This is a genomic window from Arthrobacter crystallopoietes (genome assembly GCF_017603825.1).
Taxonomy (GTDB): Bacteria; Actinomycetota; Actinomycetes; order Actinomycetales; family Micrococcaceae; genus Crystallibacter; species Crystallibacter crystallopoietes_B.
The window spans coordinates 562,861-620,531 of sequence record NZ_CP072014.1 but is presented as its reverse complement, the minus strand read 5'-3'; the positions used below and the strand labels follow the sequence as shown (position 1 = coordinate 620,531).

The 57,671-nt window shown below is 64.5% G+C and carries 50 protein-coding genes and 1 pseudogene (1 of these 51 running past the window's edge); 27 read left to right on the top strand and 24 right to left on the bottom strand.

What is annotated here, in order from left to right; translation table 11 throughout:
• The 4 genes from J5251_RS02975 to J5251_RS02960 all read right to left on the bottom strand — a co-directional run.
• Positions 1-1,272, bottom strand: the 5' portion of a protein-coding gene (locus tag J5251_RS02975) for an XdhC family protein (RefSeq protein ID WP_208575122.1). Its footprint begins 6 nt before the window's first position; the window shows 1,272 of its 1,278 coding nt (coding positions 1-1,272); it begins with the start codon at positions 1,270-1,272; the stop codon falls past the left edge of the window.
• A gap of 59 nt (positions 1,273-1,331) precedes the next feature.
• The gene (locus J5251_RS02970; protein ID WP_244250775.1) at positions 1,332-2,855 is read right to left on the bottom strand and encodes an NCS2 family permease; all 1,524 of its coding nucleotides are present in this window, start codon (positions 2,853-2,855) and stop codon (positions 1,332-1,334) included.
• Between the two features lie 12 nt (positions 2,856-2,867).
• A complete protein-coding gene (locus J5251_RS02965) occupies positions 2,868-3,362 on the bottom strand; it encodes a nucleoside deaminase (RefSeq protein WP_208575121.1) in 495 nt (164 codons plus the stop codon).
• A 222-nt stretch (positions 3,363-3,584) separates the two neighbouring features.
• The gene (locus J5251_RS02960; protein WP_139005542.1) at positions 3,585-4,349 is read right to left on the bottom strand and encodes an IclR family transcriptional regulator; all 765 of its coding nucleotides are present in this window, start codon (positions 4,347-4,349) and stop codon (positions 3,585-3,587) included.
• Between the two features lie 210 nt (positions 4,350-4,559).
• Between J5251_RS02960 and J5251_RS02955 the strand changes: the two genes are divergently transcribed.
• From J5251_RS02955 to J5251_RS02940, 4 genes are read left to right on the top strand one after another with little or no spacing between them, the layout of a single operon-like run.
• Entirely contained in the window at positions 4,560-5,945 is a 1,386-nt protein-coding gene (locus J5251_RS02955) for an NAD-dependent malic enzyme (RefSeq protein ID WP_208575120.1), read from the top strand.
• 14 nt (positions 5,946-5,959) lie between these two features.
• Positions 5,960-7,564 (top strand): malate synthase A, encoded by a 1,605-nt coding sequence (gene aceB, locus J5251_RS02950; RefSeq protein ID WP_208575119.1) that lies wholly within the window; start codon positions 5,960-5,962, stop codon positions 7,562-7,564.
• Positions 7,564-8,853, top strand: coding sequence for a DUF6986 family protein (locus J5251_RS02945; RefSeq protein WP_208575118.1), 1,290 nt, complete (start codon positions 7,564-7,566; stop codon positions 8,851-8,853). The genes aceB and J5251_RS02945 overlap by 1 nt, the downstream gene beginning before the upstream one ends.
• Positions 8,846-9,664, top strand: coding sequence for a bifunctional allantoicase/(S)-ureidoglycine aminohydrolase (locus J5251_RS02940; protein ID WP_208575117.1), 819 nt, complete (start codon positions 8,846-8,848; stop codon positions 9,662-9,664). The genes J5251_RS02945 and J5251_RS02940 overlap by 8 nt, the downstream gene beginning before the upstream one ends.
• A 79-nt stretch (positions 9,665-9,743) precedes the next feature.
• Here J5251_RS02940 and J5251_RS02935 read toward each other — a convergent pair whose 3' ends face one another.
• Together J5251_RS02935 and J5251_RS02930 are read right to left on the bottom strand one after the other, a co-directional pair.
• The gene (locus tag J5251_RS02935) at positions 9,744-9,971 is read right to left on the bottom strand and encodes a helix-turn-helix domain-containing protein (protein ID WP_139005537.1); all 228 of its coding nucleotides are present in this window, start codon (positions 9,969-9,971) and stop codon (positions 9,744-9,746) included.
• On the bottom strand, positions 9,971-10,462 hold the full coding sequence (locus tag J5251_RS02930) for a DUF2975 domain-containing protein (RefSeq protein WP_208575116.1): 492 nt from the start codon (positions 10,460-10,462) through the stop codon (positions 9,971-9,973). Before J5251_RS02930 ends, J5251_RS02935 begins: the two co-directional genes overlap by 1 nt.
• 197 nt (positions 10,463-10,659) lie before the next feature.
• Here J5251_RS02930 and J5251_RS02925 point away from each other — a divergent pair, with 197 nt between their 5' ends.
• From J5251_RS02925 to allB, 5 genes are all read left to right on the top strand, one after another.
• Positions 10,660-11,442 (top strand): hydroxypyruvate isomerase family protein, encoded by a 783-nt coding sequence (locus J5251_RS02925; protein WP_208575115.1) that lies wholly within the window; start codon positions 10,660-10,662, stop codon positions 11,440-11,442.
• Positions 11,443-11,505: 63 nt separating this feature from the next.
• Complete coding sequence (locus tag J5251_RS02920) at positions 11,506-12,384, top strand: 2-hydroxy-3-oxopropionate reductase (protein WP_208575114.1); 879 nt, start codon at positions 11,506-11,508, stop codon at positions 12,382-12,384.
• Positions 12,385-12,488: 104 nt separating this feature from the next.
• On the top strand, positions 12,489-14,267 hold the full coding sequence (gene gcl, locus J5251_RS02915) for a glyoxylate carboligase (protein ID WP_208575113.1): 1,779 nt from the start codon (positions 12,489-12,491) through the stop codon (positions 14,265-14,267).
• 7 nt (positions 14,268-14,274) lie between these two features.
• Positions 14,275-15,447, top strand: coding sequence for a glycerate kinase (locus J5251_RS02910; RefSeq protein ID WP_208575112.1), 1,173 nt, complete (start codon positions 14,275-14,277; stop codon positions 15,445-15,447).
• The gene (allB, locus tag J5251_RS02905; RefSeq protein ID WP_208575111.1) at positions 15,448-16,803 is read left to right on the top strand and encodes an allantoinase AllB; all 1,356 of its coding nucleotides are present in this window, start codon (positions 15,448-15,450) and stop codon (positions 16,801-16,803) included.
• Positions 16,804-16,983: 180 nt separating this feature from the next.
• On the opposite strand, the gene bcp is transcribed toward allB, so the two are convergent.
• From bcp to J5251_RS02890, 3 genes are all read right to left on the bottom strand, one after another.
• Positions 16,984-17,451, bottom strand: a complete 468-nt coding sequence (bcp, locus tag J5251_RS02900; protein WP_208575110.1) for a thioredoxin-dependent thiol peroxidase — start codon at positions 17,449-17,451, stop codon at positions 16,984-16,986.
• 78 nt (positions 17,452-17,529) lie between these two features.
• Positions 17,530-19,236: a flavin monoamine oxidase family protein gene (locus tag J5251_RS02895; RefSeq protein WP_208575109.1), complete on the bottom strand. Its 1,707-nt coding sequence runs from the start codon at positions 19,234-19,236 to the stop codon at positions 17,530-17,532.
• A 47-nt stretch (positions 19,237-19,283) separates the two neighbouring features.
• Positions 19,284-20,813: an amino acid permease gene (locus tag J5251_RS02890; RefSeq protein WP_244250774.1), complete on the bottom strand. Its 1,530-nt coding sequence runs from the start codon at positions 20,811-20,813 to the stop codon at positions 19,284-19,286.
• A 93-nt stretch (positions 20,814-20,906) separates the two neighbouring features.
• Between J5251_RS02890 and J5251_RS02885 the strand changes: the two genes are divergently transcribed.
• Positions 20,907-22,622, top strand: coding sequence for a PucR family transcriptional regulator (locus tag J5251_RS02885; RefSeq protein WP_208575108.1), 1,716 nt, complete (start codon positions 20,907-20,909; stop codon positions 22,620-22,622).
• Positions 22,623-22,863: 241 nt separating this feature from the next.
• On the opposite strand, the gene J5251_RS02880 is transcribed toward J5251_RS02885, so the two are convergent.
• From J5251_RS02880 to J5251_RS02865, 4 genes are all read right to left on the bottom strand, one after another.
• Complete coding sequence (locus J5251_RS02880) at positions 22,864-23,631, bottom strand: SCO1664 family protein (RefSeq protein ID WP_208575107.1); 768 nt, start codon at positions 23,629-23,631, stop codon at positions 22,864-22,866.
• Positions 23,631-24,191 (bottom strand): DUF3090 domain-containing protein, encoded by a 561-nt coding sequence (locus J5251_RS02875; protein WP_208575106.1) that lies wholly within the window; start codon positions 24,189-24,191, stop codon positions 23,631-23,633. Before J5251_RS02875 ends, J5251_RS02880 begins: the two co-directional genes overlap by 1 nt.
• Positions 24,192-24,215: 24 nt before the next feature.
• Positions 24,216-24,908, bottom strand: coding sequence for an MSMEG_4193 family putative phosphomutase (locus J5251_RS02870; RefSeq protein WP_208575105.1), 693 nt, complete (start codon positions 24,906-24,908; stop codon positions 24,216-24,218).
• 109 nt (positions 24,909-25,017) lie between these two features.
• Positions 25,018-25,848 (bottom strand): nitrilase-related carbon-nitrogen hydrolase, encoded by an 831-nt coding sequence (locus J5251_RS02865; protein WP_208575104.1) that lies wholly within the window; start codon positions 25,846-25,848, stop codon positions 25,018-25,020.
• Positions 25,849-26,197: 349 nt separating this feature from the next.
• Here J5251_RS02865 and J5251_RS02860 point away from each other — a divergent pair, with 349 nt between their 5' ends.
• The 5 genes from J5251_RS02860 (at position 26,198) to J5251_RS02840 (ending at position 34,855) form a co-directional block, all read left to right on the top strand.
• A complete protein-coding gene (locus tag J5251_RS02860) occupies positions 26,198-27,349 on the top strand; it encodes an MFS transporter (protein WP_208576031.1) in 1,152 nt (383 codons plus the stop codon).
• A 91-nt stretch (positions 27,350-27,440) separates the two neighbouring features.
• Entirely contained in the window at positions 27,441-29,837 is a 2,397-nt protein-coding gene (locus J5251_RS02855; RefSeq protein WP_244250772.1) for a multicopper oxidase domain-containing protein, read from the top strand.
• A gap of 97 nt (positions 29,838-29,934) precedes the next feature.
• The gene (locus tag J5251_RS02850) at positions 29,935-30,915 is read left to right on the top strand and encodes a S1C family serine protease (protein WP_244250770.1); all 981 of its coding nucleotides are present in this window, start codon (positions 29,935-29,937) and stop codon (positions 30,913-30,915) included.
• Between the two features lie 173 nt (positions 30,916-31,088).
• A complete protein-coding gene (locus J5251_RS02845) occupies positions 31,089-32,822 on the top strand; it encodes an ABC transporter ATP-binding protein (RefSeq protein WP_208575103.1) in 1,734 nt (577 codons plus the stop codon).
• A gap of 134 nt (positions 32,823-32,956) precedes the next feature.
• A complete protein-coding gene (locus J5251_RS02840) occupies positions 32,957-34,855 on the top strand; it encodes an ABC transporter ATP-binding protein (protein ID WP_208576028.1) in 1,899 nt (632 codons plus the stop codon).
• A gap of 111 nt (positions 34,856-34,966) precedes the next feature.
• Here the strand turns inward: J5251_RS02840 and J5251_RS02835 are convergent, their stop codons facing one another.
• Positions 34,967-35,227, bottom strand: a complete 261-nt coding sequence (locus J5251_RS02835) for a GlsB/YeaQ/YmgE family stress response membrane protein (RefSeq protein ID WP_139005522.1) — start codon at positions 35,225-35,227, stop codon at positions 34,967-34,969.
• Between the two features lie 115 nt (positions 35,228-35,342).
• On the opposite strand from J5251_RS02835, the gene J5251_RS02830 reads away from it, so the two are divergent.
• Positions 35,343-36,161, top strand: coding sequence for a CPBP family intramembrane glutamic endopeptidase (locus tag J5251_RS02830; protein ID WP_208575102.1), 819 nt, complete (start codon positions 35,343-35,345; stop codon positions 36,159-36,161).
• A 44-nt stretch (positions 36,162-36,205) separates the two neighbouring features.
• On the top strand, positions 36,206-36,580 hold the full coding sequence (locus J5251_RS02825) for a LysR substrate-binding domain-containing protein (RefSeq protein ID WP_348272978.1): 375 nt from the start codon (positions 36,206-36,208) through the stop codon (positions 36,578-36,580).
• A 122-nt stretch (positions 36,581-36,702) separates the two neighbouring features.
• On the opposite strand, the gene J5251_RS02820 is transcribed toward J5251_RS02825, so the two are convergent.
• Complete coding sequence (locus J5251_RS02820; protein WP_208575101.1) at positions 36,703-38,055, bottom strand: multicopper oxidase domain-containing protein; 1,353 nt, start codon at positions 38,053-38,055, stop codon at positions 36,703-36,705.
• Between the two features lie 1,042 nt (positions 38,056-39,097).
• On the opposite strand from J5251_RS02820, the gene J5251_RS02815 reads away from it, so the two are divergent.
• Positions 39,098-39,517: a hypothetical protein gene (locus J5251_RS02815; protein WP_208575100.1), complete on the top strand. Its 420-nt coding sequence runs from the start codon at positions 39,098-39,100 to the stop codon at positions 39,515-39,517.
• Between the two features lie 110 nt (positions 39,518-39,627).
• On the opposite strand, the gene J5251_RS02810 is transcribed toward J5251_RS02815, so the two are convergent.
• Positions 39,628-40,560: a LysR family transcriptional regulator gene (locus J5251_RS02810; RefSeq protein WP_139005514.1), complete on the bottom strand. Its 933-nt coding sequence runs from the start codon at positions 40,558-40,560 to the stop codon at positions 39,628-39,630.
• Between the two features lie 170 nt (positions 40,561-40,730).
• Positions 40,731-42,476, bottom strand: a complete 1,746-nt coding sequence (locus tag J5251_RS02805) for an L-aspartate oxidase (RefSeq protein WP_205676820.1) — start codon at positions 42,474-42,476, stop codon at positions 40,731-40,733.
• Between the two features lie 74 nt (positions 42,477-42,550).
• Between J5251_RS02805 and J5251_RS02800 the strand changes: the two genes are divergently transcribed.
• On the top strand, positions 42,551-43,528 hold the full coding sequence (locus J5251_RS02800) for a LysR family transcriptional regulator (protein WP_208576027.1): 978 nt from the start codon (positions 42,551-42,553) through the stop codon (positions 43,526-43,528).
• A 529-nt stretch (positions 43,529-44,057) separates the two neighbouring features.
• On the opposite strand, the gene J5251_RS02795 is transcribed toward J5251_RS02800, so the two are convergent.
• Positions 44,058-44,654 (bottom strand): TetR/AcrR family transcriptional regulator, encoded by a 597-nt coding sequence (locus J5251_RS02795; protein ID WP_208575099.1) that lies wholly within the window; start codon positions 44,652-44,654, stop codon positions 44,058-44,060.
• A gap of 72 nt (positions 44,655-44,726) precedes the next feature.
• Here J5251_RS02795 and J5251_RS02790 point away from each other — a divergent pair, with 72 nt between their 5' ends.
• The gene (locus J5251_RS02790) at positions 44,727-45,914 is read left to right on the top strand and encodes an MFS transporter (protein ID WP_208575098.1); all 1,188 of its coding nucleotides are present in this window, start codon (positions 44,727-44,729) and stop codon (positions 45,912-45,914) included.
• Positions 45,915-45,958: 44 nt separating this feature from the next.
• On the opposite strand, the gene J5251_RS02785 is transcribed toward J5251_RS02790, so the two are convergent.
• Entirely contained in the window at positions 45,959-46,402 is a 444-nt protein-coding gene (locus tag J5251_RS02785) for a CGNR zinc finger domain-containing protein (RefSeq protein WP_244250769.1), read from the bottom strand.
• Between the two features lie 317 nt (positions 46,403-46,719).
• On the opposite strand from J5251_RS02785, the gene J5251_RS02780 reads away from it, so the two are divergent.
• Together J5251_RS02780 and J5251_RS02775 are read left to right on the top strand one after the other, a co-directional pair.
• A complete protein-coding gene (locus tag J5251_RS02780; protein ID WP_208575097.1) occupies positions 46,720-47,292 on the top strand; it encodes a GNAT family N-acetyltransferase in 573 nt (190 codons plus the stop codon).
• Between the two features lie 102 nt (positions 47,293-47,394).
• Positions 47,395-48,840, top strand: coding sequence for an MFS transporter (locus tag J5251_RS02775; protein ID WP_208575096.1), 1,446 nt, complete (start codon positions 47,395-47,397; stop codon positions 48,838-48,840).
• Positions 48,841-48,872: 32 nt separating this feature from the next.
• Here the strand turns inward: J5251_RS02775 and J5251_RS02770 are convergent, their stop codons facing one another.
• On the bottom strand, positions 48,873-49,808 hold the full coding sequence (locus tag J5251_RS02770) for a 5'-3' exonuclease (RefSeq protein ID WP_208575095.1): 936 nt from the start codon (positions 49,806-49,808) through the stop codon (positions 48,873-48,875).
• Positions 49,809-49,842: 34 nt separating this feature from the next.
• Between J5251_RS02770 and J5251_RS20250 the strand changes: the two are divergent.
• A pseudogene (locus J5251_RS20250) lies at positions 49,843-49,986 on the top strand (sugar O-acetyltransferase); the annotation flags it as partial.
• Positions 49,987-50,069: 83 nt separating this feature from the next.
• Complete coding sequence (locus tag J5251_RS02765) at positions 50,070-50,546, top strand: hypothetical protein (RefSeq protein WP_432264411.1); 477 nt, start codon at positions 50,070-50,072, stop codon at positions 50,544-50,546.
• A gap of 311 nt (positions 50,547-50,857) precedes the next feature.
• Here J5251_RS02765 and J5251_RS02760 read toward each other — a convergent pair whose 3' ends face one another.
• On the bottom strand, positions 50,858-51,106 hold the full coding sequence (locus J5251_RS02760; RefSeq protein ID WP_139005821.1) for a hypothetical protein: 249 nt from the start codon (positions 51,104-51,106) through the stop codon (positions 50,858-50,860).
• Between the two features lie 268 nt (positions 51,107-51,374).
• The gene (locus tag J5251_RS02755) at positions 51,375-51,518 is read right to left on the bottom strand and encodes a hypothetical protein (RefSeq protein WP_171059398.1); all 144 of its coding nucleotides are present in this window, start codon (positions 51,516-51,518) and stop codon (positions 51,375-51,377) included.
• Between the two features lie 595 nt (positions 51,519-52,113).
• Between J5251_RS02755 and J5251_RS02750 the strand changes: the two genes are divergently transcribed.
• The gene (locus J5251_RS02750) at positions 52,114-52,353 is read left to right on the top strand and encodes a cytochrome d ubiquinol oxidase subunit II (protein ID WP_139005822.1); all 240 of its coding nucleotides are present in this window, start codon (positions 52,114-52,116) and stop codon (positions 52,351-52,353) included.
• Between the two features lie 222 nt (positions 52,354-52,575).
• Positions 52,576-53,337, top strand: a complete 762-nt coding sequence (locus J5251_RS02745; protein ID WP_139005823.1) for a hypothetical protein — start codon at positions 52,576-52,578, stop codon at positions 53,335-53,337.
• 1,004 nt (positions 53,338-54,341) lie between these two features.
• On the opposite strand, the gene J5251_RS02740 is transcribed toward J5251_RS02745, so the two are convergent.
• Positions 54,342-54,890: a hypothetical protein gene (locus J5251_RS02740; RefSeq protein WP_139005827.1), complete on the bottom strand. Its 549-nt coding sequence runs from the start codon at positions 54,888-54,890 to the stop codon at positions 54,342-54,344.
• A gap of 181 nt (positions 54,891-55,071) precedes the next feature.
• A complete protein-coding gene (locus J5251_RS02735) occupies positions 55,072-55,419 on the bottom strand; it encodes a hypothetical protein (RefSeq protein ID WP_139005826.1) in 348 nt (115 codons plus the stop codon).
• 871 nt (positions 55,420-56,290) lie between these two features.
• Here J5251_RS02735 and J5251_RS02730 point away from each other — a divergent pair.
• Entirely contained in the window at positions 56,291-57,178 is an 888-nt protein-coding gene (locus tag J5251_RS02730; protein WP_139005825.1) for a hypothetical protein, read from the top strand.
• Positions 57,179-57,671: the final 493 nt, after the last annotated feature.

The window sequence follows — 57,671 nt, the reverse complement described above, 5'->3', positions numbered from 1 at the left end:
TCTGCCGCTGAGGACCAGGGAGGCGCTGCGTGCGGCATGACCGGTGGTTTCCGGAACGCGTGTATGCGCCGTTCCGAGGGTGTGGATGAGGGCAGCGCTATGGACGGGTACGTCGCTGTGGATCGGCCCGTTGCGCCGGGACAGGGGGAGTCCCGTGGCTGCCGGGTTGCGTGAGGCGATGATATGGGCGGTAATGGACACTGCCACCTCGGCGGGGGTGACGGCCTGCAGATCCAGGCCGATCGGCGAATGCAGCCGGGCCAGTGCCTGCGGCGCCACTCCTTCGGCCAGCAGATCCCGTACCCGCTGGGTATGGCTGCGCTGCGAACCCATCGCGCCGAGATAGGCCAAGTCCAGCTCCAGCGCGTTGCGCAGCAGCGGGATATCGAACTTGGGCTCGTGGGTGAGTACACAGACCACGGTCCTGCCGTCGATACGGCCGGCCGCGGCTTCGCCGGCAAGATACCGGTGCGGCCAGTCGCAGACCACCTCGTCTGCCGTCCGGAAGCGCCGCTGCTGGGTGAAGGCGGGCCGGGCGTCGCACAGCGTCACCCGGTAGCCGAGCAGCTTGGCGGCCGGCAGCAGGGCCTCACTGAAATTGTTGGCGCCGAAGACCAGCAGCCGCGGCGGCGGCAGCCGGGTCTCCACCAGCAACGCCGGCGGTTCATCTCCGCAATCCGCTTCCGACGGCGACAACCGCAGCAGCCCGCTGACCCCCTGCCGGAGCAAACCCGCGAGCTGCACCCCCGCGGACCGGGCCGCGGCGGCGGATCCGGTCAGGAACTCCAGCTCGCCGGCGAAGTTCCCGGGCAGGAAATGCTGCGGGCTGGTCACGAGCACCGCACCGCTGCCGCCCGCATCGATCCGCCGCACCACGGCCAGCGGTTCCTGGGGCCCGTACGCCGCCAACCGGGGGAGCAAGTCACCCAGCCGCGCCCCGCCGTCGTCGCTAGTTGGTGCTTTTGCCGGCTGGAGGTGGACGTCCAGCTCGCCGCCGCAGGTCAAGCCGACGGCGAAAGCGTCCTCGGGGCTGTAGCCGAAATGCTCCGTCCGCGGCCGCTGGTCCGCGATGACGTCCAGCGCGGCGGCGACAACGGCGCCCTCCACGCATCCGCCGGAGAGCGAGCCGAGCACGCTGCCGCTGCCGGAGACCAGCATGGAGGTGCCGACCGGGCAGGGAACGGAACCGCTGGCGGCAATGACGGTGGCCACGGCGTAGTTGTCCCCGGCTGCCTCCAGCCAGGCGCCGAGTTCCGCACCGAGATTCAGCATTGGTTTTGTCCTTTCGATCCGCGGCCGGTGCCGGAACTTGCCGGCACCGGCCGCAGGGGTTATCCGCCGAGCAGCTCGCTGATCGGGCCGCGGGCGAAGTACACCAGGAACCCCGCCGCCACCAGCCACATCAGCGGATGGATCTTCTTCGCGCGCCCGCTGGCCGAGTTCACCAGGACCCAGACGATGAAGCCCACGCCAATGCCGTTCGCAATTGAGTAGGTCAGCGGCATGGTGATCATGGTCAGGAAGGCAGGCATGCCCACGGAGAATTTCTTGAAGTTGATCTCGCGGATCTGCGCGCTCATCAACGTACCGACGACGACGAGGGCAGAGGCTGCCACTTCGATCGGCACCACGCTGGTGAGCGGCGTCAGGAACATCGCGCCGAGGAAGAGCACGCCGGTGACCACCGAGGCCAGCCCTGTGCGGGCGCCCTCGCCGATGCCTGCGGCGGAATCCACATAGACGGTGTTGGAGGAACCGGAGGTAGCACCGCCGGCCACCGCGCCGATGCCCTCAACGATGAACGCCGACTTCAGCCGTGGGAAGGTGCCGTCCCTGTGCGCCAGCCCGGCACTTTTGGCCAGTCCGGTCATGGTGCCCATCGCATCGAAGAAGTTGGTGAAAACCAGCGTGAAGACCAGCATGGTGGCCGCCAGACCGCCGATCCGGGCGAAAGAGCCGAAGATATCGAACTCGCCCACCAGGGCCAGGTCCGGTACCGCGAAGATCTGGCCGGCGAGCACCGGGGTGTTCAGATGCCAGCCGCCCGGATTGGTGTCGGAAGCCGGCCCCAGTTGCAGGGTGGCTTCGAGGACGGCGGCCAGCACCGTGGTGGCGACGATGCCGATCAGGATGCCGCCCTGGATTTTGCGCGCCACCAGGATGCCGATGATCAGCAGCCCGGCCACGAAGACCAGCGTCGGCACCGAGGTGATGGAGCCGTTGTTGCCCAGCTGGACGGGCGGGCCGCCCTCGGTGGCGCGGACAAAGCCGGAATCCACAAAGCCGATGAAGGTGATGAACAGGCCGATGCCCACGGTGATGGCGGCCTTCAGATCCTTCGGGATGGCACGGAAGATCGCGGTCCGGGCTCCGGTCATGCCGAAGATGACAATGAGGACGCCGTTGATCACCACCAGGCCCATCGCTTCGGGCCAGGTCACGTCCTGGATGACGGCAACGGCGAGGAAGGAGTTGATGCCGAGCCCGGCTGCGAGGCCGAAGGGCAGATTGGCGATCAAACCGAAGAGGATGGTCATCACTCCGGCGGTCAGCCCGGTGACGGCGCCGACCTGGGCAGCCGACAGCCAGTTCCCTGCTACGTCCACCGGAGCGGAATCGGCGCCGAAACCTCCCAGGATCAGGGGGTTGAGGATCACGATGTAGGCCATCGTGAAGAAGGTGACCAGTCCGCCGCGGAGTTCGCGTCCCAGGCTGGAGCCGCGGGCAGTGATCTGGAAGTAGCGGTCGACGAGTCCGCGGGGTTGCAAGCCGGCCGGGGGAGTGCCCGGTGTCCGCGGAGCGCCCTGCTGGACGTGGTCGGTACGGGTTCGCGTACGGGGCTGGATTATGGCCATGACGGCACCGCCTCAGTAATCGATCCGGGTCGCCAGGCTGTTCCATATATTGAAGGGTTCGAGATGCCCCGTGTCCTCTGGTTCGCCGGTCTCGCGGACCACGGGCATCAGACGCCGCTCCACGGGGGTGTCGAAGTAGTCGTAGAAGACGGCGTCATCAAACCCCGCGCGGGCGGCATCGTGACGGTCCGCCGCAAACACTACGCGGTCGATCCGTGCCCAGAGCGAGGAGGCCAGGCACATCGGGCAGGGTTCGCAGCTGGAGTAGAGCACGGCTCCGCTCAGGTCGAACGTGCCCAGGCCCTGGCAGGCGGTGCGGATGGCGGTGACTTCGGCGTGCGCGGTGGGATCGTTGTTCGCGGTGACGCGGTTGACGCCCTCGAAAATCTGCCCGTCCGCGGCAACCACGATGGCGCCAAAGGGCCCGCCGGCATTGCGGACATTGTTGGAGGCGATTTCGACGGCCTTGGCCAGATATTGGCTGGTGGCGATGGTGGTGGTATTCATGGTGGCGACTCCCTGTGATCGGGAAGCAGGCCACGGCATGGCACCAGACGGCGCGGGCGGCGACCTCAGCTTCGACGATTGCTGTTTAGGTTAGTAGCGCCCGGTAGATAGCTCCCGTAGATGGGAACCCGCCTTTGGCAAGAAAAACTCTAACAGTTCAGAGTGACTGAGGCCACACTTTTTGTGGAATTTCTTTTTTGGGATGTGAAAAAGTGCTGGAAGCTAGCTCGCTGCGGCCGCGTTCAGCTGCGCCGAGATCTGCTCCGCGGCGCTCTGCAGGAGCGGCACTGCCCGCTTGGCAAACGCGTCATCCACGCGCGAAACGGGTCCCGAGACGGAGATGGCCATGGGAGTGGGAGCGTCCGGTACGGCCATCGCGAAGCAGCGCACGCCGATTTCCTGCTCCTGCTCATCGATGGAGTAGCCGCGCTCGCGGATGTTCTTCAACTCCAGCATGAGGTCGGAGATGTTGCCAATGCTCATCTCCGTCGGTGTCGGCATGCCGGCGCGCGTCACGATGTCGCGGACGGCGTCGTCTTCCAGCTGGGCGAGGATCGCCTTGCCGACGCCGGTGTCGTGGGTGTGGGCGCGGCGGCCGACTTCGGTGAACATGCGCATGGAATGCGGTGACGGAACCTGGGCGATGTAGACCACCATCTCGGAGTCCAGTACAGCCATGTTCGCAGATTCACCCAGAGTCTCAACCAGGTTCTTCAGGTGCGGCCGGGCCAGGGAGCCGAGCTGCTTGTTGGCGACTTCGCCCAGGCGGATCAGGCGCGGGCCCAGCGAGTACCGCCGGTTGGCGAGCTGCCGGACGTAGCCCAGCGAAACCAGGGTCCGCAGCAGCCGGTGGATGGTGGGCAGGGGCAGCGATGTGAACGACGACAGCTCACTGAGGGTGACCTCTCCGCCCGCATTGGTGATGAGCTCGAGCAGCTCGAAAGCCCTCTCTACTGACTGGACGCCTCCGCTGGCTTTCTCTGCCATGGGAACTCACTCTCACATTGCTTGAACGCGTTTCTTGAAAATATCCACTTCGTGGAACTGCTCTCTCAAACATACCGCAATTGCGGCGCAATTTTCCGCCTGTCGAAAGAAAATCTGGCCGAGGTGGTTGTATTTCCACCTCTTAGATAATAATATCCATAATACGGAAACTACTTAGGCCGGTCCGGCCCCAGAAACAGAGGAGAATCAATGGCGACTCCCAGCCCCGGGTACTCGATAACCCTGCGTGTGGAAACCCCTGCAAGCTTTACCGCTACCAGCGAGCTCGCAGCCGCTGTTGCTGCCGCCGGTGCAGCCATCACGGCACTTGACGTGACCGAGAGCCACCACGACAGCATGGTTGTGGACATCAGCTGCAACACTGTTGACGCCGCCCACGGCGAGCGGGTCAGCGCTGCGCTGGACGAGCTCGACGGCGTGCAGGTCCGTAAGGTCAGCGACCGCACCTTCCTCATGCACCTCGGCGGCAAGCTGGAAGTCGTCCCCAAGGTTCCCCTGCGCAACCGTGACGATCTGTCCCGCGCCTATACGCCCGGCGTCGCACGTGTCTGCATGGCCATCGCCGAGAACCCGGACGATGCGCGCCGCCTCACGGTGAAGCGCAACACGATCGCCGTGGTGACGGACGGCTCCGCCGTACTGGGCCTGGGCAACATCGGGCCTGCCGCCGCGCTGCCGGTGATGGAGGGCAAGGCCGCACTGTTTAAGCAGTTCGCGGACGTCGATGCCTGGCCGGTCTGCCTGGATACTCAGGACACCGAGGAGATCATCAAGATCGTGAAGGCCCTGGCTCCGGTCTACGGCGGCGTGAACCTGGAAGACATCGCCGCTCCGCGCTGTTTCGAGATCGAGCAGCGGCTGCGCGATGAACTCGACATTCCGGTCTTCCACGACGACCAGCACGGTACCGCGATCGTCACGCTGGCCGCGCTGCAGAACGCGCTGAAGGTAGTCCACAAGAAGATCGAGGACGTGAAGATTGTGGTGGCCGGCGTCGGCGCCGCGGGCAACGCGATCATCCAGCTGCTGAAGGCGCAGGGCGCCCTGAACATCATTGCCTGCGGCCGCAACGGCGCCATCAGCCGCACCGAGACCTACACCGATGCGCACCGCACCTGGCTGGCCGAGAACACGAACCCGGACAACTTCACCGGAACCTTGCACGATGCCGTGGCCGGCGCCGATGTCTTCATCGGCGTCAGCGGACCGAACGTGCTGGGCGAGGAGCAGGTCGCCACGATGGCCGAGGACGCCATCATTTTCGCCATGGCCAATCCCGATCCCGAAGTGGACCCGGCGATCGCCGCGAAGTACGCCGCCGTCGTCGCTACCGGACGCAGCGATTTCCCCAACCAGATCAACAACGTGCTCGCCTTCCCCGGTTTCTTCCGCGGGTTGCTCGATGCCGGCGTCTCGGAGATTACGCCCGAGATGCTGGTCGCCGCGGCCCACGCCATTGCGGACCGCGTGTCCGCCGAAGAGCTCAACGCCAGCTTCATCATTCCCAGTGTTTTCGACCCCCACGTGGCATCCGACGTCGCCGCAGCTGTAGCGTCGGCCGCAGCGGCCAAGTAAAGGAAGGCAACATCATGACTCTCACCGTGACCAACAATGCACCAGTAGCCGGAGCCGAAAGGATCCTGACGGCCGAAGCCCTGGGGTTCGTGGAAAAGCTGCACCAGAAGTTCGCCGCCACGCGCGACGGCCTGCTGGCGGACCGCGTGACCAACCGGCAGAAGGCCGTCGCCTCCGGTGGGCTGGACTTCCTGCCCGAAACCAAGCATGTCCGCGAGGGCGACTGGAAGGTCGCACCGGCGCCGGAGAAGCTGCAGGACCGCCGGGTCGAAATGACGGGACCGGCATCGCCGGCGAAGATGGCCATCAACGCGCTGAACTCCGGTGCCAAGGTATGGCTGGCCGACCTGGAAGATGCTTCCACCCCCACCTGGCCAAACGTCATCGACGCGCTGGCGAATCTGACCGCCGCAGCACGCGGTGAGCTCTCGTTCACATCACCCGAAGGCAAGGAGTACCGGCTGCGCACCGACGCGCCGCTGGCCACTGTGGTCATGCGCCCCCGCGGCTGGCACCTGCCGGAAAAGAACATCCAGGTCGACGGCCAGCCGGCCGTCGGCGCGCTGGTGGATTTCGGTCTGCACTTCTTCCACAACGCGAAGTACCTCTTGGAGCGCGGCGACGGACCCTTCTACTACCTGCCGAAGACCGAGAGCTACCTCGAGGCCCGGCTGTGGAACGACATCTTCTCCTTCGCCGAGGCCGAGCTGGGCCTGCCGCAGGGTTCGGTCCGCGCCACGGTGCTGATCGAAACCATTCCGGCCGCGTTCCAGATGGACGAGATCCTGTTCGAGCTGCGCGACCACGCCTCGGGTCTGAACGCCGGTCGCTGGGACTATCTGTTCAGCATCATCAAGTACTTCCGCGAGGCCGGCGAAAGCTTCGTCATGCCGGACCGGGCCTCCGTGGCGATGACGGCGCCCTTCATGCGTGCCTACACCGAGCTGCTGGTCAAGACCTGCCACCGCCGCGGTGCCTTCGCCATGGGCGGCATGGCCGCGGTCATCCCGAACCGCAAGGAACCCGAAGTGACCGAACAGGCCTTCGCCAAGGTCCGGGCGGACAAGACCCGCGAAGCGAACGACGGATTCGACGGTTCCTGGGTGGCCCACCCGGACCTGGTCCCGGTCTGCCGCGAGATCTTCGACGCGGTGCTGGGCGACAAGCCGAACCAGGTCGACCGCCTCCGCGACGAGGTCGAGGTCACCGCGGCCCAGTTGCTGGACGTATCCTCCGCCCAGGGCGAGGTCACCGAGGCGGGCCTGCGCCTGAACCTGTACGTTGCCGTTGCCTACACCGCTGTCTGGATCTCCGGCAACGGCGCCGTGGCCATCCACAACCTGATGGAGGACGCCGCCACCGCGGAGATTTCCCGCACCCAGGTCTGGCAGCAGCTGCACAACACGGTCACGCTGGCCGACACCGGCAACACGGTGACGCGTGAGCTGGTGGAGCGGATCCTCACCGAGGAGACCGAGAAACTGCGCGGTGAAATTAACGACGCCGACAAGTTCGCGAAGTACTACGAGCCGGCCAGCAAGCTGATCGCGGACCTGACTATCGGCGAGGGGGGCTTCGTGGAGTTCCTGACGCTTCCAGCCTACGAGCTGGTTTCCTGATGGCGCCCAAGCTTGCCCTCTCCGGTGCTGTTGCCGCCAGGATCGACGCGGACCTGGCCGCCACCGACGAGCTGCTGTCCGCCGCCTACCCGGGCGAGGGCAGCGGCCGCCAGCCGGTCCACACGGTCTACGTCCCGGCCGACTCGTTTACCCTGGACCTGGCCGCGCGCTGGGGCGGGGACGCCCTCGCTGCGGTGAAGGAACACGGCGGCCTGGAGCAACTGGCCACCTCCCTCGGCCTGGGGGAGAGTGCCCAGCTGGCCGAACTGGTCCGCCGCAAGCTCGAAAGCGAGCCGATCGAGGACCTGCGGCTGGACTTCGAGGACGGCTACGGCAACCGGGCGGACGAGGAAGAGGACGCCGACGCGCTGAAGGCCGGCGCCCTTGTGGCTCAGGCCGTCGCCGCCGGCACTGCTCCGCCGTTCATCGGCATCCGGTTCAAGTGCTTCGAAGAGCCTACCCGCGCCCGCGGTCTGCGCACGCTGGACCGGTTCATCGGTGCACTCGTGGCGGAGTCCGGAGAGCGCGGCCTGCCGCAGGGCCTGGTGCTGACGCTGCCCAAGGTCAGCACGATAGCCCAAGTGCAGGCGATGGTCTTTGCCTGCGAGCAGCTGGAGCAGGCGCACGGCCTGCCCGCGGGACGGCTGCGCTTCGAGGTGCAGATGGAGACGCCGCAACTGATCCTCGCCGCGGACGGTACGGTACCGGTGGCGCAGCTGATCCACGCCGGCGCAGGCCGGGTCAGCTCGCTGCACTACGGCACCTATGACTACAGCGCCTCGCTGGGCATCGCGGCCGCCTACCAGTCCATGGAGCACCCCGCCGCGGACTACGCCAAGGCCGTCATGCAGGTGGCCGTGGCCGGCACCGGCGTCCACCTCTCGGACGGGTCAACCAACATCCTGCCGCTCGGCGATGCGGAGAATGTAGCCAAGGCGTGGGCCTTGCACGCACGTCTGGTCCGCCGGCACCTGGAACGCGGCATCTACCAGGGCTGGGACCTGCATTCGGCCCAGCTGCCCACCCGCTTCCTGGCCACCTACGCCTTCTACCGGGACGGCTTCGAGGCTGCCGCCGTGCGGTTGAAGAACTATGTCCACGGCATCGACAGCGCCATCATGGATGAACCGGCAACGGCCCGCGCCCTGGCCCGCTTCCTCCACCGCGGACTGGTCTGCGGCGCCGTCGAAAGTAAGGAGTTCGAGCGGCTGGCCGAGGTGTCCGTTGCCCAGCTCGAGGCCATCGCCCATCCCCAATCCGCTTCCACCAGCGAGGAAACCCATGACTAACCAGCCGAACTACTTCGCCAATCCGGCCGGCCACCCGCCGCAGACGGACCTGCTGACTGACCGCGCCATCGTCACCGAGGCCTACACGGTGATTCCGCGCGGCGTCATGCGCGATATCGTCACCAGCGTGCTGCCCGAATGGGACGACACCCGCGTCTGGATCCTTAACCGCCCGGTCGCCGGCGGCGCCACCACCTTCGCCCAGTACCTGATGGAGGTTGCACCGGGCGGCGGCTCGGCCAAGCCCGAGGCCCAGAGCACGGTGGAGGGCTTCCTCTTCGTGGTCGACGGCGAACTCAGCGTCACCATCGAAGGCGAAAACCGCGTTCTGGCCCCGGGCGGCTTCGCCTACGCGCCGGCCGGTTCCCAATGGCAGGTGAAGAACGACGGCGGTGCCGCCGCCAAGTTCCACTGGATCCGCAAGGCGTACCAGGCACTGGAGGGCTACACCGCGAAGCCGGTGTTCGGCAACGAGCAGGATCTTGAGCCGAACCCGATGCCGGGCACGGACAATAAGTGGCGCACCACCCGGATGCTGCCGGTCGACGACCTGGCGTACGACATGCACATCAACATCGTCGCGTTCGAGCCGGGCGCGTCCATTCCGTTCGCCGAAACGCATGTCATGGAGCACGGCCTGTACGTGCTCGAAGGCAAGGCGGTGTACCGGCTGAACGGGGACTGGGTCGAGGTGCAGGAGGGCGACTACATGTCGCTGCGCGCGTTCTGCCCGCAGGCCTGCTACGCCGGCGGCCCGTCCAACTTCCGCTACCTGCTGTACAAGGACGTGAACCGCCAGATCGTTCTCTGACGAACACCACCGGCCGCGCTGCGGCCGGACAAGACTGCTCCGCCCCCGTCTGAGAGTCCGGGGGCGGAGCTATTTTGCTTTAATTCGGGGATTCCTCGGGCTCGCCGGGCTCCCAGCGCAGCAGATCTCCGGGCTGGCAATCGAGTACCTCGCACAAGGCGGCGAGGGTGGTGAAGCGAACAGCCTTGGCACGGCCGTTTTTGAGCACTGCGAGGTTTGCGGGGGTAATGCCGACGCGTTCCGCGAGCACGCCCACGGGCATCTTGCGCTTGGCCAGCATCACGTCGATGTCGACGATGATGGCCATCAAATCACCTCGTCCAGCTCGGTCCGCAGATGCTTGGCTTCAACGTCGCGGGCGACAGCCTGCGCCAGGAGCTTCCGCAGCACCAGGACGATCAGCGCCATCCCTGCGATCAGCAGGGACGCTCCGCAGATCAACAGGACGATGCCGGGAGCAATACCGCCCGGGGCCAACAGGACGGCAAGCCCGAACATGAGGACCGACGCCGCCGCCACCGCGCCGAAGATGACGTCCACGTACCGGAAAGCGCCGTCGGAGAAGACCGTTCCCCGGCGGACCATCGTCAACAGCCGCCACACGCAGACCATGGTGACTTGCACCGTGACGATCCCCAGCACCACGATTATGAGGAACAGGATGCGCAGGGCGGTGTCCGCGCCGGCCTCTTCCAGATCAGTGGAGATCAGCGGGACCATCCACACCTGGATGAACAGCGAGCCGGCGAGCAGCAGCGCGAGCACAGTGCGCAACGCCAGAACCGTCAACTTTCCCAATGGAGTCTCCTTCTTGTCGAATAACAAGGTAAATCTATCGATAAACAGTAGTTGAAGCAACCGCCAACTAGGCTATGGAAAAGAGTTTCCGTTTTATGGAAAAGAAGCTTGACAGTGCTCACGGTCACTCGGTACGCTTTTCGTAGAGCAAAAGTACATTTCCACAATATGGAATACGCGAATCCCGAGGAATACCGATGTCTTACACAGTGAACTGCTCCATCCTCTTCACCGAACTGCCTTTCCTGGAGCGCCCCGCGGCCGCCGTCGCCGCCGGCTTCGACAGCGTGGAGTTCTGGTGGCCGTTCGCCGAATCCGTTCCCGGTGACGCCGACGTCACTGCGTTCGAGCGCGCGATCAACGACGCCGGCGTCCAGCTCACCGGGCTCAATTTCAACGCCGGTGACATGCCGGGCGGGGATCGCGGCCTAGTCTCCTGGAAGGGACGCGACGCCGAATTCCGGGACAACATCGCCGTCGTCGCCGGCATCGGCGAACGCCTTGGCTGCAAGGCCTTCAACGCGCTCTACGGCAACCGCCTGGACGAGCACACCCCGGAGGCGCAGGACGAAGTGGCTCTGGCCAACCTTGTCGCCGCGGCCGAAGGCGTCGCCGCGATCGGCGGTACCGTCCTGCTCGAGCCTGTTTCCGGTGCCGACCGTTACCCGCTCAAGACGGCGCAGGACGCACTCGACGTGATCGGCAAGGTCCACGCCGAGGGGCCGCAGAACATCAAGCTCCTCGCCGATTTCTACCATCTGGCCGTCAATGGCGACGACGTGGCGGCAGTCATCGAGAACCACGCCAAGGACTTCGGCCACATCCAAATCGCGGACAACCCCGGCCGCGGCGCCCCCGGAACCGGCGAACTGCCGCTCGGCGAATGGATCTCCCGCAGCCGCCAACTTGGCTACCAGGGCCCCATCGGACTCGAGTACAAGGCGCCAGCCGAGCAGGCTTTCGGCTGGCTCATCCGCTAACCGCCCGCCCCACCGTCTCAGCACAGACTCTTACTGACCAGCACGAAGCAAAGGACTTATCTCATGACCAACGTTGCAGTCATCGGACTCGGCATCATGGGCCTGCCCATGGCCATCAACCTCGTCAAGGCCGGCCACAGTGTTACCGGCTTCAACCGCAGCCAGGACAAGATCGACAAGCTGGCGGCCGAAGGCGGCACGGGCGCCAACAGCATCGCCGACGCCGTGAAGGACGCCGACGTCGTTATCACCATGGTGCCTGACTCGCCGGACGTTGAAGCCGTGGTCACCGGCGAGGAAGGCGTCTTCGCCAACGCCAAGCAGGGCGGACTGTGGATCGATGCCAGCAGCATCCGGCCCGACGTCGCCGTCCGCCTCGCCGAAGAGGCCCGCGCCGCCGGCATCCGCCCGCTGGACGCCCCGGTCTCCGGCGGCGAGCAGGGCGCCATCGACGGCGTGCTCTCCATCATGGTCGGCGGCGAGGCGGCCGACTTCGAAGCCGCGCAGGATGTTTTCGACGCCGTGGGCAAGACCATTGTGCACGTGGGTCCCTCGGGTTCCGGCCAGACGGTCAAGGCTGCCAACCAGCTGATTGTCGCCGTGAACATAGAAGTCCTCGGCGAGGCCATCGCCTTCCTCGAGGCCTACGGCGTGGACACCGACGCCGCACTCAAGGTGCTCGGCGGCGGCCTGGCCGGCTCGAAGGTGCTGGAGCAGAAGGGCCAGAAGATGCTGGACCGCAACTTCGACCCGGGCTTCCGCCTCGCCCTGCACCACAAGGACCTCGGCATCGTGACCTCCGCCGCCCGCGAAGCCAACGTGGCCATCCCGCTTGGCGCCGCCGTTGCGCAGCTGGTCGCCGCCACCGTCAACCAGGGCGACGGCGGACTGGACCACTCGGGCCTCTTCAAGCAGGTCCTGCAGCTCTCCGGCCGGAAGTAAAAGCACCCCGGCGGCAGGCCGGATCCGCACCCAAACCCGGCTCCACCGAACACACCCAAAAACAGCCCGCCCGAGGGCTCCACCAGGCTTTCAAGGAGATTCCCATGACCAAGATGCGCACCGTAGACGCTGCCATCGCCATCCTGGAAAAGGAGGGCGCCACCGAGGCGTTCGGCCTGCCCGGGGCGGCCATCAACCCGTTCTACTCCGCCATGCGTGCCCATGGCGGCATCCGCCACACGCTGGCCCGCCACGTTGAAGGCGCCTCGCACATGGCCGACGGCTACTCGCGTGCCGCGGACGGCAACATCGGTATCTGTGTGGGCACCTCGGGCCCCGCCGGCACCGACATGATCACCGGGCTGTACGCGGCCTGGGCCGACTCGGTGCCGATCCTGTGCATCACGGGCCAGGCACCGGTGGCGAAGCTGCACAAGGAAGACTTCCAGGCGGTGGACATTGAGACCATCGCGAAGCCGGTGACGAAGATGGCCATGACCATCCTGGAACCGGCGCAGGTTCCCGGTGCCTTCCAGAAGGCCTTCCAGCTGATGCGTTCCGGCCGCCCCGGACCGGTGCTGCTGGACCTGCCCATCGACGTGCAGATGGCCCAGATCGAGTTCGACATCGACACCTATGAGCCGCTGCCGGTCGAGAAGCCGAAGGCCTCCCGCAAGCAGGCCGAAAAGGCGCTGGACATGCTCACCGCAGCGGAGCGCCCGTTGATCGTGGCCGGCGGCGGCATCATCAACGCCGGTGCCTCCGCCCAGCTGGTGGAACTAGCCGAATTGCTCAACATCCCGGTCATTCCCACGCTGATGGGCTGGGGCACCATTCCGGATAACCACCGCCTGATGGCCGGTATGGCGGGCCTGCAGACCTCGCACCGCTACGGCAACGAGAACATGCTGGCCTCCGACTTCGTGATCGGCATCGGCAACCGGTGGGCCAACCGCCACACCGGCGGCCTGGACACCTACACCAAGGGCCGCAAGTTCGTGCACATCGATATCGAGCCCACCCAGATCGGCCGCGTCTTTGCACCGGACCTGGGCATCACCTCGGATGCCGGCGCGGCACTGGAGATCCTGCTCGAGGTTGCCAAGGAGCGCAAGGCCGCCGGCAAGCTGCCGGACTACTCCGGCTGGTCCGGCGAATGCATCGAGCGCAAGGGCAAACTGCAGCGCAAGACCCACTTCGAGAACGTGCCGATCAAGCCGCAACGCGTGTACGAAGAGATGAACAAGGCCTTCGGCGAGGACACCACCTACGTGTCCACCATCGGCCTGTCCCAGATCGCCGGCGCACAGCTGCTGCACGTGTTCGGCCCGCGCCGCTGGATCAACGCGGGCCAGGCGGGGCCGCTGGGCTGGACCGCTCCGGCCGCCCTGGGCGTGGTGCGCGGCAAGCCGGACGAAACCGTGGTTGCACTGTCCGGCGACTACGACTTCCAGTTCATGATCGAAGAGCTGGCCGTGGGCGCGCAGTTCCAGCTGCCGTACATCCACGTGGTGGTCAACAACTCCTACCTGGGCCTGATCCGCCAGTCCCAGCGCGGCTTCGAGATGGATTACCACGTCTCGCTGGCCTTCGAGAACGTGAACTCTCCGGAGATGAACGGCTACGGCGTGGACCACGTCAAGGTAGCCGAGGGCCTGGGCTGCAAGGCCGTGCGCGTGGAGAACCCGGAAGATCTCTCTGCCGCCTTCGACAAGGCCCGCGCGCTGATGGCCGAGTACAAGGTGCCGGTGATTGTGGAGGTCATCCTGGAACGCGTCACCAATATCTCGATGGGCACCGAACTGGACAACGTGAACGAGTTCGAAGGCGTGGCCGAGACCGCTGCCGACGCTCCCACCGCCATCCTGGCTCTTCAGGGCTGAACCTGCCATGAAAGTGGTGATTGCACCGGATAAGTTCAAGGGCTCGCTCACCGCCCCGGAAGTGGCCGCGGCGGTTGAGCGGGGCCTGCGGGCGGTCGCCCCGGACATCCAGGTCACCAACGTTCCCGTGGCCGACGGCGGAGAAGGCACCCTTCAGGCCGCCGTCGGCGCGGGGTACACGCGGCATCTCGCCACCGTTGCCGGACCTACCGGCATGCCGCTGGAGGCGGCCATCGCGGTCAAGGGCCAACAGGCCGTGATCGAGATGGCCGCGGCCTCCGGGCTGGACGTGCTGCCCGGCGGCCAGCTGCAGGCGCTTACCGCCACCAGCCGGGGTACCGGGGAACTGATCAGCGCGGCCCTGGATCTGGGCTGCACCAGCATCATCCTCGGGGTGGGCGGCAGCGCCTGCACCGACGGCGGCGCGGGGCTGCTCCAGGGCCTGGGGGCCATCCTGAAGGACGACGGCGGACGGTTCCTTCCGCGCGGCGGAGCGGCTTTGGCCCGGCTCGCCGAGGTGGACCTGTCCGGCCTGGATCCGCGGCTGGCCGGCGTTTCCTTCGTGCTGGCTTCCGACGTGGACAACCCGCTGCTGGGGGAGAACGGTGCCGCCGCGGTGTTCGGTCCGCAGAAAGGTGCCTCGGCGGAGGATGTGGCAACGCTGGACGCCGCCCTGGCCCAGTTTGTGCGGGTCCTCGGTCCTGAACTGGGAGCAGGCACGGCCGCGATGGCACACCTGCCCGGCTCCGGTGCCGCCGGCGGAGTGGGTTTCGCGGCACTGGCAGTGCTGGAGGCGCAGCGCAGGCGCGGAATCGACGTCGTTATTGAGTTGACCGGCCTGCGGGACAAACTCGCCGGGGCCGAGCTGGTCATCACGGGCGAGGGCAGCCTGGATGCCCAGAGCCTGGAAGGCAAGACGCCCATCGGCGTGGCCACCGAAGCCGCGGCCGCCGGCGTGCCCGTTTTCGCGGTCTGCGGCCGTACACTTTTGTCGGACACTCAGCTGGAATCGGCAGGGCTTGCGCAAACATACGCCTTGACGGATCTTGAAAGTGACGTCTCCGTCTGCATGGCTGAGGCGGGCGGGCTGCTCGAACGCGTCGGCGCGGAGATCGGACTGCGGCTGCTGGCGGGTGATATCGCCGGCGGCAGGGAACTGGAAGCTCAGAGGGGAGCATAAGTGGGCGTCGAAGGAACTTCACCGGAATACGACCTGGTCATTCGGGGCGAGCGGATCCTGACGACGGCGGGGGTTGCCGCGCGCGAGGTCGGTGTGCGGGACGGCTCGATTGTCGCCATCGAACCGCTGGGCAACGGACTGCGCGGCCGCGAAGTCCTTGAGCTCGCCGCGGACGAAACGCTGATCCCCGGGCTGGTGGACACGCACGTGCACGTCAACGAGCCCGGCCGCACCGAGTGGGAGGGCTTCGCCTCCGCCACCCGGGCCGCGGCCGCCGGCGGGGTGACCACCATCATTGACATGCCGTTGAACAGCATCCCGCCCACCATCAACGCCGCCGCGTTGGAGGAAAAGCGCAACGCCGCTCGGGACCAGGCCTTTGTGGACGTGGGCTTTTGGGGCGGGGCGGTGCCCGGCAACACCGGGGACCTGCGGCCGCTGCACGATGAGGGCGTCTTCGGCTTCAAGTGCTTCCTGCTGCACTCAGGCGTGGACGAGTTCCCGCCGCTGGATGCGGACGAGATGGAAAAGGACATGGCGGAGCTGAAGACCTTCGACTCGCTGATGATTGTCCATGCCGAAGATTCGCGGGCCATTGAGCGTGCACCGCACGCCGAGGGCGACCAGTACCAGCGCTTCCTCGCCTCCCGCCCGCGCGGGGCCGAAAACGTGGCCATCGCCGAGGTGATCGAGCGGGCCCGCTGGACCGGCGCCCGCGCCCATATCCTGCACCTGTCTTCCTCCGATGCCCTGCCGATGATCGCCAGTGCCAAGCGCGACGGCGTGAAGCTCACCGTGGAGACCTGCCCGCACTACCTCACGCTGCTGGCAGAGGAAATCCCCAACGGCGCGACGGCGTTCAAATGCTGCCCGCCCATCCGCGAGGCATCCAACCGGGAACTGCTGTGGAAGGGCCTCGAGGACGGCATCATCGACTGCATCGTCTCGGACCATTCGCCCAGCACCTTGGACCTGAAGGACCTGGAGAACGGCGACTTCGGCGTGGCCTGGGGCGGCGTTGCCTCGCTGCAACTGGGGATCTCGCTGATCTGGACCGAGGCCCGGCAGCGGGGGATCCCGCTGGAGCAGGTAGTGGACTGGATGTCCCGCCGGCCGGCCGAGCTCGCCCGGATGACGCGGAAGGGCCAGCTGGCGCTGGGTTACGACGCCGACTTCTCCGTCTTCGCCGCGGATGAAAGCTTCGTGGTGGACGCGAAGAAGCTCAAGCACAAGAACCCGATCACGCCCTACGACGGCAAGCCGCTGGCCGGCGTCGTGCGGCGGACGTTCCTCCGCGGCGCGGAGATCGGCGGCGAGACGCCAACCGGCCGCTTGATCCGGCGAGGCACCGCCTGACGTTGCAGGCCGGTCTTTCCTTCGGCGGCGTCCCTCCGACGTTGTCCCCTTAATCCCGGCAGGCCGCGGCTACGGTCCCGGTCTGCCGACCAACTGTACGGCCAGCGCCCATGATTGAACGCAGGCAAAACGATGGAGGCCTTCCCGCGGGGAAGGCCCCCATCGTTTTAGCAGGGGGTGTCAGTTCACGCCGAGTGATTCGCGCAGCCGCGCCACGTGGCCCTTGGCGTCCACGTTGTACTCGGCCAGGCGGACGTTGCCCTCAGGATCGACGACGACGGTGCTGCGCAGCGTGCCGGTGAACGTCTTGCCGTTGAACTCCTTCTCGCCAAACGAACCGTAGGCCTTGGCCACCTCGTTGTCGATGTCCGAGAGGAGCGGGAAGGTCAGCGACTCGGCCTCGGCGAAGTCCTGCAGCGCTTCGGGCTCATCCGGAGAAATGCCGACGACGTCGAAACCGGCGGCCTGGAGCGAGTTCAGGTTGTCGCGGAAATCGCAGGCTTCCGTGGTGCAGCCCGGGGTCGCGGCCTTCGGGTAGAAGTACACCACAACATTGCGGCCGGCGTAGTCGGCAAGCGAGACCTTGCTGCCGGAGGCATCGGGCAGCGTGAAGGACGGGGCGGGGATTCCGGGCTGGAGTTGCGTCATGGAGCAGTCCCTTTCGTATTACGGAAGTTCTTTATTGCATTGCGAGAACTTCTTTCAGTCTATTCTCTACGGCCCACCTTAGTCCAGAGCGACCGGGCCGAGTTGCGCCAGCAACTCGCCGGGTCCCGGGTTGTCTTCCGCGCACTTGCCGCCGAGGTGGTTGACCACGCCCCAGACCGCATTCAACCCCGTTGTCACAGCACCCTCTGCCCAGCCCGCAGTGAAGGAAACGTCGTCCCCGGCGAGGAAGATGCCGCGCTGCCTGGCAGGCAGTTGGTCCTGCTTGAAGTGCGTGAACAACCGCTGCTGGTAGCGGTAGTGGCCGGGCAGGTTTGCCTTGAAGGCGCCCATGAAGTTCGGGTCGGCCTCCCAGGAGACGGTGATTGGCTCGCCGACAATGTGCGAGGCGATGTCCACGCCGGGATAGATCTGGGCCAGCGAGTGCAGCATCAGCCGGACCCGCTCGTCGGCATCAAGCGAAAGCCACTTCAGGGCGTCGTCGTTCCAGGTATAGGAGAGCAGGATGACCGCCGGCTTATCCGGCCCGTTGTCCAGCAGGTAGGTGGCGCGGGGGAGCCGGTCCGTGAGCGTCATGCTGAGCACCTCGCGGCCGGTCGACGGGTCGCGGTCCTTCCAGAACGGCCGGTCCACCATGACAAAGGTCTTGGATGACTGCATGTAATGGTTGCGCTCGATGGCGGTCCATACGCCGGGCCCGAAGAGCGCTTCCTCGGTATGGATGCGCGTGGAGAGCAGCCACGTCTGACAGGTCACCACCGCCGAGCGGTAGCGGGCACTGTGGCCCCATTTGTCCGCGATGACGATGTCGCCGTCGGGATTTTCGTCCGTGGGGGCGCCGCGGGTAATGCGTGCGACGGCGCCGCGGGCGCTGCCGCGGTGGAGGCTGGCCAGTGAGGTCCCGGCCGGCCAGAAGACGCAATCCTCGGGTGCGTGGTTCCAGAGCGCTTCCGGCAGCCGCTGGGCACCGCCGACGATGCCCCGATGCAGGTCGTCGGCGTCGGTGTAGACCACGCGCAGGATTTCCAGGATGGAGTTGGGGAAGTCCGTGTCCCAGCCGCCGGTGCCGAAACCGACCTGGCCGAACGCCTCGCGGTGCTCGAATCCGGCGGCCTTGAAGGCGCGGCTGGCAGCGATGAATCCGTAGAAGGTCTGCTCGTCGAGCTCCGGCAGCGTTGCGTTCCATAGTTCCTTGATGCGGGCCGTGTCGCGTTTCCGGATGGCCTGCTGCATCTCGTCAAAGGATGCGTGCTCGCGCAGCGCCGCCTTCCACGCATCGGCCACCTCGCGGAAGAACTCCGGCAGGTCCTCGGGCTGCTCGGCGTAGTGTTTCTGCCCGCCCAGCTCAATGACGGTGCTGGAAGTAGGCCCGGACAACGGATTGGGGAACTCGGTGGTTTCCAGCCCGAGCTTGTCCACATAGTGGTAGAAGGCCCTTCCGGAGACCGGGAAGCGCATGCCGCCCAAGTCCGCAACGACGTCGGGTGCCCCGGGGAAGGCGGCGGTCTTCAGCCTGCCGCCGATCGCGCCGGCCTCGTAGACGACCGGCTTCAGCCCCAGCTTCATCAATTCGTACGCCGTCACCAGCCCGGACAGCCCGGCGCCGACCACGGCCACTTCCGTGCCGTGCAGGTGCTCCGGAACCGAGCCCAGGCCGGCGGGGTTGGCGAGGTAGTGGTCGTAGCTGAACGGGAAATCCGGGTTCAGCATGGTGATCGGATTCTCGTCCGCGGCGGCCGGGGCGTGGAGTTCGGTGGCCAGTGTCATGGTGCTTAGCTTTCGTTTGCTCGGGTGGTTAGGGCGGTGCCGGGGGATCAGCGGCCGGGTGCGGACGGTGCGGGTTCGGCGGCGGGATCCTGGGCAGAGAGGTAGTCGTAATCGCTGCGGCTCAGCTGCGCCACTTTGGAGTTGCGGCGGCCGTAACCGAAGTACGCGGCGGCACCTACCAGCATCCACACGGCGAAGACCCACCAGGTGCTGGAGCCGAGGTTCGCCATGAGGTAGATACACATGACGGTACCCAGAATCGGGGTCAGCGGATAGAACGGTACCCGGAATGTCCGCGGCAGGTTCGGCCGGGAGCGGCGGAGGTAGATCACGGAGAGGTTGACCAGCGCGAAGGCGAAGAGCGTGCCGATGCTGGTGGCATCCGCCAGCTCGCCGAGCGGGACCAGTCCGGCAGTGAGCGCAACGGCGCTGCCGACGATCAGCGTGCCGGCCACGGGGGTTCCGGTCTGCGGGGAGACGCGGCCGAAGACCTTGGGTACCAGGCCGTCCCGGGACATGGACATCAGGATCCGCGTCTGCCCGTACAGCACTGTGAGCACAATGCTGGCGATCGCCACCACGGCGCCGGCGGCAAAGACCAGCGCCATCCAGGGGTTGCCGGTCAGCTCCTGCAGGATCTGCACCAGGGCGGCTTCGGTGCCGTCGAACCAGGTCCACTCGCGGGCGCCGACGGCGGCCACGGCGACAAGGATGTAGATGCCGGTGATGATCACCATGGATGCGATGATGGCGCGGGGCAGATCGCGCTGCGGGTTCTTGGCTTCCTCGCCGGCGGTGGAGGCGGCGTCGAAACCGATGTAGGAGAAGAAGAGGCGTGACGCTGCCGCTGACATGCCGGCCACGCCCATCGGCATCAGGGTTTCGAAGTGGCTGGCCCGGAAGGCCGTGAACGCGATGGCGATGAACATGAGCAGCACGGCGATCTTGATGACCACCATGACGGTGTTCACCCAGGCGCTTTCCTTGGCACCTCGCACCAGCAGGACCATCGCCAGGACAACGACGGCGACGGCGGGAAGGTTCAGCACCCCGCCTTCGGCGCCGGGCGGGGCGGCAATGGCGGCCGGCAGCGCCAGGCCAAACGTCTTCAGCATCTCGTTAACGTACTCGGCGGAGCCGACCGCGACTGCGGCCACGGAGACCGCGTATTCGAGGACCAAGCACCAGCCGCAGATCCAGGCGATTCCTTCACCCATGGTGGCGTACGTGTAGGAGTAGCTGGAGCCCGAGACAGGAACCGCGCCGGCCATTTCCGCGTAGGAAATCGCGGAGAGCAGTGCTGCGAAGCCTGCCACCAGGAACGAGATCCAGATGGCGGGGCCGGCCAGCGGAACCGAGGCGCCGAGGACCACGAAGATGCCGGTGCCCAGAGTGGCGCCGACGCTGATCATGGTCAACTGCCAGACGCCGAGGCTCCGCCGCAGCCGGGGGCCGCCGGAACTGCCGTCAGCGCCGGTACCGGCCTCGTTGAGCATCTGGCCGAGCGGCTTGCGTCGCAGCAACTGGTTGCCCAGGGGCAGGCCCCGGCGCTTCGTTGCGGGAGGGGTGTCGATCATTCTCGGTTCCAATCTGGAGGCTTCTTCCGTTCCACCAGCGTGCCATGTGAGACAGCTAACAAGATGGGGCAAAATGACCTACACTCTTCTCGCATGAGACATTCTGCACCATCCGCCGGTGGCGGGGAGGACGCCCGGCCTGTGCGGGCGGGCGCCGACCAGTTTAGCGGCAGCACGGCCGGAGCCTTCGCGGCGGTCTCGCTGGAACGCTTCCTGGACCGGCTGCCGGACACCCTGACGGTCGTCCACGACGGCCGGCCGGCCACCGCGGAGCCCGCCCTCGTCCGGTGGGTGGAACCGAGCGAGCTGGAGGATCCCGCCCCGTACCTGCTGGAGGGCGAATTCGTCCTGACCGCCGGACTCCCGTTCCTCGACGAAGGCGGGACCCCCGAGGCGGTGGACCGGTACATCGAACGGCTGGTGCAGGCAAAAGTCTGCGCTCTTGGTTTCGGCATCAGCCCCTATTTCAGTGACGTCCCCCAGGCTCTGGCCGAGGCCTGCCGCAAGCACTCCCTGACCCTGGTGGCCATTCCGGAAGAAGTGCCCTTTGCCGCGCTGGGGCTCGAATTCGCCCGGCTGCTGGAGGCGGAGAACCTCAGGGTGCTGCGCCTGCTCTCGGAGGCGAACAGGCAGCTGATGCGCGCCGTGCTGACCCCGCGTCCCGAAGCTGAACTGCTTGAGGCGCTGGTGCGGAACGTGCCGGTGTGGGCAGTGCTGGTCGGCGCCAACCGGCGCGTCCGCTCCCGCGCCATCCCGGCCCAGCTGCAAGGCGGCCTGCCGGAGGTGGCGGAACTGGATCCGATGTTGGCGAGGCTCTTCGCCGGCAGCGGTCCGCGGGTCGAACTGGAAAGTTTTGACGCATCCGAGGCTCGGCGGGTGGTGGGGTATCCGCTCCGCAGCACCCGGGACGCAAACCTGGGTGCCCTCGTCGTCGGTGCGGCCAACCCATTGGAACCGGTGGAGAAGAACATTGTCGAGACCGCCGTCGGGCTGCTGGAAGCCCTGCTGCGACAACGTACGGTTGGCTCGCTGGCACCCAGCCAGCTGGCAACAACACTGCTGCTGCACCCTGAAACAACGACGGCGGGGTCCCGGCGCTCGCAGGCGGTCGGCCGGCTGGTGGCGCAGAGTGTGTCCGCGCCACGCCATGCTGAACTCCGGGTGGTGCAGGGCTTCCGGGCGGGCGGGCCGGCTCTGGAACCAGCGGAAAAGGCGGGTGCATCGCACGGTACGGCAGGCGAAGATCCGGTCCGCGGACTGCTGCAATGGCGCCGGATCTTCGATACGAAGCTAGTGGAAAGCACCGACTACGGGTTCGCTGCCATAACCAGGCTGCGGGTGGACGATGCTGTGGTGGCGGAGGTGGAGAAGCTCGGCTGGCATGTTGTCATCTCCGATACGGCCGAGCTTCCGGAGCTTCCCGAGGCTTACCGTCGGGTCACGTCGCTGCGGCAGCGGGCACAGGCTGCCGGTCGCAGTGTCAGGGCGGACCAGGTCGAGTTCTCGGTCACCGGCCTGCTGGGCCCGGAGGCCGGGGCGATGCTGTTCAACCGGAGCTTCAGTCCGCTGCGGCAGCTGGAACCGGAGCGCGCCTCGGCCCTGCTGGCAGTGCTGCGGGCGTGGCTGGAGGCGAACGGCAGCTGGGATGGCTCGGCCAAGGCGCTGGGCCTGCACCGCAACAGTGTGCGGCGGCAGATCGGCCAGTTGGGGGAGCTGTTGGGGCGGGACTTGGCTGACGCACAGACGCGGGCCGAACTCCTGATCGCTCTGAACTACAGCCCGCCAATTCTGCTGACTGGTCCGAAATAGCTACAAACCAGAGGGATGTTGGTGGACACCAATAAGGGGCGGCTTCAATGTATGGGAGAGGAACAGCAAACTCCTGCTTTCCTCCGTCCTTCATGAGGACTTGGCAGCAAGAGGAGCAGGGGCGGTAGCGGCGATCCCCAGGCGCGGGATGCGTTCGGGCTCTGATCGTTGAGACGCTCCGGCTCTTAAGATTCATGCCGTCCAACGTGACATAGCCTGCGAAGCCGGTAGCCGTAATTCCTTAGAACAGGGGCCAGGGTACCGCCGGCATCTCACCGCTCGGAGACGGAAACCGCCCTGCCAGGCGCAACCGGGCGCAGCGCGCGGCGAGAGAAGCGATTTCTTCGGCGCTGAGCAAGTCTGCCAGGTTCCGGCCGAGCTCGCCGTGCAGTCCTTCGCTGACACGATCGATGCCGTCGCGTTCCTCGGTGGTCAGAGCATCTCCCAGCCATCCCCACAGCACTGTGCGCAGCTTGTGGTCAGGGTGAAAGGTGAGCCCATGGTCCACGCCGTGCCGGTGTCCGTCCGGGATGGCCAGAATGTGGTCGCCTTTGCGGTCGGCGTTGTTGACGACCACGTCGAATACCGCCATGCGTCTGAGCGCTGGCGAGTCTTCGTGAACGAGGGCGAGCATCCGTCCGTTCTCATCCCGTCCCTTGAGGACCTGTTTCCAGCCCGTCTCCGGTACGTGGTCCGTCGCGACCAGGGTCACGGCGCTTTGGGCGGGGTCTTGTTCCTGCCAGAGCTGCACCATTCCTTCGCCCATCGGACCATCGCGCAGCCAGGTGTGCGGTACGACGTCCCAGCCGAAGGCCTGCGAGACCAGGTAGGCGGCCACCTCCCGATGGGCCAGGGTGCCGTGGGGAAAATCCCACAGCGGACTTTCGCCTGCTATCGGCTTATAGACGACCACCACGTCACCGATGCTGCCCAGGAAGGTAGCGTTTGAAGCCGTCGTGATGCGGCCGGTGAGTGTCAGTTCGGCGGTCGCTAGGTCCGGCGCTGGCATCAGACCTCGGGAAGGGTGCAGATGTGCCCGTCGGCGTCTATGGGGTAACCGCAGAGCGGGCACATCGGACGCCCGGCGCCGACGACCTCACGGGTCCGCTTGGCGAAGGCGCGGGCGGTGCCGACCGGCATCCGCACCAGCAGCATTTCGGGCTCGTTAGCGCCGTCCTCATCAAGGGATTCGCCGTCGCCGTCGCCGTCGGCATCGGCATCGGTAATGGGGTAGGCCTCGATGACGACCTGCGCCGTCGTTGGGTCCCAGCCTAAGCTCATGGCGCCGGTTCGAAACTGCTCCTGAACGGCCTCGAGCTGGTCATTGTCGACAAGTTCAAGGGGCGTACTCGCGGGAACGCTGAAGGGGTTGCCCTCGATGGTGATGAGCTGGTCGAGAATTTCGTCGATCTTCTCGGCGAGCAGAGCCGACTGCTGCTTCTCCAGGGCAATACTCACGATCTGCGTCCCTGCGCGCACCTGCAGGTAGAACGTGCGCGCCCCGGGTACGCCAATGGTGCCAACGATGACCCGGTCGGGCCAGGCAAACTCGTGAACACGTGTAGGCATGTCAGTATTTTAGGCACATGAGGTTCATGGCGCCCTTTGCCCTGTACCGCCGCCCACCGGCGCGTCGCCGGAGTGGATGCCGTTCGAGAGCCACGACAGGTCCCCCGCGTCGGTGTTGGTCGCATAGACGCTCGGCCGAATAGCGCCGTAGTGCACGATCGATACGGAGGCAGGACCCACGTTAATACGCTGGAACAGGTCAAGGTGCATGCCGAGCGCGTCGGCGAGGACTGACTTGATGATGTCACCGTGACTCACCGCCACCCACACGGCTCCTGGCCCGTACTCGGCTTCGAAGGCTGCATCGTGGCGTCGAATCGCTGCCACCGACCTGGCCTGCATCGCGGCCATGGACTCGCCGCCGGGAAAGATGACGGCGGACGGTTGCGACTGCACAACCGGCCACAAATCCTCCGTCGCGAGATCATTGAGCGTGCGGCCTTGCCACTGGCCGTAATCGCACTCGGTGAGATCGGGATCGACCGGCGCGTAAGGGGTGCCGGCCTGGCGATCGAGGATGAGCCGGGCGGTCTGCTGACAACGCTCAAGAGGGCTCGACACCACCCCGACCACGGGCACGGCCGCGAGCCGGGCTCCGGTCAGAGCCGCCTGGTCGCGCCCGGTCTGGTCCAGGCCGACGCCGACGGCCCGACCGGCCAACAGCCCGGTGGCATTGGCTGTGGTGCGGCCGTGCCGCACGAGAATCACTGTCGCCATCCACCCAGCCTAACCACCGGCCCGATGGCCGGGTAAACCGTACCGGGTTTGATGCCGCGGCATGCGACCGGCGCCTAGTAGTACTCGGAGGATGAAATGCCGGTCAATGCTAGTGGTCGTGCTGCGGCTGCTGCCAGGCGCGGTACAGCGCGGGGCGGCGGTCACGGAGGTAGGGCACGTGGCGGCGGGCTGCGGCGACGGCGTCGGCCGTGACGTCTGCCCACAGGACTTCGAATTCCGTGTCGGTTCCTGCCTGGGCGAGCAGGGCGCCATCGGGGCCAACGATCACGCTGAGGCCGCCCAGCAGCAACTCCTGGCCGGCATCTGCAGGCAAAGCCCCGGTGTGGTTGGCATAGGCGATGGCCAGCTGGCTTTCCAGGGCGCGGGCACGCAGCAGGATTCCAGGCACATCTTGAAAGCCCGAACCGAGCGCTGTCGGAACCAGCGCGACGTCAGCGCCGGCATCGGCCAAGGCCCGGACGGGCTCAGGGAATTCAACGTCGTAACAGATGAGCAGGCCCACCCGGATACCCTCAAAATCCACGGCCGACGGCGCGGCTTCCCCCGGTACGAAAACCTGCTGTTCTTCGCGATCGAACAAGTGCACCTTGGCATACCGGAGGAGCTCATTTCCTGCCCGGTCCAGCAACGCAGCGGTAATGTGCCAGCCACCGCCGTCGGCTGCTGCCGGTGCGCTGTAGACCAGCCCGATCCGGTGTTCTCGCGCGATCCGGGCGGCGCCGTCGTCGATGGCGCGGGACAAGTCCGGATCCAGGAAGGACTGTATGGCCAAAGGTGCGTAGCCGCAGATGAACAGTTCAGGAGTGACCAAGATGTCGGCTCCTGCTGCCTTCGCCTCGGCGGCGGCGCGAGCAACCAGAGCAAGATTCCCCGCGACATCCAGCACCTCGCCGGCAGCCTGCATCACCGCGAACCGCATCCGGTCCTCCTTCTGTTTAAGTACCTGCCGGATTCAGCCTAAGCGGAAGCGTCGCAGTACCGCAGGATAAACTGCACCTGCCCCGAGTCGCGCAGGGATGAAACGCACAGTACGCTCGACCAACAGGAGAGACGCTACTGCCGGGCAGGTGGGAGTCGCCGTCGGCGTTGGCCCCGGCTCCGGTGAGTTGTCGCTGCAACCGCCCATTCGGCCCGGACCAGACTATCGGCTTCACGCGCCTGCCCCGTTTAACGACGGCGCACCGGATCGGCCTAGCATCTAAAGCGTGACGACGGCGGACCAGCAGCCCTGGCCGGGGCATCCGAAAGGCAGCAGGGCCTACCGGCATATGCTGATCGCGCTGCTCTTCGGCGGACTGGCCACCTTCGCCCAGCTCTACTCGGTGCAGGCCGTGCTGCCCGGCATCGCCCGGGACTTCCAAGTTTCGGCGGCCGACGCGGCCCTGAGCGTTTCGGCCGCCACCATCGGCCTGGCGCTCGCGGTCATCCCGTGGTCCGCCATCGCCGACCGGGCCGGACGAAAACGCACGATGACCTGGGCGATCAGTGCCGCCGTCGTACTTGGTTTGCTGCTGCCGCTCGCCCCGACCTTCCCCTCGATGCTGGCGCTGCGCTTTCTGGAGGGTGCGGCACTGGGCGGGATCCCCGCCGTCGCCCTGGTCTACCTGAACGAGGAGGTCCAGCGGCTGCACGCTGCGGTGGCCGCGGGGACGTACGTTGCCGGGACAACCATCGGCGGCCTTGCCGGACGGCTCGTGGCCGGCCCTGTGGCGGAGTTTACCGAGTGGCGCGCGGGCGTGCTCGCGGTGAGCATGCTTTCCGGGGTTGCCGCCGTCCTCTTCGTCCGGCTGGCGCCGGCGCCGCGCGGTTTCCGGCCGGTGGTCCGCGGGCAGGGGCCCAAGCTGGCCGAGCGTATCCTCATCAACCTGCGCTCGCCGCGGCTGCTGGCCCTCTACACGCAGGGTTTCCTGCTGATGGGCGGCTTCGTTGCTGTCTACAACTACCTCGGCTTCCGGCTCGAAGCGCCGCCGTTCAACCTGCCGACGTCGCTGGCCAGCCTGCTCTTCCTCGCGTACCTGGCCGGTACGGTGTCCTCGCGGCTGGCGGGCGGGCTGACCGTGCGCTTTGGGCGGCTGCGCGTGCTGCTCGCCAGCATCCCGGTGATCATCGCGGGCTTGGCGATCACGCTGGCCGATTCGCTGCCGGTCATCCTGGTGGGCCTGGTGGTCTTCACTGCCGGGTTCTTCGGCGCGCACTCGGTCGCGTCGGGCTGGACACCGCGCCTGGCCACCGTGGGCCAGTCCCAAGCCTCGGGCCTCTACAACCTGTTCTACTACGCCGGATCGAGCCTTCTCGGCTGGGCGGGCGGCCTCTTTTTCGTGCAGTTCGGCTGGTCCGGCGTCGCCATCTTCGCCGCCGTCCTGGCACTGCTCGCAGGTACGACGGCGGTGCTCGCCTTGCGTGGTTACGAGGCGAAGTAGCCGCTGGACCAAGGGTTTTCCAAGATGGGGGTGACGTACTAGGTGCAGTACTTCTTGTGGGGATTAGTGCTTGCATCGAGAGGCTGCAGTCATGGGGAACGGTCTAATCAATTTTTTGCGGCGCGGAACGGCGCCCGCCACCAACGTCAGGACCGGTTCTACCGGGTCGGCTGGCGTGCTGGATCTCTACATCAATGAGGGCTTTGTGCCCATGGTCGACGGCGCGTTGGTGTACCACCGTGGTTTTGGAGACCGCCAGACGGCCCCTTCGGATCCGAACCCGAGCTTGAGGATAGCTCCGCGGATCTTTACCCAATCGGGCAAGGTCGTCGAGAGCCGTACCTATCCGCTGGGGCGGCCGCTGCCGCCTCATGGCAGGCCCGCGCCGGAGCGTCCGGATCCGCAGGAAGAGTACTACTACCTGCCGAAACGCCGGTACTGGGCCAGCTACTTTCCGGAGCGGACCATTATCGCGGAGGTGGGAAGCACTATCAGGCTGCGCATCCACAACCGTCTTTCGCAGCCCCACGAACTGATGATCCACGGCGCAGGACCGGACAGGGGCGACAAGACCAGCGGACCCATTCCCGCCGGCGCGACGGCGACTCTGAACCTGGAGGCCCCCGCTCCGGGAACGTACCTCTATGCAGATCCCACCAACGGTGCTGTTGAACGAACACTGGGCCTCTACGGGGCACTGGTAGTTATCGACCCTGCCCGGGCTTGGCATCTCGGCCCGAACGGGCCGGAGTTCGAGCGCCAGTGGCTGTGGATGTGCCACAACGTGGTGCCGGAGTGGGCCAGCGTTGCCTCCCGGGGCGGCAAGCTCGACAGCATCGGAACGGACGTAGCACCGCGCTACTTCAACCTGAATGACGAGGCAGGCTTCCGCTCCCTGGGCGTCTCCGACGACCCTGAATTGAACGAAGAAAGGGAGGAAGACAGCCTTCCCTCAGGTTTCCCCCGCTTGACGGATGTGCGGAACTTCAGCCAGTCGCCGGCCGCGGGAACCGTCCGGACCGGACAGCTGATCCGGATGGTCAACGCCGGCATTGTGGGACACCAACTGCACTACCACGGTAATCATGTCTGGGTCGTACGGGAGAACGGGCGGGACTACCCGCGGGAGAAGGGCACGGTGATGGCGGACGGCCACGTAAGCCTCCAGCAATGGGAAGACACCGTTGCGCTTTCACCGCTTGAACGCAAAGAAGCGATTCTGCCGATGGTGCGCCCACCGGACTGTGTCGACGCCGTTTGGGAAGCTCGCGAGGAAGACTGGCGCTACCCCATGCACTGTCATGCGGAACCGTCGCAAACTGCTGCGGGCGGTCTGTACCCGGGCGGCCTGGTGGCGGACTGGGTGCTGGCTGGTGAACAGGAGGCCGAGGCACACCATACATACGAGAGCCAGGTGGACTTTGCTTCCGACCAGCCGCATGAGGGCAGTCCGGAAACCCTGTTCCGACAGCAGCCGGACGTCTCGATGACATTCGACTTCTTCAGCCGTGAGCTCGAATTTCCGGACGGCTCCGAGCACGAGGTGTGGAGCTTTGCGACCAACAGCAAGGACCGCGGCCTGCCCGGTCCGCTGGCGCGGTTCACGGAAGGCGACATCTTCCACGGAACCATCGAGCCGAGCAAACGCGTACACACCATCCACTGGCACGGCCTTGAACCCGATCCACGCAACGACGGGGTGGGCCACACCTCCTATGAAGTCACAGGCCACTACACCTACCAACTGAGGCCGGACATCGGGGTAGCCGGCAATCCGAACCGCGGTGGGTCCGGTACGTATTTCTACCATTGCCACGTCAACACGCCGCTGCATGTCGAGATGGGCATGTTCGGTGTGGTCATCGTCGACCCGGCGATAGACCGGACGAACCCTCCTACCCCGGGTACAAGACGCGCGTTCGTCGACGGCCCGGAGTACGACATCGCCACCGAAACAGTGCTGCTGCCCTATTCCCTGGATCCGAGCTGGCACGAGAAGAACCACGCCGCAGGCCTCTCCGGCGAGGACGCCGGCCTGAACCGGTTCAAGGCAAAGCATTTCTATACCCTGGGCGGCGTCATCCCCAAGAGACCGGGTGGACGCCGCGTCTGGGCCTTCTCCAGCATGAAAGCGAATCTGGAGGGCAACGGACGCGCGCCCACCCTGGTCCGCATGGTCAACGTGGACTATTTCCCCACCTTGACGGAATTTACCGATATGAAGGGCAATCCCGTCGCGATGGCCGATCTAATTGCGCATGACGGGCGTCCCTTCCGCAATACCGCCGATCCCCACGGTCCGTCCACGCCGGTCTGGTCCAGCAAATATCCGCTCCGCACCAGCAAGATAGCTTCAGGAGCGGCGGAAAAGTACGACTTCCTGCTGCGCCCGCCAGCACGCGGCAAGTACCTCATGCACATCAGGTTCCTGTCCTGGGTGCCCGGGCAGGTCCGGGCGACCAAGACGATAACCATTAACGCCGAATAGGATTTCGGAAGAGTTCACCGAAGGCGTAGCGTCTGCTGGATCAACCACGGACCCAAGGTGGTTTTAATAGATCACCAACAGTTCGAGGAAGTGCGCTGTGAACGCAACACCCGGCGTCGGTCCAGCCCCCGGCGCCGAAGACCCGCTTGATGCCTACTCGCGGACCGTCATCCGTGTGGCGGAATCCGTTACGCCGCATGTGGCTGCCATCGAGATGGCGCGCCATGGCCGCAACGGTCCGGTCCGGGTGGGTGCCGGTTCGGCTGTGGTGTTCACCGAAGACGGTTACCTGCTGACCAACGCGCATGTGGTCGCCCGCGCGAATGAAGGGCGGGCAGTATTTGCGGACGGAAGCGCCGCGGACATCGACATCATTGGTGCCGACCCGCTATCCGATCTGGCCGTGCTCCGCGGCCTGTCGGCCACGCCGGCCCCTGCCCGGCTCGGCGACGCCGAAGCGCTGCGGGTGGGACAGCTGGTCATCGCGGTCGGCAACCCGCTGGGCCTGAGCGGTTCCGTGTCCGCAGGGGTGGTGAGCGGACTCGGCCGCTCGATGCCTGCCTGGTCCGGCGGGAGCAGGCGGGTGATCGAAGACGTCATCCAGACGGACGCGGCCCTCAACCCGGGCAGCTCCGGCGGCGCGCTCGCCGACAGCCGCGGCTACGTCGTCGGCATCAGCACGGCCGTGGCCGGCGCTGGTCTGGGCCTTGCCATCCCCATCAACGCCACTACGCGCCGCATCATCTCCGCCCTGCTGACCGACGGTCGCGTCCGGCGTGCCTACCTTGGCCTGGTCAGCACCCCGTTGCAACTGCCGGCCACCATCAAGCTGCGCAACGGGCAGCGCCACGCCCTGCGCGTCGTCGAGGTCATTCCCGGTTCGCCGGCCGCCAAAGCCGGCCTGAAGCAGGGCGATCTGGTAGTCAGCGCCGGCCGCCGTCCGGTGGCAAGCGCCGAAAGCCTGCAGAAGCTGCTCTTTTCAGACGCCATCGGTGTGCCCTTCCCGGTCACAGTCATGCGCTCCGGTGCGCTGGTGGATGTCATTGCCGTCCCGGAGGAGATGACCGAATCCGTCTAGCTGACCGAGCGTCCCTGCCCGCCGAAGATCCTCCTTTCGACTGATAGACACTGCCCGATCGCGGGCATACGCTAGGGTGCGGCCTTTCTGGCGGCGCCGGACGGCAACTGCGGTCCCTGCGCGGCACTCCCGCATCCTGGCTTTATCACTCACGATCCCGAGGAACAGGCTTCATGCTGATCAAACTGGTCCGTCACTACATACGGCCCTACCTGTCACTGGTCCTGGCGGTGGTCATCCTGCAGCTCGCGGCGACCATCGCGGCCCTCTACTTGCCTAGCCTGAACGCCCAGATCATTGACCAGGGCGTGGCCCGCGGCGATACCGAATACATCTGGAACACCGGCATGGTCATGCTTGGAGTCAGCCTGGTCCAAGTAACGACGGCGATCGCCGCGGTCTGGTTCGGGTCCAAAGCGGCCATGGCCGTCGGCCGGGATGTGCGCAAGGGCGTCTTCCACAAGGTATCTGGCTTCTCGGCCCAGGAAGTCAACGGATTCGGTGCGCCCAGCCTGATCACCCGCGGCACCAACGATGTGCAGCAGGTCCAGATGCTGGTGCTGATGGGCCTGAACTTCATGGTGGCGGCTCCCATCATGTGCATCGGTGGCATCATCATGGCGCTGCGCGAGGACCTTGCGCTCTCCTGGCTGGTGTGGGTATCCGTGCCGGCACTGTTCGTGGTCGTTGGTTTCCTTGTCTGGCGCCTGATGCCGCTGTTCCGGTCCATGCAGACCAAGATTGACAACATTAACGGGGTGCTGCGCGAGCAGATCACCGGCATCCGAGTGGTGCGCGCCTTTGTCCGCGAGCCGTTCGAGGCTAAACGCTTCGGCAAGGCCAACCGGGAACTGACGGACGTGTCCCTGGCCGTGGGCTCGCTGTTTGTGCTGATGTTCCCGGCGATCGGGATGATCCTGCATCTGGCCACGGCGGCCGTGCTGTGGTTCGGCGGGCTGCGGGTGGACGCGGGGGAGATGCAGGTGGGCGCACTGACCGCGTTCCTTCAGTACCTGCTGCAGATCCTGGTGGCGGTCATGATGGGTACGTTCATGGCGATGATGATTCCGCGCGCCTCGGTCTGTGCCGAGCGCATCGGCGAGGTGCTCGGCGTCAAGCCTTCCATCCACGAGCCGGAGCAGCCGCTGCAGCCGGTGGACAAGGCCGGCGTGGTGGAGTTCCGGAACGTATCCTTCGCCTATCCGGGCGCCGAAGCTCCCGTGCTCAACGACGTCAGTTTCACCGCCCGGCCAGGGCAGACCACCGCCATTGTGGGCAGCACCGGGTCCGGCAAAAGCACGCTGATTTCCATGCTGCCCCGGCTTTTCGACGTCGGCAGCGGGGAGGTCCTGCTCGACGGTGTGCCGATCACCGGCATGGCGCGCCCGGACATCACGGACCGCGTGGCGCTGGTGCCGCAGCGGCCGTACCTGTTCTCCGGCACCATCGCGCACAATCTGCGGTTCGGCAACCCCCAAGCGCACGACGACGACCTCTGGGAAGCCCTCACCGTAGCCCAGGGCGCGGATTTCGTGCTGGCCAAGGAGCACGGGTTGAACTCGCCGGTATCGCAGGGAGGCACCAACGTTTCCGGTGGACAGCGCCAGCGGCTCTGCATCGCACGGGCGTTGGTGGCCAAGCCCAAGGTGTACCTGTTCGACGACTCGTTCTCGGCGCTGGACGTGGCCACTGATGCGCGGCTGCGGGCGGCGCTGAAGGCCAAGACCAAGGACGCCACAGTGATCATCGTGGCCCAGCGAGTCACCACCATCACTGACGCGGACCAGATCCTGGTGATGGATCACGGGCAGATCGTCGCCCGCGGCACCCACGGGGAACTGCTGGAAACCTCGCCCACCTACCAGGAAATTGTTGATTCGCAGACCCAGGCGGAGGAGGTGGCATGAGCACGGACAAGGACATCCGGCAGGACGACGGGCCAGCCGTCGATCCGGTGGCGGCACCCACTCCCGGCGCGGCCGCGGACGCCGAGGCTCAGGTCCTCGAGGAGGAATTCCAGCCCACCGAGGCCGACGGCGACATGTTCGGCGGCACGCCGGCGAAGAAGGCCAAGCATTTCTGGCCGTCCGCCAAGCGGCTCTTCGGGTTGCTGAAGCCGGAAAAGGCAGCTATTGCCGGGGTGCTCGCGATGGTGATCATCGCCGTCGTACTTAATGTCATTGCCCCGAGGGTCCTCGGCAACGCAATGGACGTGATTTTCAACGGCGCCATCGGTAGCAACCTGCCGGCCGGCGCCAGCCAGGAACAGGTGATATCGGGGCTCCGTGCGCAGGGGCAGGACCAGTTCGCGGACCTGCTGTCCGGCATGGAAATCACGCCGGGTGCCGGCATCGATTTCGAGCTGCTGGGCCGGCTGATTGCGATTGTGCTGGGCATGTACGTGGTGTCCTCGCTCTTTATGTGGCTGCAGGGCTACGTGCTGAACAAGGTGGTCATGCGCGTGGTCTACAACCTGCGCCGCGACGTGGAAGACAAGCTGAACCGGCTGCCGCTGAACTACTTCGATACCCGCCAGCGCGGCGATCTGCTCTCCCGGGTAACTAACGACGTCGACAACGTCCAGCAGGCGCTGCAACAGGCCTTCGCGCAGCTGGTCATGTCTGCGCTGAGCCTGATCGGCATCACGGTCATGATGTTCATCGTCTCCTGGCAGTTGGCCGTGATCGCCCTGATCGCGCTGCCGCTCTCCGCGCTGGGCGCCGGCCTGATCGGTGCACGAAGCCAGAAGCTCTTCGCCGCCCAGTGGAAGAACACCGGGCAGCTGAACGGTCATATCGAGGAGTCCTTCAGCGGGCATGACCTGGTGCGCGTTTTCGGCCGGGAGAAAGAGTCGCTGGCTCAGTTCGACGAGAAGAACGAGGAACTCTACAAAGCCTCCTTCGGCGCGCAGTTTGTCTCGGGCATGATCATGCCCGTCATGCAGTTCATCTCGTACCTGTCCTATGTGGGGATCGCAGTGGTAGGCGGGCTGCGCGTGGCGTCCGGCTCCATGACCCTGGGCGATGCGACGGCGTTCATCCAGTACTCCCGTGAGTTCAACCAGCCGCTGAGCCAGATGGCCGGCATGGCCAACATGCTGCAGTCCGGCGTGGCCTCCGCCGAGAGGGTGTTCGAACTGCTCGACGCCGAGGAGCAGGACCCGGACACTGCCACCAAATCGCTGCCGCCCAAGACCGACGGCCATGTGGAATTCGAGCACGTCAGCTTCAGCTACACGCCGGACAAACCGCTGATCGAGGACCTGTCCTTCGCCGCGAAGCCCGGCGAAACCGTAGCGATCGTGGGGCCTACCGGTGCCGGAAAGACCACGTTGGTGAACCTGGTGATGCGCTTCTACGAGCTGAACTCCGGCCGGATCACTCTGGACAACGTGGACATCACCCAGCTCAGCCGGGCCGAACTGCGCTCCAAGGTGGGCATGGTGCTGCAGGACGCCTGGCTGTTCGGCGGCACCATCGCGGAGAACATCTGCTACGGCAACCTCGACGCCACGGAGGAGCAGGTGCTCGAAGCGGCGAAGGCCACCTACGTGGACCGCTTTGTGCGGGCGTTGCCGGACGGCTACGACACCGTAATCGACGAAGATGGCAACAATGTCAGCGCCGGCGAGAAACAGCTGATCACGATCGCCCGCGCCTTCCTGGCCAACCCGTCGCTGCTGATTCTGGACGAGGCCACCAGCTCCGTGGACACCCGGACCGAGCTGTTGGTCCAGCACGCCATGGCGGCCCTGCGCACTGACCGGACCAGCTTCGTGATCGCTCACCGGCTCTCCACGATCCGCGACGCCGACATCATCCTGGTGATGGAGGACGGGCAGATCGTGGAACAAGGAAACCATGCAGCACTGCTTGAAGCCCAGGGCGCGTACTACCGGCTGTACATGTCCCAGTTCGCCGCGGCGGCAGACACAGTGTAGTTGACGACGACGTCGAAAGACCCGTCAACCGGCGTCTCCGGCGGACAATGCCGGTGGCCGGGTGCTCTATCGCACCCGGCCACCGGCCATCAATCTCTAATCCGAAGTGCTCTAGCGGCGGACGCTCCGGCGGCCGGCCATGCCTTCAGCTACGCCGATCAGGAGCACTGCTGCGATTACGGCAACGACAAATCCAAGAATGTTCAGCTCGAAGATGTCGCCGGTGCCAAGCAGGTTCGCGATCACGCCACCAATGACTGAACCCGCCAGGCCCAGCAGCAGCGTGGCGAGCATGCCCAGATGCTGTTTCCCAGGCTTGATCAGACGTGCAAGTACTCCGATGACGAGCCCAGCGATGATAAAACCAATCATGTTGCCTCCTTATAGGTTCGCTAAACAATAAGCATACTTAGTACAGCTTGGCAAAATACCAAGAGGCCGTGCGAAACGGTTTCGCTGTAACGCGCGACGCTGACATGCTTGTGGGGTGGCAATGATCTCGACCGAAGCGGCACGTACCGCGCTCAGTTGGAAGCTCCTGCCGGCGGTCCTGCTCTCGGCATCCGGGGTGCTGCTTTTCGGCCTAGAGAATGACCCCGCTGGTTACAGCCTGCTCGGCATCAGCTTGGTGGCGGCCGCGTTGATCGACCGTGAATTCCTGATGCATCTCGCACTCGTCGCAGCGGGCATGGTTATTATCAGCCTGGTCCCGCTGAACGCTGATTTGAGCATCGGGCACATGGCACTGATGGGCGGTGCGCTCGCCTTGGCCGTGCTCGTTCCGTGGCTGGTGTCGCGGTTTGTTTACCGCGAGAGGATCATCAAATTTCCCGTGAACACGGGCCGTAAATGGCCGCTGGCCGCGAAGCTGTACCTTATCGGTGTTATTGCGCTCGGCTACTTTATTCTCCCGGGGTACTTGATCAGCACCGGCGTCTACCAGAACTGGCCGGACGCATCCGACCCCACTATCTTCTGGCGGCTCTTTCTCGGAGTGAACGCTGTTGGTATCTGGGACGAGCTGTTCTTTATCTGCACCACCTTCACCCTGCTGCGGCGGCACTTCCCGGATTGGCTCGCCAATATCCTGCAGGCCGTGATCTTCTCGTCCTTCCTGTGGGAGATCGGCTACCAGGCTTGGGGCCCGTTACTGACATTCCCGTTCGCGCTGCTGCAGGGCTACACGTTCAAGCTCACGAAGTCGTTAACGTATGTCGTGTCCGTGCACTTGATCTTCGACTTCGTCCTGTTCCTCGCACTGGTCCACGCACACAACCGCGACTGGCTCCCGATCTTCTTTTACTAAGTCCCTCTTCCGCAGTTTTGTCATGGCTGCACTAGTCGGTCAGTCTGGCGGAGTTCCACGACGGGCCCTGGGTCTGGCTGCCGCGGCACATCTCCCCGGATTATCACGACGAACTCGTCGCAGCATGCCGTCTGGCAGGCTTCAGCCCCGAGGCCCAGCACTACGCCAACTCCATCCACTCCCAGCTCGCCATGGTCAGGTGCGGGCTCGGTGTAACACTCGCCCCCGAGTCCTCGGTCAGGCAACAGCCGCACGGTCTCGTCTGGCGGGAATTGCGCCGCCGCGTCGACCTCGTGGAGCTCTCGTGGTGGTCCGCTCAGGAGGCCAGGAGCCCTTCGTCCAACACTTCATCGCCTGCTGCAGCCACGAAGGGAGCGGCGAGGGAATGGCCGCACCACTCTAGCCGGTCAGAGTCATAGAGGAACGCGAACCGCTCACCGTTGCCCGTGGAGCCTTCGGTGACGTCGGAGGCAATGACCCGCGAGTTCGGTCCGAGGCGCTGGAGCAGGAACCGCAGCGCTTTGGCGCTGCGCCGAATTTCCTACACGGCAACCTCGGTAAAGCGCCGCATGATTTCCGCGCTGCAGGCCACCGCATGCCAGTCCCTTTTCGGTGAACTTTTCAGCCCGGCCCAGTCCGCGAGGAGCCCGCCGGGGTAGAGCCCGCCGGCAGCTGTTTGGGAGGGCTCGGCGTGGCAGTGCATGGGGTATTTCCAGTCTTCCTCGCGTGCGTCCCAGACCGCGTCCACGACGTCCGGCGGCCGGACCATCGGCAGGATGGCTTCCTTGCGTCCCAGGGGGAAGAGTGAGACCGTGTCTTCCCAGTGCTGCAGGCTGACGTGGCCGTCGGCCATGACGGAGCCGTTGATGCGGGGAAAGTCCCGCCCGTTCGCGCGGACGACCCAGACATGGTTGCCGTGGTAGTGCAGCTGGTGATCGACGGTGCCGGCGTTGAGCATCCGGATCAACTGTCCGGTGCGCACCGTCCCCGCTGCGGGGGACTGGCTGAAGTTGCGAACGTCGGTCAGCCTTGGGAAGCCTGAGGGCAGGGTGTCTTCTTCGCGCTTTTCGTTGAGTTCGGGGTCTTCGCTGATGGCCAGGGACTGGTAGCCGGAGAGATCGTTCAGGGTGAAGTAGCGCGGCGCGATATCGGTACCCGTGCCGGTGACCGTGCCGCCGCGGGAAGCGGCCGCAGCCCATTCGGGCACGACGTCGTGGCAGATCCACAGCCATTGCCGCTCGAATTCGGCGCCTCCGGGGGCCAGCCGCCAGGCATGGGCCGGGTCGATGACGACCAGTGCGCCGAACAGCCCCAGGGCCCGTTCCACCGGCGCGTTCGTCGGATCGGTGTACAGGTAAGTGCCCGGGACGGGGTTCTTCAGGACCAGGGATCCGGTAGCCCCGGGCCTGATCGGGCCGCTGGCCACGTCGGTCCGGTTCGGTCCGGCACCGTGGATGACCAGCTCATGAACCTGGGACAGCCGGTTATGGATCCGCAGCCGGACGGTGCTGCCGGTCTCGGCGATGATGGTCCGGTCCGGAAAATAGCTCGCCCAGTGGGCCCGGCGGGGCAGGTAATAGCCGTCTGCCTGGGGATCGGTACGCTGCGGCGCGGGCCGGCCGGAGCGCGGCAGCGGCCGGTTCAATGGATAGGTGCGGCTCCGGACCAGGCGGCCAGCCGCGGTGAAGACCCGGGGTGCGGCCATGAGGCTGGGATCCGGGTCGTTGACTGCCGTGGGGCGGTCGCCGAACCCGCGGTGGTAGACCAGGGATCCGTCCACCATCGCCCTGAGGCCTTCGTTGATGTAAAGATCCATCACCGCCGCGCCCGGCGCCGCAGTACGGGCAGCGGAAGCGGCAGACGCTTTACGCCCACCAACACGCAGAAAATTCAACAGTCCCGTCTCCCCCATGGCCACGGCCCTTTCTCTCAAGCACGCACGAACTTCACAACCGAAAGCATGCTCACCCGTTGTGTCATGCCGTTCTTGGAAAAATGTTGACCCGTCACCCATGTCGGCTCGGGCGGTGGGTTGGAGCGTAAGGATGGGCGAGGCCCGCTAACGGCAGCACAGCACCACGGGCTCGTCCCAGCCGCTGCCGGTGCTCCCCGGTAACAGGGATCTGGGGTGCGTCCTGCGTCGTCAAACGCTCAAAGGATGAGCCATGCTTAGTGCGTTGGACGCGGATCGGAACGGTATCCGGGTCCGACAGCAGCGTCTTCGTTAAGGCGGCCGGGAACCCGGCCCGAGTGGCGACACCTGGGAACTGCGGCAACGAAATGGCTCGAAGTGAGTTGGCTAGGGGCGGCCTGACTCCGAGCCATTTCGCACATCCGGGACCTGTATGACATGCCTGTCTTCCTAGGAAGGCCTCAAGGCGCTTCCCACGGCCCATAGCGTCGGCAACGGAATGGAGAGACCTTCACCTGGGCGCCGTTACCGGCGTTTGAATCGCCCTTGGAAACGCGCACGCCAGGCGAATTGCCCGTTCCGGCCCGAGTTTCCGAGGCCGATCCCGCGGGACAAGAAATACCGCAGATTGCGGCTCCGCAAAGGGGTCAGGTTGTTTGTATTTCGGGGTTGGGTCTACTTGGCCTCCGTCTTTCCGGAAGGCGCTGATCATCCCGTTTGGCTCCATGTAAGCGCAGGGGAAATGCGCCGTTATCGGCAGCGGTTGCCCGCGGGCGCCGCAACTGATCAGGACGGGAGCCCGACGTTGATATCGCGCGTGAAAAGCCTTTCTGCATGGCGCGAGGATGCGATGGTGCCGGGTGCTTGGGAGGGTTTCCTGAGTCTGTCTTTTTGAAGTCGGCGCGAGTCGGCCTTCCATGTTTAGCTTTGCTAAACCCTACCTGCAGAATAATGCAATTGCTCTAAAGGGGAAGGGTGGAGATTATGGTCTCGTAAAGACACTTTTGTTGGAGAGGGAAAAGCAATGTTGGTGGCAGCTCTGGGCTGGTTGGGGACAGTCGGAACCTTCATGGCGTACGCCATGCTGTGGAAGGGTTCTGTCACCTCAGAGTCACGTCGGTATGCGGCTCTCAACGTGGCCGGCGGCTTGATGGGCGGGAGCGCTTGCGTGCTCTACGGGGCGTGGCCGAGTGCGGCGTCCAACTTCGCCTGGGCTGCCCTGGCCCTCTATGCCAGTATTGCCGCATACCTCCGCCGCCGCCCCGGCCTCATGGTGTCCGAGACTCCCGGTCCGACACAGGCGCCATATCGACACACACCGGTCACCGCCGTCCTGGACGTGGTCGCCGTCAACAATCCACTTGCTGCCGCCGCGCCCGTCACTGGCTCTTGCCATGCCTCATTGCCAGCCCGGGCGCACGGATCCGCGACTGTGCTGACATAACTTCCCGACCTGGAGCGCCAGTAGCCGCCTTGGCAGCACCAAGCCGGTAGCCCGGCGCTCTTCGGGACGGACGATCAGGACGGCAATCGACAGTCGGCGCGGCCGGGAGTTCAGGGCCTCTGGACCACCGCGTGCGCGTCGAACGCAGCAACCGATTCCCGAAGAAGGCGGGCGACTGTGTCCACTGGCCCGTTGACGGACTTTCGCCGGTCGAACCGCCGCAGAACGATGCGTCGGGTACCGAGACCGGGGACATCCAGGACGTCGACACCGTCCTGGACGACACCGCTCAACGCCAGGGCCGGGACGACGGCAACTCCTTCTCCCGCGGCTACCAGCGCGAGGGCGGTCAGCGTCTCCTGGTACTGATGGACTGTCTTTGCCTGGCCTCCTGTTGACCTGTGGAGCCGGCCGATGACTGAAGCGTTGGCGGCTGAATGTTCGACGCCGATCCACGGAAGCGGCAGCCGGGCAAGGTCGACGTTCTCGGTGTCGATAAGGGCCTCGGAGGGAACGACTAGCTTCCACGGCTCGTCCAGCATCGGCTCCTCGGACATTCCGGCGGGTAGCGAGCGTTGCGCCGCCGTCGCTGAGTCCAACTCGACCACCACGGCATCGAGCTCGCGCTGACGGAGCATTCGGATTAACGCCGGGAGGTCGTCCTCAAAGATCCTGATCTGCAGTTGGGGGTATTGGACACGCCATTCGGGCAGGTGAGGGATCACTATTGTCCGGAGGAAGCTGGTAAATCCGCCCACGCGCACGATTCCTGCGAGCTCTGCCCCGCCTTCCATCCGGGCGCGTGCGACGTTGAGAGCACGCTCGATCTCCTCGGCAGCCTCCGCTATCGCCAGCCCGGCAGGCGTCAGCACCGAGCCCTTTGGTGTCCGCACGACCAAGGCGTGTTTCGTCTCGTCTTCCAACTTGTTGAGCTGCTGGGAGACGGCCGAAGGCGTAATCCGCAGTTCATCAGCGGCGGCCAGCACACCGCCCGTACGCGCAATCGCCAGAAGCACGCGGAGCCGGCGCGGATCTATATCCATTCAGTATTCATAAACTAAGACTCCAAAAGACTGCAACTCCTCTAAACGCGGCCGTGACGCTCGCGGCCTTCCTCTAAGTTCATCGCCCACCGGGCTCGGGCTGAAGAATTCACCGAACCCGCCAGTACGCCTTGGCTTTCAGCGTGTGGATTGACGTGTGGTTGTAAGGGTCACTCGACGAGCTTGCCGGCTACCGAATCGTCAGCGACTGCTTCGGCCAGGTCCCGGAAGGAGTCCGGGGCCGGGGTCAGGGCCTCGAAGCTGACCCCTTCAGCCGGTGACCAGACGAAGTTGCCCTGCAGCGCCGGATCCGTTTGGGGGAAGTCCGCACGGTTGTGGCAGCCCCGCGTTTCACGCCGCTGGAGGGCACATTCGAGGGTGGCGCGGGCCGCGAGGAGTGAGCCCAGGAGGTCGTAGGCGTGGGCAAGGTCGTCGAACCCGGCGATGTCCGGATGCGCGGTGACGTGCCGGGCGCGCTCTTCGAGGGCGGCCAGTTTGTGCAGGCCTTCCTGCAGTCCCTGTCCAGTGCGTACGACGCCGGCGTGCTCGGTCATGAGGTCGCGCACTTCACGCTGCAGTCGCCGGGCTGATTCGGTTCCGTGCTCACTGAGCAGGGACTGCATTTCGGCGCGGGCCAGCCCGACCGCGGCCGGATCGCGGCGGACAGCGGTGCGGGAGGTGACGTATTCGGCGGCGTGCTCGCCGGTGATGCGTCCGTAGACGAGCAGCTCTATTAGCGAGTTCCCGCCCAGGCGGTTGGCGCCGTGCAGCCCGGAGGAAGCTTCACCGATCGCGTACAGCCCGTCCACGCCCGTGCCGTGGTCTTCCGGGGCTACCCAGACTCCGCCCATGGAGTAGTGGGCGGTCGGAGAGATCTCCATCTTCGTTGTGGTGATGTCCAGCATCTGCAGGTCGATCAGGGTGCGGTAGACGCGCGGCAGTTTCTGCAGGATGACTTCCCGGGGCAGGTGGGATACGTCCAGGTAGACGCCGCCCTTCTCGGTTCCCCGGCCCGCGGCGATCTCGGTGTACCCGGCCAGGGCAACCCGGTCGCGGGTGGAGAGCTCCATGCGCTCCGGATCGTAGCGTTCCATGTAGCGCTCACCGAGCGCATTGGTGAGGATGCCGCCTTCGCCACGCGCTGCCTCGGAGACGAGGGTGCCGGCGGCGTCGTCCGGTTCCAGCAGTCCTGAGGGGTGGAACTGGACCAGCTCGGCGTCCCGGATCCGGGCGCCGGCCAGAGCGGCAAGGCGGAAGGAGTCCCCGGTGTTCTCATCCCGCCGGGAGGAGGTGTGCCGCCAGATGCGGGTGTGTCCGCCAGCGGCCAGGATCACCGCATCGGCATGGATCTGCACGGGCGTGCCGTCCACGATGTCGAATCCGTAGGCACCGAAGACGGTATGGTCGGCCACCAAGAGGCGGGTGATGTAGATGCTGTCGATGATCTGCACGTCCAGTTCGGCCGCGCGGCGCATCAGAGTGCGCTGGATTTCCAGTCCCGTGTAGTCACCGGCATAGGCGGTACGGCGGTACTTATGGGCACCGAAGTAGCGCTGGGAAATCCGGCCGTCCTTTTCCCGTGCGAAAGGCATGCCCCACTTCTCCAGGTCCTCGATACCGCCGGCCGCGTTGCGCGCCACCGTCTCGACGATGGCCGGGTCGGCAAGGAAATAGGACTCGCGCAGGGTGTCGGCGGCGTGCTGCTGCCAGCTGTCCTCGGCATCCATGGTGCCCAGCGCGGCGTTGATGCCGCCGGCGGCAAGGGTGGTGTGCGCGTCGTGCTTGCGCCGCTTGCCCACCGCCAACACCTGGACGCCGCGCTGGGCCAGTTCGATCGAGGCGCGTAGCCCAGCACCACCGGTACCGATGACGAGGACGGAAGTGGACATCAGGCGTTCGGAAGCGTATGTGCTCATATCCACCATGCTAGGAAGGCCTTTATCATGAGTCCAATGCATTATTCACCTTGTACCCATGCGAAAAGGCTATGATGAAACTCGACCAGTTATCTTCCTTCGAGGCCGTGGCCCGGATGGGCCACTTCACCCGCGCTGCCGAAGAACTCTTCCTCGCCCAACCGTCCCTGAGCCGGCAGATCGCCGCGCTGGAAGCCAACCTGGGTGCAAAACTATTCCGCCGCGGGCCGGCCGGAGTGACGCTGACCGACGCAGGCGAAATTTTGTTGCCCATCGCCCGACGGATGCTCGCTGACGCGCGCGCGGCCCGCGAGCAGATGGACGAACTGGCCGGGCTGCGCCGCGGCCACGTCCGGCTCGGTGCTCCGCCGACCCTGTGCGTCTCACTAGTCGCCGACGTCCTCGCGGCTTTCCGGGCCGCGCACCCCGGGGTGGACCTGCACATCACGGAGGCCGGCTCACGCACCCTGGTGGACGCGCTGAATGAGAACGCGCTGGATCTGGCCCTCATGGTCACCCGCGGGACGGAACCATCCGTAGCCGGCACCGAACTGATTCCCCTGCTTTCCGAAGAACTGGTAGTGATCTCGGCCGCAGGCTCCCCGCTGCCAAGACAGGCGAAGGAGCAACGGTGCCAAGACCCGGCCCCGACCGAGCTCACCTTGGCGGAACTGGCGCAGATCCCCCAGGTTGCGTTCAACCGCAGCTACGACCTGCGCGTGGCCACAGACGCCGCATTTTCCGCCAGCGGACTCACCCCGACGATCGCCGTCGAGGGCGCCGAGATGGACGCGGTGCTCCGATTCGCTGAGCGAGGACTGGGAGTGGCCGTGGTCCCGGCGATGGTAGTCATCGGCCGACCCACGTTGGACAGCACCCGCCTGGTAAGCCCGCAACTGACCCGAACCGTCAACCTGGCCCGACGCAGCGACGTCGAACCCTCAGCCGCGGCCGCGGCCATGCAACAGGTCGTCTTCGACACCGTGGATCGGCTCACCGCTCCCGGCACGGACCTGGCGCGTCTGGTTACAGCCGCACCGCGAAACCGGTAAGGGCGGCCAAGCCCAAGCGGGCGGAGTATCCGTCGGCACTGTCAAACGGCCCCCAGCACTGACATGTTCAACTATGTGGGATCGGCATGCAGGACCATGCCATCGACCGCCCGTTCTTTGATGCCGCGCTGCAGAAGGGGGGCTCGGGATCTAACGATATGGCCGGGCAGGAAATGCCTCGCAATCTGACCGAGCATTTCCACGTGCTATGGCGGCCATCATATGCACCGTTATTGGCGGTTGCCGTGGCAGGCGCCTCCCTTCGCGAAGGAGTTATGGGTGTGGGCTGCGGACCCGTTGACGAGAGACTCCTACTGCGGATTCTTGGGCCATGGTCTACTGCACGAGCACCGTCTTCGTGGGTGTTTAGGAAACTGGCGGCTTGCACGAGATGCGTGCAAAGGTGACCGAGGCGCTCATTGCCGGGGCTGATTCCATCATCATCGCCGGCGCCTTATCCACGGAGCTTGGTCACATGACCGCTGGACAGTCCAGGCCCGCACACCGGTCAGGAAGTGGCGGCAGCTTCTTATAACTGGGCGGGTGGAAGCTGCCCGGCATGAGACGCGATGATCGATCGCGCAGCGTTGCGGGCATGCGCGATTGGCTCGGAAGGTGCGCCTCGCAGAAGACTGCTGAAAACCCCGTTGTAGAGGAGCAACAGCACCGCGGCCGTGGCGCCCGGATCCTGGCACTGGGCCTCGCGGGCCAATCGCGACAGCCGCTCGTTGATCATCTGTGTGTCCTGGCGAATCAGTTCAAACACCGGATCGGTCTGCCCCTTCTCCGGGGCAGGCCTTTCGGAGGCTGTGGCCAGGAAGCAGCACCACTGGGTCGGCGCGGCTGAAGCGCGGAAGGAATTGGTGGCGTCGAAGACCGCCAGCAAGCGCCCTTCCGGGGACGTGGCGGCAGCTATCGCCTCATCCCAGTGCCTAGTCCAGTTCTCCAGCCGGCGGGAGAGAACCTCGCGGAGGAGATTGTCCTTGGAACCGAAATGCTTATAGAGCGTCACGATCGCCACGCCGGCTGTTGCGGCGACCCGGTCCACGCCCGTAACTGCGATGCCTTCCTGGAAGAACAACGTCTCGGCAGCATCAATGATGCGGGTGCGGGTATCCTCGGCCATACCTTTAGCATAACGTTGGTTATGGCATAACGATCGTTATGCAGGGGAGGTGCGGCAATGTTAGGAAATCGCGTGGACCGCCGAACCAGGGCCGGCCTATGGGCGGCGGTGGCGGGAATGCTGCTGATCGCTTCCACATATGGGATGGCCCGGTTCGGGGTCGGCCTCTTTGCCCCGCACCTGACCACGCAACGGCCAGACCTCGCGGGGGTCCTCGGCTGGGCAGCGGCTGCACAGTTCACCTCCTATTCGCTGGCCGCCGTGCTGGCCGCCCGGTTTGTTGATCGGCGCCCCCGTGCCGGTCTGGTGCTCGCCGGTGCCACTGCGGCCGTGGGATGCATGGGCGTGGCCGTTGCCTCGACTCCGGGGGCGTTCGTCGTCGCGGTTTTCATCGGCGGCATGGGAGGCGGCTTCGCCTCTCCTGCACTGGTGCCGGTCATAGACGCGGTCATTTCCCCTCACGCCACCGCGACCGCGCAGTCGGTAGTGAACTCCGGAACGGCTGTGGGCGTGATCGGAGCCGGCATAGTGGCCTCGACGGCCGCTTCGATCGGATTGGCGTGGGTATTCATGGCGCTGTTGTGTGCAGGGACGGCGGTGGCGGCCCGGTACCCCGTCCGGGCACGCGCCGGTCTCGCCGCCTCCCGCCGCCGGACCCCTGGGCCATCGTCTGAACCAGCTTGGGGTCCGTGGCGGTTTCTCGTCGTCCCGGGCATCGCGGCGGTGATCGCAGGTGCCGGTTCATCCTTGATCTGGACGTTCGGGCCGTTACTGATCACCGACGCCGGTTCCGTGACTTCCGAGCGGGTCGGATGGCTGTGGATCGCCTTGGGACTGGGCGGAATCCTGGGCACCCTCACAGGAACGCTGGTCCAACACACGGGTACGCCGGGCGGATGGTGCTTCTGCGCGGGAGTCCTGTCCCTGGCAGCCGCTGGAGTAGCGGTGACCGTGGCAGCAGGAAGTGCGTGGACGGCCTACACCAGCATGGCTCTTTTCGGTGCTGGCTACATGGGCCTGTCAGGGGTGCTTATCCTCTGGGCGCGCCACGTCTGGCCCAGCAACGCCGGGGCGGGCACGTCCGTGCTCTTCATCGCTTTGGCCACAGGCCAAGCGCTAGGATCTGCCGGGTTTGGGCTGGGCCAGGATGTCCTGAGCCCGGTATTCCTATCGGCACTGGCCGCCAGCCTCTGCGCCGCGGGTGGTCTCACCGCCCTGCTCCGGAAGCCGCGGTCTTCCGGCAGAGAATTCACGGCCTGACAGTTTGCGCCGTTAGCGGTGTTCGTCCCTGGTAACCTGATCAATTAGCGGGAGCGGTGTTGCAGGGCGCCTTGCCGGCCGCGGTAGCGCTCTACGGCGTCTTTTTTGCCGCACCGCGCCGAGCAGTAGGCGCGGCGGCCACCTCGGGTGGTGTCCGCGAAAACCTGCCGGCATTCTTTCCTCGCGCAGCCGCCGAGACGGGCGCCTCCTGCCTCCGTTATGAAAATGGCCAGCCCTCCGACAGTCATCGCGCGCAGGCGTTCAACCACACTGTCACCGGTATCGGCGAAATGCATGTGCGGGAGCATACCGTCGTGGGTGGTCAGAAAGACCCGCCGAACCCCCTGGTCCAATAGGGTGTTGACCGCTCTGCAGCGCGCCTCCTCGTCTGGCGCGTCGTAAACTGAGCGCAGCAGGGGCACCCACTCCAGCAGTTCCCGTACGGCTGCAATGTCCAACTCGGGCTGCCGGAACAGATATCTGGTCACTGGGCGATAACAGTAGGGGCAGTAGCCGGACCCAACATGGTTGGTCCCGGAGCAATGCTGGCTGGCTGGGTCGGGATCCCCGCCCAGGCCGGTCCGTTCCTGATATCAGCGGCGGGAATGGTGATCGGCGCCGCCCTCTAGTGGCTGGCGCCGCTGTCACACTGCTGCGATTGCCTACTAGGCACCGCTGATAAACAGCACGTGACCGTCGGTCCGCCGGGAGACTCGGTCAGCAGGGCAGCCACAGGGGGGACCCAGCCCCACGGCCGAATTCAGCGGCCATTGTCAGCACGAGGCGTTGATGTCAGTGTGAATGCATGGTGATCGAGGTACGTGCGGCTACGGAGTTTAACGACGTGAAGACGATGCTCGGACCCAAGCGGCCGGAGGCCAATGTGTGCTGCTGTCTGAGCTATCGAATTTCATCCAAGGACAACATGGTGCTGCGAGGGCAGGAACGCGGCCAGCTTATGGAACACCTGTGCCGGCAGGAGCCGGCGCCTGGTGTGCTCGCTTATGAAGGGGATGAGGCGGTCGGCTGGGCAGCCGTGCATCCTCGCGCGGACACGAGCTTTGCACGCAACCGGAAGATTCCGTATGTCGACGACGTCGACGTTTGGTCGGTGTGGTGCATCCGAGTGCGGCCGGGGCACCGTGGCAAGGGCATCTCGCACCATCTGCTTACCGGTGCCGTCGAATTTGCGCGCGGGCAAGGCGCTCCTGCGATCGAGGGATATCCGGTCGACAACCAAGGTCAGAAGGTGGACCTCACCATGGCATACGTAGGAACGCGCAAGCTCTTCGAGCGGGCTGGGTTCATCAAGGCAGCCGACACCGACTCGGTGCTGAACGGGTTCCCCCGTGTCCTCATGCGGCTCGACCTTCGATAAGCAAGTTGTCAGTGGGACAAACGAATAGAGCGGCGGCTCAAGGTTCCATGGATATCCGCCGTCGCTCTTTCAACGGCTTTGCATCGGTTCTACGCTTGGAGCATGCCGCAGGAAGATCCCTCCTCCGCGGACCTTGAAACGGCGGACAGGCAAGCCGTTACCAATGCGACGCCACCGGAAGCTGGGCACCGCACGTTCATGCATGTGCTGGTCAATACGGCCCTTGCCAACGTGATCACCAGCTTTCTCTGGTTCGCCTTGACCTTCTGGGTGTACCTGGAAACCCGTTCCGTGCTGGCCACCGGTCTCATCGGCGGCGCCTACATGCTGCTCGTTGCATTGTTCGGCCTGTTCTTCGGCGTGCTGGTGGACCGCTACCGCAAACACGTGGTGATGGTGGGCTCTACGCTGTTCACCGTGGTCTGCTTTGGGCTGGCGGGACTGATGTTCCTGCTGGTTCCGGAAGACGCGTTGCTGAGCCTGACAGGGATCTGGTTCTGGCTCTTTGCCCTCGTGGTGCTCATCGGCGCCGTCATCGAACAGCTGCGCAACATCGCCCTGTCCACCACCGTGACGCTATTGGTGCCGACGGACCGCCGGGCTAATGCCAACGGCCTGGTCGGAACCGTGCAGGGGCTCGCGTTCATGATCACTTCCGTCTTCAGCGGATTTGCCATCGGGATGCTGGGCATGGGCGGGACGATCATCATTGCGCTGGTGGCATGTGGTGCGGTGCTGGTGCACTTGCTTGTCCTCAGGATTCCCGAGCCTCGGATAGTTCGTGCTCAGGAGCGCGAAAGTTTCGCCGAGCTGCGTGCCGGCATTGCGGCAGTCCGCGCGACCCAGGGTTTGTTCGCGCTGATCCTGTTCACCACCTTCAATAACCTGACGGGTGGGGTGTTCATGGCGCTCATGGACCCGTACGGCCTGACGATCTTCCCCGTGGAGATCTGGGGTGTGGTGCTGGGAGTGACGGCGACCGGTTTCCTGATCGGCGGCGGGATGGTGGCCAAGTTCGGGCTGGGTAAGAACCCGATCCGCACCATGCTGATCCTGGTGGCGTGCACCGGCGTACTCGGTGCGACGTTCACCATTCGCGAGTGGTGGTGGCTCTACGCGGTGGGCATCTGGATCTTCATGATGATCATCCCGGCAGTCGAGGCCGCGGAGCAGACCGTGATCCAGAAAGTGGTTCCATATGCGACCCAGGGGAGGGTCTTCGGGTTCGCGATGACGTTTGAGGCGGCGGCCGCTCCGATCACCGCGTTCATGATCGCGCCGTTGGCCGAGTTCTGGATCATTCCCTATATGAACTCACAGCCGGGGAGGCAGTTTTGGGGGTGGCTGCTCGGGGAGGGGGACGCCCGCGGCATTGCGCTAGTGTTCCTGGTGTCCGGGATCGCGTCGATCGTGCTGGGGCTCGCGGCCTTGCTTACGCGCTCGTATCGCCGGCTCTCGGTTGCCTATGCCACTGCCCCGGAGAGCGCGCCGCTGGCGGCTAGCGAGCGGGGTGCCTCCAGCGTTACTGATACCGATGACCCTGCCTGAGTGCGTTGCAAGGCATTCGGCGGAGCCGCTTTTCAATGGTGTTGGTCGAGCGCTGCGAGGAACCGCTTCATGGAGCCGCCGAGGTTCCAGTCCGTGGCTAGCCGCTCAAGTTCGGCGCGTGAATCACCGTCGACGGGGTGGAGTTGCGCGCCGGCCTCCTCAAGGGTCGCAAGCTTGAGGTCGCGCGCGACCTTGACGACGGCGGGTGCGACCTTCAGGTAGTCCGCGGCCTTGTTGAGCTTCGAGCGGACGGCGGCGGACAGTCCGCTTCCCGCGTCCGCAGCCGCGAGCAGCCCGTCGAGGGAGCCGTACTCGCCGAGCAGCGATGCGGCCGTCTTCTCACCGATGCCCGCAACACCAGGAAGGCCATCGGAGGCATCGCCGCGGAGGATCGCGTAGTCGGCATACTGCTCGGGCAGCACACGGTATTTGCCGACAAGCACCGCATCGGTCAGGACTTCGAGGTTCTTCATGCCGCGCGCGGTGTAGATCACGCGGACCTGACGGGCGTCGTCGACAACCTGGAAGAGATCGCGGTCGCCGGTGACCACATCCACCGGAAGGTCGGCGTGGCTCGCGTAGGTGCCGATGACGTCGTCGGCCTCGTGTTCCGTGGCCCCGACGACGGCAATCCCTGCCAGTTCGAGTACCCGGCGGATCATCGGAATCTGCGCTTCGAGCCCGGCCGGCACGATCTCCACGTCCGGAGCGCCCGCTACTACCTCTGCGACGCGGTGCGCCTTGTAAGTAGGGAGGAGGTCAACCCGCCACTGGGGGCGCCAGTCGTCGTCCCAGCACGCGATCAGATGCGTCGCGTGGTAGTCAGTGGTGAGCCGCGCGATCATGTCCAGCAAGCCGCGGACGGCGTTGACCGGAGTGCCGTCCGCACGGCGGATCGTATCGGGCATGCCGTAGAAGGCGCGGAAGTACAGCGACGCAGTGTCAAGGAGCATCAGGCGATCGGGCATAACTGATCCTGACACGGATACACCGGGATGTCAGTGGATCGGCGGCAGAGCGATCATCCTGCCGGGCGTTACGGTCGGTGGAAACCCCGTGATCGGGGCAGGGGCAGTTGTCACGAAGGACCTGCCTGCAAACGTTGTCGCTGTGGGCAACCCCGGGCGGGTGGTCCGCGAGCTCTAAAGAAATATGTTGACGGCGCCTTCGGGCTGGGGGAAGCTTTTCGCCAGCGGATTCTCCTCCGCTTACGCAGGGAAAGGCTCGTCATGATCAACGAAGATTCGAAGTCCGGTGTCCGGCGGTATAAACGGTGGCTGCCGGCGCTGATGCTGTGCCTGCTCACGGCAGCGGCGGTTGGTATCGGTTCTGCTCCGGAGGCAGATGCCGCCCCAAACAAGGGCGGCGGCCAGGGCGGCAGCGGTGGGAGCACCACTTTGCTCGGCAACGATGTGTCCTGGCCGCAGTGCGGCAAGGCGCTTCCGGAGAGCCCGGCCTTTGCCATCGTCGGGGTGACCGGCGGCCTGGCCAACAACACGAACCCGTGTCTGGCCGAGCAGTTGGCCTGGGCGGAAGAGGAGACACTCACGGATGCCACCGGCCAGCCCGACGTGGCGCTCTACGTCAACACCGCCAACGCCGGGCACGCCGGTTCCTGGTGGCCGAAAAGTAATGTTTATCCGGATGACGTCGGTAATCCCGATGCCGTCGTCGTCGATAATCCTTACGGGGAGATGTTCCTATAGGCAAGTCGGCGGCGGAAAGTTATCCGCCTTGATCGAGCGAAGGCCGAGCGGAACAGGTGCCGTTTAGGGCCCCGCCACCGGACAAGCAACGGACCGGTCGTATGAGACGCCGCTCTCGCAACTGCTGCAAAGCCGTAAGTTAGAGGGCGTGTTGACCGCACTGGGACCCTCTTTCGGGACGTTATGCGGACGGGCCTCTTCCGGACGTTTTTAATTCAACACACGGCAGAGTTACGGGACTGGTAACCAGTTCCGTAACCGGCAGCAAATTCTTCTATCTACACCGTCAACAAGGGCCGCGACTATTGCATCTAACCTTGCCCTTCGGGGCCGGTCCCTTCGCTCTTCCGCTTTTGTAGCCATTGCTCGCGGTAGGCCTCTGTTTCTCTCCTCTTTTTCTGGCCGAGCTCAGCCCCCCAGGCAACTCCGAAGTAAATCAGGACCAGACCTGGCGCGTACTGCCATCCCATGGTCAGACCGGATATGACGCCAATGAGAATGGCGCCAAGGATCATCAGTAACCACTTGAGGGTTTTTCCTTGTCGTTCGTCTCTGAGCATGGCTCAATCTAACACCGGTAATTCCGCCCAATAATTTCGTCACCGATGACGATCGTTAGTGCATTACCTCGTCATCCACGTCCCGACGCACGATGTCAGGCGGAGCTGATCAATTTTCAGCTTGACCAAAGTGTTTACCAGGAACAGGGTTCGCACTGCGATGGCCGCTGCAACGGGCCCAAAAGCCGGCGATCCAGCGAATAGCTTTTCTTCGCCGCTCATTTTCGACAACGGCTGGCAATCGAGCCGGTGCCGCGTCTTGACGTCGCTAGTCGGCGGGAAGGATAAGCCAAATTTCATCTGCCGCCTTCGCGCATTTGTTGGGGCTGGAAATGCCACGCTGGGCTGCATCCGCAAGCGGTATCGAGCTGCCCGTATAAGTGATCTCGCCGCCGACCTGCACAGGTTTCATTCCCTGAACCTCTACTTGCTTCCCCTCTAGCATCGTTCCAAGGGGAAAGCCGCGAGGAATTGAACGCCATTCGGGCGCTCGACACCTAAGCAGTCTCCTTCGAGGATCACCAATTTGGAAGTAGCCCGAATATCGAGAGAACTACCATCCGGTTCATAAATGAGGGCAGTCGTCGTGCCGTCCGTCAGTGGACTTATGGGGGAGCTAGGAGAAGCTGGCCCCTCGGGATTCTGAGTCCCTGGTGTGCAACCCGTCAGGAGGATACATGCAAGGACAAGGCTGCGTCCTGTCCTCCGAGTCACCTTGGTAGACATAGGAGTCTCCCTTTTATTCGAACCGGCAGAATCTCGGGGATTACAACTGTCCTGCTGCGAGTCTAAGTGGCTTGACGGCGAGTTATCACCTGCAGGTACTTTGATATCCAATCGGAATACTTGAACACCAGCTCGCAGTAGAACGACACGCGGAATAGTCCATTGAGGGACCCTCGGGTTTTGCTGCCAAACTGTGGCGGTGAGAGATCCACTCCGGGGATCTCGGGGATCCAACAGCACACGTATTTTCTAGGCGAGGGAAGAGCGAGATAGTTGAGCTTATGGACCAGTTCCCCGAATCGTCCCTGATGCGGCAACGCAAGATGAAGCGGCTAGCCAAGGCTTGTTTCGCTCTCGTTTTGGTGGCCGTTGCCTTGCCTGTCCTAATGGGACTGCTCGGTATGAACCTGACGCTGCCAATGAGTCTCCTGGCCGTCATTCTGCTGATCGTTGGCGTGATCATATGGACTCGATCTGATCCTGCTTATTCGGCCGGGATGCAGAAGCGGGAGTCGCGTTAGCGATCGGCTAACGTAGCGCCATAGCCTGAAGCAAACCACCATTCGGGCTGCGCCCGTTGCAGCAGGTCCTGAGTCAGTGAAGACCTCGTCAGCGATATCTGGGTTCTGGTGCCGTCTGGTGTCCCGTAGGCTGGGCGCATGAACCGCAAAAGCGCCAGTCAGCCGCGTCGAAGACGGTGGTGGATTGGCGCGATTTCTATCCTCGTTGGAGTTCTGATTGCGGTGCCTGCCGTCATAATCGGGCAGTTCATCATCGGCCAATCCGTTGGCCGGATCACAGTGGTTGAGGACGCCGGCGGAAGGGAGCGCACGGTGTACTGGCGGGACTATCCGGGAATCGCCGGCCTGGATCCCGAGGAGGTCATGCAGGGCCCCACTCCCGAAGTGGGGTATGAGCAAGGCCAGGCGATGGTCGCGGAGATCCGGACAGCGCTGACCAGGGAACTGAAACTGGAGTGGGCACCTCCGCCGGATGCGCACGACGACGCCGAGCCGTTTATCGATCGGGTCCAGAACTACTTCGGCGGAGAGTCACTTCTCACCGTCGTCAATGCGCCAACTTCGCAAAGCACCAGTGTGCCGCGGTCCTGGGCCGATAAAGAGCGGGCGATCAAGATCATCGGCGAGGTCACCGGCCGATATGGCTACAGTGCGCCTGAGCTTGAACGCCTTGACGAATGGACAGAGGAAGACCGCATCCGTGATCTGGGCGGGACAGTCCCGGAAACTCAAGTGATCGTCTCCGGGTCAGTCCACGGTCCCGCCGGCCAGTGGCTCATGTTCACATTCCAAGACCTCTCCAAGGACACAAACGGCAGCTTCAGGGAACGGCTCGAACCACTCGAGGAATCGGGCTGGCAACTCGACACTCTCAGCCTCAGCTACGGTGCGAACGGCCTCCTGCGCGAGGAAAACCGGGAAGAGTTCAAGAAGCGGCTGGCACCCTTCACCGGCCTGACGCCCCCAGCTCCACTCGAAACCTAGTCCTGCGGCCGTGCGATTCTAACGCTGAAAAGGTGTCGTTCTAGGGGATCGATTCATGGGGTCGCCATCAGTCGACCGGTCTATGGGACGCTCAGGAAAATTACTGGTAAAGGTCGCCTTTACCTGATGGCGACCTCGAGCCTCTACGAAGCAATAGAATCCCCGTGCTGACTAGGGCTATGAAAATTAGGATCCCGACAAGCGTCGCTTGAAAAGATCCTCCCCACCAAACCAAGGCCAGTCCGACTAGGGCAAGAAACGCGAGGACAATGCAAATGATGCCGAGCGTCCTGTTAACAGATGCATTCACTAGAACCTGTCTTTCTTTCGGTCCCTCATCATGGCCTGTGTTTGTTCTCCTGGACAAGACGGACTGACCAGAAACTCTTCCAGCTCCCGCTAGCTAATCGCCTTTAGGACGCCGGGTACAACTTCTTCGACTGGGAGTTGAAAGGTCTTCACCTGCCCTGATTTGAGGGTTCTAGCCTTTCGCCAAGCGATTGAAGGAAAATTCAAGAGGACGGCGGATTGAGCTTCCCGGAAGAGTAAATGCAGTTATTCACAACGGCCCTAGGAGGCAACGTGTGGGGGAACGGCACTCCACAAGGTATCGTCCCGGAACCTGAAGGTGGCGGAGGAGAACGTCCCAGCTGTCTTGCAATCATTGGGGCTTTTGCAGTGCCGGCAGGAGGTGCAATGCTGATGCAGGCGCTCTCCAGGATGTTTGGATTTACTACCGCATTGCTCATCATGGCCGGAATCGTCATTCTTACGGTAGCGGTGATGGTCCCAATTCTCCTTCGCAGGAACAGGCGGACTAGGAGTGAGCCCGAGGACAAGGCCACTGGTTAGGACCTGCCGTGTCAGCACGGCGTAAAGCGCTTGTGGAAACCGATGGAGACTGTCGCACTAAAGGATCCCTCGACGGACACCCTTCCTGCAGGATGGTCTTACACAGCCGCCCTGCACTATCAGCTTCTGGCAATTAGTTGAGAACGCGCGTTCTAGGAACCATGGTCCAAGGAGAGTTTGGTTAGCAAGCTCAGGCCGGAGGGAGTTGCAGCCAACTCCACGGTTCCTTTGTCAGTAGATAGGGTTATAACTCTTCCCCGCGGAAATACTGACCATGGGGATTTGGCTGGAGGGCTGAGAACTCTTAGTCCCGAATATGTCTCGACGCGGCCGACTAAAGGGCCGATTGTGCCAGTTTTTGCTTGGAAAAGAAGCCGGCCAGGTTCCGCCTTGGCATACCCCAAGGCCCATTTGTCTTTCAGCGAGGATCCTGGCTCTCTATGGGCGCATTCGAAGATCCCCTGCTCAGCGTCCCGCGCGACTCTTCGTTTTTTCAAGGGGATGGACGGCAGGGAAACGATCAAGGTCAGAGCAAGGGCGGCGGCAAGGGTAATCACCAGCGCGAGCCAGTAGCCTAGCTCTTCCCTCAGCGGCTCGAATGCCGCGAGGAAGAAGAATAGTCCCGGCAGCATCGCGAGGTTCCAGTCGTAGGCTCTCTCCAACCAGCTTTGAGGCGTAGGCTCCAAGTCCGACTCCGGCACGCTGCCTGACCTTTCTAAGTTTTGGCGCTACCTTACCCCTTCCTTCAGGAATCGTCTCCAGAGCTTTCAAGGGCTATGAATTTCTGCCCAGCATCGACGTCAGTAAAGGATCGCTCGACGGACACAGTCCCTGGGGGCGGACCTGTCGGGACAGGAAGCCGCCTATCTGCTCATACGCTGGTCAGTTCTGACCAGGCTCCAGCCACAGCACACCGCGCTCCAAATGCCTCTTGCCCCATACCAACAGGCCGGTTTGCATGTCCTCGATGAGGGTGACACGGACGGCATACATGGTCCATTCTTCGATGGTCTTCGGCGCCCACTTCTTCCACGCAGCGTGTTCAGTGGTGTCGGGTAGTTCGACTCGATAGCCGAGGGACGTCGGCACATCGTTCCAAGCATAAACAAGCTCAAGATTTTGGCCGACGACGTCGATGGAAATAATTCGCAAGCGATCGCCGCCGACCGGTAACTTCATGATTTCTCTGGCGGCGGCAAGAATCGATTGCTGATTGATCGGTTCGGCCATTCGGACTCCTCTGCGAGCATCTGGCGAAGGTTACCTGCCTGTCCCACTGTCGCCATCTTCAGTATCGTCACACCTTCAAGTAGTTTCGCTGGGAGGATCCTCAGGGGACACTCTTGCAGTACGGAATTCAGGCCGCCTCCTCGTCGGCGGTATTCCTATAGACACTCCCTCCCAAGAAGGGCAACGTGGGAGGTGTCCAGTTACAGAATCACCGAGACGATAACAAGCACGCCTCCGGGGATTAAGAGCCCAAGAATTGCGGATATGTACCGAACCTGATGCTGCTTCTCTAGGACTAAATTTCTCTTTGCGATTAGGCATAAGGAAATGAAGAAGGAGATCACCACGCAGGTTAGTCCCACCGCCATAAGTGCGATCTGCAACTCGGTCATTTTGCCACTCCACGTCTTCGATTCGTCAGCTAACTAGAGTTTTTGCTTGAGGATGCTGGTGTCCTCGGATTCGACGTTCTCAGATGATCTGACTAGGGAAATTCACTGAAGGCATCCTCCAACGGGGCGGGCCCTATCTTCTGCGTATGACACGCCGGTAGGCCACGAACCAGAAAAGACTCAGGCAAAGTCCCACCGACATCAGTATCCAGGCCAGGTGGAAAGCCGTTCCGGTGAGAGGAACGCCCATCATCAGCGATGCCAAGAACATGCCGGAACCAACAAGAGCCATGCCGAAGGCAAAGGAACTCCCGAGAAGCGACCGCCGCAGTTTCGTGTCTGAATCGGAACTGTCCATGGCTCAAGCTAGCAACGTCGACCTGTGCTTTTCCTAGGCAGTGCTGTGAGCCTTCGCTTCCTTAAGCGAGCCGTCCCATCAGCCGATCAGCAAATGGGGCGATGCCTGCAACACTGGAGGCATGGAAATTCCAGAAGACGGGGGACGTCTGGAAGATGACCCCGAGTTCGCGGCCATGTTGGAGGAGTTCGGATTCTTCGTGGCCCCCGAGGGCTACGAGGATGAGGACGACGAGCCTAACCCGCTGTGGGTCGAGCACGGGGTGCTGCCCCCGGATGCCCGCGAACACCTGTTGTCCAACGAGGACGGGCGGGTGATCATCGACTACCCGCCGGACGACCAAACAGGACTGGAGATTTTAGCCCCCGTTTTCGATGTCGTGCGCAGTGTCCAGACCAGTCTGGGGGTGACTGATTTCTCGCTGCTGGACCAGATCCCGCACCTGGAAGGACTGAGTATCCAGGAAAGGATCAAGACCCCGCCGACCCGGCGGGAATGGCCCGAACTGCGCGGGTACGACGGCCCCTGGCAGCCGGAGGCCGCACCCTTTGTCGCCGCACCGCGCCTGGACTCGCTACGCCTCTGGGGAGCCACGCAGGAGGCCTTGGACCTGATCCAAGGTCCGCTGTCCGCCCTCGTGCTCCAACGGCTGAAGCTGTCCGATGGCTCACCCGGCTGGCCGCACCCGGCCGAGTTTGTCGGCATCGACACCACCCGCCGGGTGGATGTCAGCCGCATCCACCAACTGGCCTCCGCCGAGAAGATCATCTTCGACGGCATCGGCGAGGTCTCCGGCCTCGATGTCGTCTCCACCGAGCACCCGCTACGGGAACTGGAGCTGAGCAACGTGCGCAGCCTGGGCTCCACCATCAACCCCTGGCTGATCCAAGCGGACAAGATCTACGTCATAGGTAGGCCCAACGTCATGAAATGGGTCAACGAAGCCCTGCTCCACCGGCCCGACGGCTGGGACCAGCGCTGGGTGTTCGACCACGGCTGGGTACCCTAAAAACCGATTCACGTGTTCGCAGATTTACCGACGTCCTATGCCCCTCGGTCAACGCTGCAGGACCGCCGGGTCAGTGGCGCGTCCGGCGCCGATGGACCATCGTGTATCGGGCGCCGGTGACGGTCGAAAAATGTGCCCTTGAGACGGTTGAAAAACTAAGCCACCTGTTCCGGCGATCGCCACTTATCGTTGATGGGGAATAAACTTCGGTCGCACGACGAGTTCGCGAGCGGGTAGCAGCCGTAAGGTGACTGGCGGGATTTCCACGCGCGGTCTGGGCCTATCGGCTGGACTACCGACGTGGCAGAAGGAATAAGGCAATGGCAGGAAAGGCGTGTGGGTGAAGACATCAATCCGGTCTCTCACGTCCTGGAAGACCTTGGGGCTATCTACTGCGGCCATCGTTGTGGCACTCATCGTAGCCTTCTCGGCTCTTGGTCTCCGTCCGTACGTCCTACCAATAGGATTCGCGGCCGCGCTGATTCACTTTTGT

Excerpts from the sequence above, each read along its gene's own strand:
- J5251_RS02970 (WP_244250775.1), bottom strand. The coding sequence starts at position 2,855 with ATGGCCATAATCCAGCCCCGTACGCGAACCCGTACCGACCACGTCCAG.
- J5251_RS02965 (WP_208575121.1), bottom strand. The coding sequence starts at position 3,362 with ATGAATACCACCACCATCGCCACCAGCCAATATCTGGCCAAGGCCGTC.
- J5251_RS02960 (WP_139005542.1), bottom strand. The coding sequence starts at position 4,349 with ATGGCAGAGAAAGCCAGCGGAGGCGTCCAGTCAGTAGAGAGGGCTTTC.
- J5251_RS02955 (WP_208575120.1), top strand. The coding sequence starts at position 4,560 with ATGGCGACTCCCAGCCCCGGGTACTCGATAACCCTGCGTGTGGAAACC.
- aceB (WP_208575119.1), top strand. The coding sequence starts at position 5,960 with ATGACTCTCACCGTGACCAACAATGCACCAGTAGCCGGAGCCGAAAGG.
- J5251_RS02945 (WP_208575118.1), top strand. The coding sequence starts at position 7,564 with ATGGCGCCCAAGCTTGCCCTCTCCGGTGCTGTTGCCGCCAGGATCGAC.
- J5251_RS02940 (WP_208575117.1), top strand. The coding sequence starts at position 8,846 with ATGACTAACCAGCCGAACTACTTCGCCAATCCGGCCGGCCACCCGCCG.
- J5251_RS02935 (WP_139005537.1), bottom strand. The coding sequence starts at position 9,971 with ATGGCCATCATCGTCGACATCGACGTGATGCTGGCCAAGCGCAAGATG.
- J5251_RS02925 (WP_208575115.1), top strand. The coding sequence starts at position 10,660 with ATGTCTTACACAGTGAACTGCTCCATCCTCTTCACCGAACTGCCTTTC.
- J5251_RS02920 (WP_208575114.1), top strand. The coding sequence starts at position 11,506 with ATGACCAACGTTGCAGTCATCGGACTCGGCATCATGGGCCTGCCCATG.
- gcl (WP_208575113.1), top strand. The coding sequence starts at position 12,489 with ATGACCAAGATGCGCACCGTAGACGCTGCCATCGCCATCCTGGAAAAG.
- J5251_RS02910 (WP_208575112.1), top strand. The coding sequence starts at position 14,275 with ATGAAAGTGGTGATTGCACCGGATAAGTTCAAGGGCTCGCTCACCGCC.
- bcp (WP_208575110.1), bottom strand. The coding sequence starts at position 17,451 with ATGACGCAACTCCAGCCCGGAATCCCCGCCCCGTCCTTCACGCTGCCC.
- J5251_RS02895 (WP_208575109.1), bottom strand. The coding sequence starts at position 19,236 with ATGACACTGGCCACCGAACTCCACGCCCCGGCCGCCGCGGACGAGAAT.
- J5251_RS02890 (WP_244250774.1), bottom strand. The coding sequence starts at position 20,813 with ATGATCGACACCCCTCCCGCAACGAAGCGCCGGGGCCTGCCCCTGGGC.
- J5251_RS02885 (WP_208575108.1), top strand. The coding sequence starts at position 20,907 with ATGAGACATTCTGCACCATCCGCCGGTGGCGGGGAGGACGCCCGGCCT.
- J5251_RS02880 (WP_208575107.1), bottom strand. The coding sequence starts at position 23,631 with ATGCCAGCGCCGGACCTAGCGACCGCCGAACTGACACTCACCGGCCGC.
- J5251_RS02875 (WP_208575106.1), bottom strand. The coding sequence starts at position 24,191 with ATGCCTACACGTGTTCACGAGTTTGCCTGGCCCGACCGGGTCATCGTT.
- J5251_RS02870 (WP_208575105.1), bottom strand. The coding sequence starts at position 24,908 with ATGGCGACAGTGATTCTCGTGCGGCACGGCCGCACCACAGCCAATGCC.
- J5251_RS02865 (WP_208575104.1), bottom strand. The coding sequence starts at position 25,848 with ATGCGGTTCGCGGTGATGCAGGCTGCCGGCGAGGTGCTGGATGTCGCG.
- J5251_RS02860 (WP_208576031.1), top strand. The coding sequence starts at position 26,198 with ATGCTGATCGCGCTGCTCTTCGGCGGACTGGCCACCTTCGCCCAGCTC.
- J5251_RS02855 (WP_244250772.1), top strand. The coding sequence starts at position 27,441 with ATGGGGAACGGTCTAATCAATTTTTTGCGGCGCGGAACGGCGCCCGCC.
- J5251_RS02845 (WP_208575103.1), top strand. The coding sequence starts at position 31,089 with ATGCTGATCAAACTGGTCCGTCACTACATACGGCCCTACCTGTCACTG.
- J5251_RS02840 (WP_208576028.1), top strand. The coding sequence starts at position 32,957 with ATGTTCGGCGGCACGCCGGCGAAGAAGGCCAAGCATTTCTGGCCGTCC.
- J5251_RS02835 (WP_139005522.1), bottom strand. The coding sequence starts at position 35,227 with ATGATTGGTTTTATCATCGCTGGGCTCGTCATCGGAGTACTTGCACGT.
- J5251_RS02815 (WP_208575100.1), top strand. The coding sequence starts at position 39,098 with ATGTTGGTGGCAGCTCTGGGCTGGTTGGGGACAGTCGGAACCTTCATG.
- J5251_RS02810 (WP_139005514.1), bottom strand. The coding sequence starts at position 40,560 with ATGGATATAGATCCGCGCCGGCTCCGCGTGCTTCTGGCGATTGCGCGT.
- J5251_RS02805 (WP_205676820.1), bottom strand. The coding sequence starts at position 42,476 with ATGAGCACATACGCTTCCGAACGCCTGATGTCCACTTCCGTCCTCGTC.
- J5251_RS02800 (WP_208576027.1), top strand. The coding sequence starts at position 42,551 with ATGAAACTCGACCAGTTATCTTCCTTCGAGGCCGTGGCCCGGATGGGC.
- J5251_RS02795 (WP_208575099.1), bottom strand. The coding sequence starts at position 44,654 with ATGGCCGAGGATACCCGCACCCGCATCATTGATGCTGCCGAGACGTTG.
- J5251_RS02780 (WP_208575097.1), top strand. The coding sequence starts at position 46,720 with ATGGTGATCGAGGTACGTGCGGCTACGGAGTTTAACGACGTGAAGACG.
- J5251_RS02775 (WP_208575096.1), top strand. The coding sequence starts at position 47,395 with ATGCCGCAGGAAGATCCCTCCTCCGCGGACCTTGAAACGGCGGACAGG.
- J5251_RS02770 (WP_208575095.1), bottom strand. The coding sequence starts at position 49,808 with ATGCCCGATCGCCTGATGCTCCTTGACACTGCGTCGCTGTACTTCCGC.
- J5251_RS02765 (WP_432264411.1), top strand. The coding sequence starts at position 50,070 with ATGATCAACGAAGATTCGAAGTCCGGTGTCCGGCGGTATAAACGGTGG.
- J5251_RS02760 (WP_139005821.1), bottom strand. The coding sequence starts at position 51,106 with ATGCTCAGAGACGAACGACAAGGAAAAACCCTCAAGTGGTTACTGATG.
- J5251_RS02755 (WP_171059398.1), bottom strand. The coding sequence starts at position 51,518 with ATGAAACCTGTGCAGGTCGGCGGCGAGATCACTTATACGGGCAGCTCG.
- J5251_RS02750 (WP_139005822.1), top strand. The coding sequence starts at position 52,114 with ATGGACCAGTTCCCCGAATCGTCCCTGATGCGGCAACGCAAGATGAAG.
- J5251_RS02735 (WP_139005826.1), bottom strand. The coding sequence starts at position 55,419 with ATGGCCGAACCGATCAATCAGCAATCGATTCTTGCCGCCGCCAGAGAA.
- J5251_RS02730 (WP_139005825.1), top strand. The coding sequence starts at position 56,291 with ATGGAAATTCCAGAAGACGGGGGACGTCTGGAAGATGACCCCGAGTTC.